Source organism: Pseudomonas sp. SLFW (assembly GCF_009905615.1).
Lineage (GTDB): Bacteria > Pseudomonadota > Gammaproteobacteria > Pseudomonadales > Pseudomonadaceae > Aquipseudomonas > Aquipseudomonas bambusae.
In genome coordinates this window covers 113,121-163,880 of sequence record NZ_JAAAKW010000013.1, presented here as the reverse complement: position 1 = coordinate 163,880, position 50,760 = coordinate 113,121, and the positions used below count along the sequence as shown (strand labels likewise).

The window sequence follows — 50,760 nt, the reverse complement described above, 5'->3', positions numbered from 1 at the left end:
GGGGAAAGTGGGGGCGGAGGTCGCGGCGCAGGTGATCGACCGGTATGGCATTGAGGTTGAAAACGACGCGTCGTGGAGCTGCTGAGTGGCGGCGTTTCGACGATCACTTCGCGAGCAAGCTCACTCCTACAGGGTGAACGTGCTCCGCTGTAGGAGTGAGCTTCCTCGCGATGGCGGTTCCAAGGGCTTAAATCACTTCCCTTTCATCGCCGCTGTCAGCTTGTCGACGTTGTAGCGAAACATCTTCACGTACGTCGTGGCAGGCCCGTTCGCCGGGGATAACGATTCCACGTACAACTCGCCTCCAGGGTGCGCGCCGCTGGCTTTGGCAATTTGCTGTACCAGGCGTGGATCGCCAGAGTTTTCGAAGAAGTAAGCGCTGACATGTTCCTGTTTGATCTGGTTGATCAGCTTGCCCACGTCCGCGGCCGAGGCTTCGGTCTCGGTGGAAAAGCCCAGGGGCGACAGGAAGGTCACGCCATACGCATCACCGAAATAACCGAACGCGTCGTGGGACGTCAGCACTTTGCGCTGTGCGACGGGGATGGCGTTGATCTGCGCGCGGGCATAGGCGTCCATGTCCTGCAACTGAGCGATGTATTTCTCACCGTTGGCTTTGTAATCGGCTGCGTTGTCCGGGTCGGCTTTCTGCAGCGCCTTGATGATGTTTCTGACGTAGACGACACCGTTCACCGCGCTGTTCCAGGCATGGGGATCGGTGATTTTCTCGCCGTCCTCTTCCATGCTGCGGGTCATGATGCCGTTGGACAGCACCACGGGTTCGCCCTTGTAGCCCGATGCTGTGATCAACCGATCCAGCCAGCCTTCCAGGTGCAGGCCGCTGACGAAGACCACGTCGGCCTTTTTCAGCGACTGGGCGTCGTTGGGGGTGGGTTCGTAGACGTGTGGGTCGCCATTGGGGCCGATCAGCGAGGTCACGTGCACGTGATCGCCGCCGACGTTATGCACCATGTCGGCGATAACGGTGAACGATGCAACGGTTTCCAGGGTTTTTGCCTGGGCGAAGTTGGCCAGGCCCGACAACGCCAGAGCGGCGGTCAGAAGCGTCAAACGTTTCATGGTGTTTTCCTTGAGATGAGCGAACGATCAGCCGGACAGGTGAACCCTCGGGAACAGTCGGCGTAGGAAACCGCTGCGTCCAAAGAACAGTGAGAACAGGTAGAAGGCGCTGGCCGTCAGGACGATGGCCGGGCCCGATGCAACGCTGGCGTGGTAGGAAACGATCAGGCCGATGAAACCCGAAAGCGTGGCAACCACGGTGGAAATCACGATCATCCCGGTCAGAGAATTCGACCAGAAGCGTGCGACGGTGGCGGGCAGCATCATCATGCCCACCGCCATTAAGGTGCCCAAGGCCTGGAACCCGGCCACCAGATTGAGCACCACCATCAGCAGAAACAACACGTGATACAGCGAGCCACGCCCGCCGATGGCGCGCAGAAAACCGGGGTCGAAGCACTCCAGAATCAAGGGCCGGTAGATCAGCGCCAAGAGGATCAAGGTGAACGATGCGATGGCGCCGACCATGAAGATCGCCTGATCGTCGATGGCCAGAATCGTCCCGAACAGCACGTGCAACAGGTCGACGTTAGAACCGTGCAGCGAGACGATCAATACACCCGCCGCCAGCGACGTCAGGTAGAAACTCGCGAAGCTGGCGTCCTCTTTCAAGGTGGTGAAGCGGCTCACGAGACCCGACAGCAACGCTACGGCCAGCCCGGCGATCAACCCACCGAATCCCATGGCGGGCAGCGACAGGCCTGCGAACAGAAAGCCCACTGCGGCGCCCGGCAACACGGCGTGGCTCATCGCGTCACCCACCAGGCTCATGCGGCGCAGCATCAGCAGCACGCCTACCGGGCCGGAACCGATGCCCAGCGCGAGGCAGGCGACGAGCGCACGACGCATAAAGCCGAAATCGACAAAGGGCTGAATCAGCAAGCTATAGAGCGTCACAGCGTCTCCTCCTCGTCGACTTCGCAGGGCTGCGCGTCGGGATTCCAGTGCTCGGCCATGTTTTTGGCGCGGCGCAGGTTGTCGGCGTGAAGGATGTCGGCGGTGTTGCCCCAGGCGATGGTTTCCCGCGCCAGCAGCAACGTGCTGGGGAAATGCTGGCGCACCTGCTCGATGTCATGCAGCACGGCGATCACGGTGCGGCCCTGACCGTGCCAGCCGCTGATCAGCTTGAGCAGGTCGCGGGTGGTGCGGGCGTCGATGGCGGTGAAAGGTTCGTCCAACAGAATGACTGAAGCGTCCTGCAACAACAGGCGGGCGAACAGCACGCGCTGGAATTGTCCGGACGACAACGAGCTGATGCTGCGTTGCTCGAAACCTTCCAGGCCCACGGCCAGCAAGGCCTGCCGCGCCTGTTCGGCGTGCTGGCGGGTGGCGCCACGAAACGCCCCGATGCTGCGCCAGGCGCCCATCATTACGGTGTCGGCAACGCTCAGTGGAAAGCTGCGATCGATCTCCGCTGCCTGGGGCAGATAGCCGATGTGCCGGGTTGCCAGGCTGCCGCGATCCACACGTCCGACGGCAGGCTTCAACGTGCCCGCGATGGCCTTGATCAGCGTGGATTTGCCCGCGCCGTTAGGCCCGACAATCGCCGTCAGGCTGCCCGCTGCGAAACGTCCACTGACATGATGCACCGCAGGGCGGCGCTCGTACGTCACGGTCAGGTCATGCAGATCAATCGCTGCGCTCATGGAATCGCCACCGCCCACGCGATGCCAATCCACAGCAGCGCGAGCAGCGTCAATGAAACCAGCACCCGCTTGCCTGCGGACTGAGCGAGGGCGGACGACGCGATATTCGGAGAAAGTCGAGGTGCGGATTTCACGGAAGAAAGTGCCTGAAATGTTTTGTTATAGTATTACATCACTATTTTCAGGCCGCAGGGAAGGGCTTTTTGGGGACGGTTCAGGATTGCGACAGTTTGGCGACAGGAGGGGAATGCCTGCGTTTTGCGGCGAGAACAAAACCCTGTAGCTTCAGGACATCGTTTGTATTTCAGGATCAGATTCATGTCCGCCACCCATCGCCGCTCCGTTCCTCTCGCCAAATGCTATCGCTTGCTCAACCACGGCCCTACCGTGCTCGTCAGCGCTTCCTACAACGGACAACGCAATATCATGGCCGCCGCGTGGGCCATGCCGCTGGATTTCCAGCCACCGAAGGTCACTGTCGTGCTGGATAAATCGGTATGGACGCGGCAACTGCTGGAAGGCTCCGGCACCTTTGTCATCAATGTGCCCACGGTCAGCCAGCTCGATATCGTCGAAACGGTTGGCTCGACCTCGGGACTGGAAATTTCCCGGGAAGATGAGCAGGACAAGTTCAAAGCGTACGGTCTTGAAACCTTCGACGGCGACATCGTTCAGGCGCCGTTGCTGGAAGGCTGCGCCGCATGGCTCGAATGTCGCCTGATGCCCGAACCGCACAACCAGAATCAATACGACCTGTTCATCGGCGAAGTCGTCGCCGCGTGGGCGGACGAGCGCGTGTTCTCCGACGGCCACTGGCACTTTGAGGGTCATGACGCTCTGCGCACTCTGCACCACGTCGCGGGCGGGCATTTTCTGGTGATTGGGAATGAGGTCGTGGGGAAGGTGCTGGAGCGCTGAGGTTCAGAGGCGTCTGTCAATCGCGGCCCATAGTTTTGTAGGAAACCGCTGAAATCACATGAAGCAACGTTGAATGGCATCGGATAAATTCCCTGTCGCCGCGATGCCAACCCCTCCGCAGGAGCCCCCATGAACTCAGACGATCTCGCCCTCTTCGCTCAAGTCGCCAAAAACGGCAGCATCTCACGGGCTGCGATGGAGCTGGGGGCGGACCAGTCAACGGTCAGTCGGCGGGTGGGGTTGCTGGAGGCGGAGCTGGGGGTGCGGCTGTTTCATCGCAGCGGGCGTGGGGTGACGTTGACCGCGCGGGGTCAGCAGTTGCTAGGTTACGCCACCACGTTGAACGACACCCTGGCCGAGGCCGAGCGGGCCATGCGCGACAGTGCCGAGCAAGGCCCGGCCAAGCTGTGCATCGCCGCGCAGCCGACCATCGCGCGGATTCTGTTTGGCAGCCTGGGGCATGCGTTGAAGGCGCGGTATCCGCTGACTCAGGTGCATTTTGTCGAAGGGCTGGCGGCGGACATTCTCAATCGGTTGAGCGATGGCGCGGTGGACATCGCGATCCTGTACCTGCCGGAGCATCCCGGCGCGTTGCAGTTCGATCCGTTGCTCAGCGAAGGCGTGCAACTGATCACCCCTGCCAATTATCCGCTCAAGGGTGACGCGATTTCCGTGCGTGATCTGGGCGATATTCCGCTGATTTTGCCCAGCACCCATCACGGCTTGCGAATGATGGTCGAGTCGCTTGCGAACCGTTACGGCTTTTCGGCGAATATCGCGCTGGAATGCGATGGCTCGATCTCCATCACAAAGCGCCTGGTGCTGGAGAATTGCGGGTGCACCGTGTTGCCGGAGGCGGCGGTGGTTGAAGAAGTGAAGGCGGGGCGGCTGAAAAGCTACCGTCTGGAGGACCCGGAAATCCATCGCACCGTGGCGATTGTCTGGCCGAAGAATCGCGTCACCGCCGACGGTCTGTGGGCGGTGACGCAGATCATCCGGCAACGTGCCGCTGACATGGTCGAGCAGGGCGCGTGGCCGGGAGCGACGCTGATCAATCCGTGATCAGTTGGCCGTTGACCAGACGCCAGGTGTGAAGCGGATTGCCTTGCTGCAAAGCCGGTGGCAGCAGGGCGTCTGGCACGTTTTGATAACAGACGGGGCGCAGGAACCGGTCGATGGCTGTCGCACCGACAGACGTGCTGCGGCTGTCCGATGTCGCGGGAAACGGCCCGCCGTGCACCATCGAGTAGCTCACCTCGACGCCGGTCGGCCAGTCATTGAACAGGATGCGCCCAGCCTTGCGCTCCAGTGTCGGCAGCAGTACCTGCGCGATGGCGTTGTCGCCCTCGTCGTGGTGCAGGGTGACGGTCAGTTGGCCGTCGAATTTCGCGGCGACTTTTTGCAGGTCAGCGGCGTCTTTGCAAACAATCAATAGTGCGCTGGGGCCGAAGTTTTCGTCTTCCAGCCCCGGATTGGCGAGGAAGGTCGCCGAGTCGGTGCGAAAAAATGCCGGCTTCGCCTGGAACGCGCCTTCGGCTTCTCTGCCCTCGGCGACCAAGGTCACGCCAGCAGCCTTGCGCAGAGTGTTCAGGCCGTTGCAGTAGGCGCCGTGAATGTTGGGCGTCAGCATGGTGCTGGGCGTTTTGTCAGACAGCGCCGTGGCAGCCGCAGATACAAAGCGTTCCAGCGCATCACTTTCCAGAGCGAGCAGAATGCCGGGGTTGGTGCAGAACTGGCCTGCGCCTAGCACCAGCGAGTCGACGAATCCCCTGGCAATGTTTTCGGTCCGCGCAGACAACGCCGCTGGCAGCAAAAACACAGGGTTGATGCTGCTCATCTCGGCGTAGACCGGGATCGGCACAGGCCTCGCTTGCGCAGCGGCGACCAGGGCCAGACCGCCGCGACGCGATCCGGTAAAACCCACCGCCTGGATGAGCGGGTGGCTGACGAGCCCCTGACCCACGGCGATGTCCTTGTCGATCAGCATCGAGAACACGCCTTCCGGCATGCCGGTGTCCTTGGCGGCTTTCTGGATGACTCGGGCGACCAGTTCACTGGTGCCGAGATGCGCCGGGTGCGCCTTGACGATCACCGGGCAACCCGCGGCCAAGGCCGATGCGGTGTCGCCCCCGGCCACCGAAAACGCCAGCGGAAAGTTGCTGGCGCCGAACACAGCCACCGGGCCTACGGCAATACGCCGCTGGCGCAAGTCAGCTCGGGGCAGCGGTTGGCGATCTGGCAGGGCTGTATCGATCACGGCACCGTGCCAACGCCCGTCGCGAAGCAGGCTGGCGAAGAGCTTAAGCTGATTGACAGTGCGCATCCGCTCGCCTTCCAGGCGGGGCTTTGGCAGGCCGCTTTCCAGATGAACGCGCTCGATCAGCGTGTCGCCCAACTCCAGCAGACCCTGAGCGATCGCGTCGAGAAAGACGGCGCGTTGTTCATCGCCCAATTGCCGGTAGCGGTCGAACGAGGCCTCGGCCAGCTCGCATGCGGCATCGACATCTTGCGCTGTGCTGGCGCCGAAGGACGGGGTCAGTTGCTCGCCCGTTGTCGCGGCGAGGGCGAACACCTCGCCTGCCTGACCGCGTACGGCCCGTTGACCGATGATCGTTTCACCAAGAATCTGCATGTGCGCAACACCTCTTAATCAAGACGAGCCTGGGGGGTGATCTGCCGAGGGTCGACGCGCAACTCGATCAGCGCCGCAACGCGTGCTTTCTGCGCACGCTGGAAGGCAGCAGGAAAATCTTCGCTGCGTTCGACCCGCTCGGCATGTGCCCCGAAGGATTGGGCCAGGGCGATAAAGTCCGGGTTGGCCAGCTCGGTGGCTGATACGCGCCCCGGGTATTCGCGCTCCTGGTGCATGCGAATGGTCGCAAGCATGCCGTTGTTTACCACAATGACCACTATCGGCGCGTTGTATTGCAGCGCTGTGGCCAGCTCTTGAGGGTACATCATGAAACAGCCGTCGCCAGCGAAGCAGACCACTGTGCGCTGGGGGGCGTGCAGTTTCGCGGCGATGGAGGCGGGTAAACCGTAGCCCATGGCGCCGTTAGTGGGGGCCAGTTCGGTGGCGGGCCGGCGATAGCGGTAGAAGCGATGCACCCAGACCGTGTAGTTCCCGGCGCCGTTGGTCATGACGGCGTCGTCCGGCAGCACCTCGTTCAGGTGAGCGACCACCGAGCCCATGTCCACGCCCGCCAATTGCGGGTGCGGCAGCGGCGGGGTGGAGTGCTCCAGATAATCGGCGCGGGCGGCGTCGGTCCAGCTTTTCCAGGCGCCGCTGGCAACAGGTTCGAGGGCCGCAGCCGCGTGGGCGAAGGTGCCCAGTGAGGACAGAATCGGCAGCTGTGCACGGTAAACCCGGTTCAACTCCTGCGGGTCGGGATGCACATGCACCATCGGCTGTTTCGGCGTCGGGCTTTCGATCAGCGTGTAGCCTTGGGACACCGTTTCGCTCAGCCGCGAGCCGATCACCAGCAACAGATCGCTGGTCTTGACCCGCTCCAGCAGCTTTGGCGAGGTGCCCAGACCCAGTTGGCCGACGTAGTGGGGATCGCGGTTATCGAACAGGTCCTGCCGACGAAACGATGCGGCCACCGGCAAGTGATTGGCGTGAACGAAGCGCTGCAGGGCTTGCGTCGACTCGGCGTCCCATCCGGTGCCGCCGACGATCACCAACGGCTGTTTCGCCGCTGCAAGCAGGTCGCGCAATTCAGCGAGCGCAGCGGCGTCGGGCGCAGCATGGGTGACACGCACTGGCTGCGCGTCAGCGACATCGGCCGAGCCGAACAACACTTCTTCAGGCAGGGCGATGACCACCGGCCCCGGTCGGCCGGACAGGGCGATGCTGAAGGCTTTGCTGACAATCTCCGGGATGCGCTCGATGCTGTCGATTTCGGTGGCCCACTTCGCCAGGCCACCGAACATCTGCACGTAATCGACTTCCTGAAATGCTTCGCGTCCCTTGAAGCGGCTCTCGATCTGGCCGACGAAAAGAATCATCGGCGTCGAGTCCTGTTTGGCGGTGTGCACGCCATTGCTGGCGTGGGTAGCGCCAGGGCCGCGTGTCACGAAGCAGATGCCGGGGCGCCCGGTGAGCTTGCCGTAGGCGTCGGCCATGTTCGAGGCGGCGCCTTCGTGACGGGTGACGATGGTGCGGATGGACGTGGCGTCGTGCAGCGCGTCGAGCACTGGCAGGTAGCTTTCGCCTGGAACGCAATAAAGGGTGTCGACGGCGTTTCGGATCAGCGCTTCGACGAGAATCTGGCCGCCATTACGCGGTGCTTTGGAATCAGACATGGATTTCGAGTTCCTTGTTACGGGTTTCCGGCAGAACGAGAGCGACGAGGAAGACCAGCACATACGCGCACGCAGCCCATACGCCAATCGACGCCGCGAGCCCGAATGAGGCGCTGGTCAGGCCGACACCGGCCGGCACCAACGCGCCGATTCCGCGACCAAAATTGTAGGAAAAGCCACCGGCAGTACCGCGAATCTGCGCCGGGAACAGCTCGGTGAAACAGGCGCCCATTCCCGACACGATGCCGGACTGAAACAAACCCAGCGGGAAGCCCAGCAACAGCAGGCTCCACATCGGCAGGTGCAATTGGGTGTAAACCAGAACGGTGACGGTTGCACCGGCGGCGGACAGGGCGAAGGTCTTGCGCCGCCCCAGGTAATCGCTCAGGTACGCCATGCCGACGTAACCGCAGAACGAGCCAAAGATATTCACGGCCAGGTACAGCGTGGTCATGCTCACGGTCAGGCCCTGGGTCTCTCGCAGGTAAGTGACCAGCCAGGTGAGAATCGTGTAGTTGCCACCCAGTGCGCCCGCGGCCATCAGCGAGGCCATCGCTGTCAGCGGTAAGATCCCGGGCGAAAAGATCAGCGCGAAGTTGGTCCACAGGGACGTCGTCGCCCGGTATTGCGCAGCGGCTTCGAAAGCCTCGGATTCGGCGATGTTGCGGCGCATCCACAGCACCAGAAAGCCCGGCAGCAGCCCGATCAGAAACAGCACGCGCCAGGCGTCGTGCTCAGGCAACAGGTTGAACGTCACCCAGTACGCCAAGGCGGCCAGCGCATAACCCACAGGCCAGCCCGCCTGAACCGAACCCACCGCGCGACCGCGAATGCGTTTGTCGACCACCTCGCCAATCAGCACCGCGCCCGCCGCCCATTCGCCACCAAAGCCGAGGCCTTGCAGGCTGCGGGTCAGCAACAGTTGATGAAAGGAGTCGGTGAAGGCCGAGAGGCCGGTGAACAAGGAAAACCAAAGGATCGCCAGCTTCAGAACTTTGACTCGACCGATGCGATCCGCGAGCAACCCCGCCAGCACCCCGCCGATGGCCGAAGCGATCAACGCCGACGTGCCGATCACACCCGCTTCGGCCTTGGTCATGCCCCAGACCGCGAGCAAGGTGGGGATCACGAAGGCAAACAGCTGGACATCCATCGCATCCAGCGCCCACCCCATGAAACACGCCCAAAACGTTCGTTTCTGGCTGGGCGCCATACTGCCGTACCACGACATAGATACTCCATCGCGCTGCTGCGCTGTTGTTATTGGAATCTGGATAGATGCCCACAGGCGGCGACATCATGGAGCGAGTATGTGAGAGCGGCGGGGTGGGGCGAATAGCGTGGGGTGCATAGCTGGTATGCGGGGGGATGGGGAGAGGCGTGGGAGGCTAGCTGTAGCAGCACGGCTTGCCGACGGTGGCTTCCTTGACACCGCCACCGCCGGCAAGCCGTGCTGCTACAGAGGTCATGTCACTGTATTCAAGCTTACTGCTGAACCGCGCTAAACCCTTCGAACGCCGTCTGCTGCTGAATCGCAGTGACGATGTTCTTGCGCGTGGCAGGCTGCTCGTTGCCGTCTTTGTCGACGAACATTTCGTTCTGCAATTCGGCTTCGTCGCCTTCACCGACGAAGGTGAAGCCCAGGAACTCGAACGCTTCGCGGTCGGCGTTAGCCTTGGAGCGTGGGGTGCGCAGGGGAAGGGTGACGCTGGCGCCGTCCTTGCTGATGATGAACACTTCGGCTTCTTTTTTGACCCGCGCGGCCTTGCTCTTGCCGCCGCTCGGGTTGCTGACGGCCTGATGCGTCTGGTTCAGGACTTTCAGCGCCAGGCTGTAGACCAACTCTTGAAAGCTCGGGTCATCCTTGTAACTGGACAGAATCCGGCTGATCGGGAATTTCGTGCTCAGGTCTTCCAGAGCGGCCATGTCGGCGGCTTCAGCGTCTTTCAACTGTTTCAGCTGACCCATCAATTCGTAGGCCTGATCGTCATCGAAACGGTCGTGGGCCTGACGGATGGCGGCGCGCAATTCACGAATCTGATCGCTCTCCTTGGCGCTATGAAAGGCGTCGAGGACCATTTCGCTGATGGTTTTCGCCTGCGGCACATGCTGTGAAAGATTGATGGCGTCTTCGTAAGCCTGCTTGGAGGAGAGTGGAGGCGCTGCTACGTCGGTGTGGGAATCTGACATTAAACATCCATTGCTTCATTAACGGGTTTGATCGCGAAACGCGCATCCGGCGTTTCGCGAAGGAGGGTAAATTATTTACCGCCCAGAGCACCACCCGCTGCGCCACCCAAACCTGCGCCGATGGTCCCGCCCGTACTGCCGCCCAACTTGTTGCCAATGACTGAGCCGGCCGCGCCGCCCAGGCCGCCGCCGATGGCGGCGCGAGTCTTGTGGCCTTTTTTCGCGCCGACGGCACTGCCCGCCGCGCCTGCCAGACCCGCACCGACGACCGCGCCATTGCTGCCGCCCATCTTTTGACCGACGACGTTCCCCAGCGCACCGCCCAGACCGCCACCGATCGCGGTGTTGGTGCTGCCTGCCACCGCGGCTTGGGAAATCAGAAGACCTAGAACCAGTGCAGGAAGTGTGAAGCGCATGAATTCGACCTCGGAAGAGACAGGGTGATGGGCTGATTGGACCAGAGATGTCTGGACCGACAGGGCCATGAGCAGCACGTGTCGGACACCCAGAAACAACAAAGCCCGCACGAGGCGGGCTTTGTTGAGGTACTTGGTGGCTACACAGGGACTTGAACCCCGGACCCCAGCATTATGAATGCTATGCTCTAACCAACTGAGCTATGTAGCCAAGTGGCGCGCATTATTCGCTCAGATTGAAGATGTGTCAAGCGTCTCTCCAAAAAATTTATGCGTGTGATCAAGCGGTTAGGGTTTTCAGTCCGAATCCTCTGCGCATAACGCTGAGCGGCCGTCACCGGGTGACATCTTTACAGCGCGGCTTGTGTGTTTTTGCCCCACTTTTGTGCATGTGAAGTGCACTGTCTTTGTTCGTGCGCCCATTTAGATGGCGTCTTGCTATCGGTCCGTTTCTTGCTTATCCCTGCCCTATGGCTAGCCCCGGTGCGGGGCGTTGGCGCATTGATTTGACACCGCCGATCGATCCCCGGCATAGGGGACGGGTGGTTGTCGTTTTTGAAACAAAGACATGGCATTTTGCCGGTAAGAATGTGAGGCAGCAGCTGTAGCGGTCACAAGCCGCGACAGCGGGTTGTCCGTGAGGAGTGATCGGACATGCAAAGTCTTTTGTCGCCAGGCATCCGCCTGCTCGGACGTTTCGGGTTTGCACGCAAGTTTCAGGTGCTTTTCTTCCTGTTCATGCTGCCGCTGGCCGGCAGCTTATGGATGATTGGACAGGATTACCGCAGCAAACTGGCGGTCATTTCCGGCGAGCAATCCGGGGTGCGCCAGTTGCTGGCGCTGGATGCACTGGATGCGCAACTGACGTCTCAGCGCAATCTCGCCGCCCGCTGGAAGGCGGCCGATATCCTCCACGATCCAACCCCGGCAGCCAAAGCCGCCATGGCGGCGCTGGATGCGGGCAACCCGGTCCTGATGCAAACGCTGGCCAAAGTGGGCGATGAGCTCAATGCACGTAAGGCTGGCCCGGACACGCTGGCGCGCTTTCAGGCGTTGCAGGCGCTGGTGAAGGGGATGGATTCCGAATCTCTGCGGACGATCGGCTGGTGGCCGGACGGTTACGACCGCTTCACTTCCGCGTTGACAGGGTTGCAGAGCCTGCGTGAGCAGATCGCCATGGACAACGGCCTGATTCTTGATCCATGGCTCGAAACCTACCTGCTGATGCAAGTCTCCACGCAACAGGCGCCTGATTTGATCGAGCGTATCGGTCGCATGGCCAGTATCGGTCAGTCCTCCATCGCGTCGGGCCAGTTCACCCTGCAAAGCCGTTTGCAGATGCGCGATCTACGCGGGCGCATCACCGATGCTCGCGACCAACTGGTCAAGGCCGCTGCGTCGCTCCAGGCGAAAGCTTACCCCGGCATGGAGCCGTGGACCCGGGCCTACAACGACAGCCTCCAGCGCCTCGACACCGAGCTGAAAGTGCTGGATGACGGCGTCTTCGGCGGGAGCATCAAGCTCGACACCGCCGGGTTCGAGCGCAGTGTTGATAGTGTCCTCGAAGCCCTGTCGACGTTGCGCAATCAATCGTTGAACGCCCTCGACAGTCGACTGGATTACTACCACGACCGGGCGATCAAGCAGTTTATCCCGGTCGCGGCAATCTTCAGTGTCCTGGCGCTGGCCGCGTTGTATCTGTTCATGTGTTTGCAGGCGTCGATTCGTCGCAGCGCCAAAGGCATCACCACCCTGGCGGAGTCTCTGCGTGACGGCAACCTGTGTGTCGAAGTCGCTGTTGAGGGCCGTGACGAGCTGGCGGCCATTAGCACGGCGTTGAACGTGGCGGTGGTGCAGCTGCGCTCCAGCCTGCTGGGCGTCAACCACGAAACGCAGCAGTTGGGGTCGGCGGTGGTCACGCTCAACTCGCAGGCGGGCAGCACGTTGAACGAAGTCGAAGATCAACAACAGCAGATCAGCCAGATCGCTGCTGCCGCCACTCAACTCGCGGCGACTTCTCTCGGTGTCGCCAAGAGCTGTGAGGAAGCGTCTGGCAGTGCTCAGCAGACCCGCCGCATTGCCGAAGACAGCAGCCGTGACAGCGTGCGCACCACCGCCAGCATCCAGCAACTCAATCAACGCCTGACCGATACCGCCAACGCGCTGGGCAAAGTCAGTGAGCAAGGGCAGCAGATTCAGTCAGTGGTCGACACCATTCGCGGCATCGCCGAACAGACCAACCTGCTGGCGCTCAACGCAGCGATCGAGGCCGCCCGGGCGGGAGAGCAGGGCCGAGGGTTTGCGGTCGTGGCAGATGAAGTGCGCAGCCTGTCGCAACGCACGCAGGCCTCCACCGCGCAGATCGCCGGGACGGTCGACAGTCTGCGCGCCACGGTGAGCCAGGCGGTGAGTCTGATGGAAGCCGCCTGTGGCCAGGCGATTACCGACGCGCAATCGGTCACCGGTCTTGGCGAGCGTCTGGGCGAGATTGCCAGTGCGGTGCAGATCGTCACCGACACGCTGGCGCAGATCGCCACCGCCGTGGAGGAGCAAGCTGCCACGGCCGATGAAGTCAGCGGCAATATCCAGCAGGTGGACCAGGCCGCCGGGCGTCTGCTCGATGGCGCGCGGGCGGTGAATCACGCCGCTGACACCCTGAGCAAAGGCAGTCGGGCGTTGAGCGATAACACGTCCAGGTTTCAGTTGGGATGACCCGTCCAGTGTCCGGCCGACGCGACACGGTGAGGTTGAAATACAAAAAGTCTTGACGATGGGGGTGGGTCATCGGTTTTATCGCCGCTGACTCATTCATTCAAGGCTCCCCTCATGACTGACAGTAGTGCCGCCGGCGCCGCGGTGTATTCGCCGCTGACGTTGGCTCTGTATGACGCATGGGTGCTCGGAATCTCCAATCGCTATGCATGGCGTTGTCCGACCCAAACTGTGTTGCTGCCGTTCTTTCGCGCCAACGTGCGCCCGCGTCATTTGGACATCGGTGTGGGCACGGGCTACTACCTGGCAAAGACGCAACTCTCCTCGCAAACCCAGATCACCCTGCTCGACCTTAACCCCAGCAGCCTTGAAGCCGCCAAACGGCGCATCGCTCGACCGGGGACTCGCACGATCCAGCACGACGTCTTCAAGCCCATCCCGGGCGACCAGCGTTTCGATTCGATTTCCCTTTTCTACTTGCTGCATTGTCTGCCGGGGCCGCTGGATGCCAAGGCGGCGATCTTCGGCCACCTCAAGCACAATTTGCAGCCGGACGGCGTGCTGTTCGGCGCGACGATTCTGGGGGATGAGGCCGGGCACAATGCCTTTGGCCGCAAGCTCATGGCCGTGTACAACAAAAAGGGCATTTTTGGTAACCGGCGCGACACCGAAGCTGGGTTCGAGGGCCGTCTGCGCGAACACTTCCGTGACGTGACCCTCAAGCGTGAAGGATGTGTATTGCTGTTTCGCGCAGCGCAACCGATTGTCTGAGCCATTCAATGGTGATGCCTCAAGAGCACAATAAAAAAATGAATGCTGTGACGATTCTTTCGATCCGGACAACCCTATTTCAGGGCTTTTCACTGGAGACGACCGCCAAAGACGCTGTGCAGATGGGCCGCGCCATGGCGGCTCTACCCCCTGGAACACCCGTCAATATCGCTTTCTTGGGGAGCGAGAGTTTCGAGCAACGGCTGGCCGCTGTTCAGGCGTTGATCGCAGGCCGTGTCAGCCCAAGACCGATCATTTCTTCTCGACGAATTACCTCGCACTCCGTGCTTCAGTCATTTCTGGAGCAGGCGATGGCCAGTGCGCCGTTAACGGGGATATTTCTGGTGGGGGGTGATCCGCAGGTGCCGCAAGGGCCGTTCAGCGACTCGCTGGAGCTGATTGGCAGCGGGCTCCTGGACGGGCTCGACGTGCCGATGGTCGGCGTGCCTGGCTATCCGGAAGGCCACCCGCATATCCGGGATGAGGTCTTGTGGGATTACCTGACGCGGAAAATCGCTGCGCTGCGCGAGAGAGGCTTCGACGTCGAAATCACCACCCAGCTGTCATTCGACAGCCAAGCAGTCGTCACGTGGATCGAAAAAGTCCGACAGGCTGGTCTGAATGTTCCGATTCGCGTCGGCATTCCCAGCCCATCGTCGCTGACTGGCATTTTGCGGTTCGCCAAACAATGCCGGGTCGGAACGTCAGCCCAGTTGCTCCAGCGCTATGGCTGGCACGTCACATCGCTGTTGGGCACCGAAGGGCCTGAACGCTTTCTGACTGAACTGATGCAAGTGCTGGAGCAGCGAAATCTCGGAGAGGTTCGCTTGCATTTGTATCCACTGGGCGATGTGCCCAAGGCCGTCGAATGGCTGCAAACCTTTGAGCGTCAGGCTTTGGGCTGAGCGACGCTGTCAGTCAGGTTTCGGCGCGTTCGTGGCGGTCTGGCCGAACAGAATCTTCTTGCCCTCTTCGGTGACGGAGGCGCGGTTTTTCGACAGGGCCTCCCCCTGTGCGTAAGCGCGAGCCGTGGCGGGGCGTGCCTGAATCGTCTGGAACCAGCGTTTCAGGTTCGGGAAATCATCCAGATTCTGTTGCTGGCGCTGCCATGGCACCACCCACGGGTATGCCGCCATGTCCGCGATGGAATACGCTTCCCCGCCGATGAACGCCCGGCCTTCGAGACGGCGGTTCAAAACGCCATACAAGCGGTTGGTCTCATTGACGTAACGGGTGATCGCATAGGGCAGCTTTTCCGGGGCATACACCCCAAAGTGATGATTCTGACCCGCCATGGGTCCCAGCCCGCCCATCTGCCACATCAGCCATTCGGTGACGGTTTTCTTGCCGCGCACATCGGTTGGCAGGAATCGTCCGGTCTTTTCTGCCAGGTACAGCAGAATCGCACCCGATTCGAAAACCGTAATCGGCTCGCCACCGTCGGCAGGGGCCGTGTCGATGATCGCGGGCATCCGGTTGTTCGGCGAGAACGCCAGAAAGTCGGGTTTGAACTGATCCCCGGCGCTGATATCGACGGGATGAATGCGGTATTCCAGCCCGACCTCTTCGAGAAATAGAGTGATTTTGTGACCGTTGGGGGTTGGCCAGTAGTAAAGCTCGATCATCGCTGAGATTCCGTGGCAAACGAGTGAAGGGGAGTTGCGTGTGTGTGGGATGTGTCTGCGTCGAGCAAAGCAAGCACGGGCCTTACGACGCTTTCCAGCAAGGGGCGCTGTGGCCGGGCGCGGGCCAGGACGCGGATGCCGAGCAATACGCCGAGCAACAGACCGCTGACATCCATAGCCGAAAGCGACCGGGAAATACTGCCGTCAGCCTGGCCCGCTGCCACGCAACGGTAGAAAAACGCTTCGGCCCGCGTCAGGAAGTCATCGATGATTTCCTGTGCATCAGGCGCGTCTGGTACGGCTTCAAGGGCCGAGTTCACCATCATGCAGCCGCGGTGATGAACATCACTCATCGAGCGGTCGATGATTTCGACGAAGAAGGTTTCAATCGCCAGGCGCGGAGCGAGCGTGTTTTCCAGCCGCACCACCCGTTCACCAAAACTGCTTTCCAGGTAGTGCGCCAATGCCCTGCGGTAAAGGCCGCGTTTGTCACCGAATGCGTTGTAGACGCTGGCTCCGGTGATCCCCATGCATTCGATCAGGTCACGCATGGACGTCGCTTCGAAACCCTTTGCCCAAAAGCACTGGATCGCGGCGTCGAGCACAGCCTGTTCATCGAATTCTCTTGGTCTTGCCATCGCTGATGTCCTCTAAGGGGCAAACGCAGGCGTTGCGTCTTGCTCCGTAGTTCGCCTAATCTAAAACAGTCGTTCTAAAACTAAAACCTGTTTTTTCCCGACCTCGACCTTTCAGAGATGACCGCCATGATTCGTTTCTATTTTCACCCAACCCCCAATCCGGCCAAAGTTGCGTTGTTCCTGGAGGAGTCAGGTCTGGCCTATGAGGTGGTGCCGGTGGACACCAGCAAGGGCGAGCAGCATCTGCCCGAATTTCGCGCCGTAAACCCCAATGGCAAAGTCCCGGCGATCATCGACACCGACGGCCTTGGCGGCAAAGCAGTGCGCGTGTTCGATTCCAGCGCGATTCTGCTGTACCTGGGCGAAAAGACGGGTCAGTTCATGGGCGCTCCTGAAGACAAGCCCGAACTGCTGTCCTGGCTGTTCTTCATCGCGTCGGGCTTGGGGCCGTTTTCCGGGCAGGCGGTGCACTTTCAATACGCAGCCCCCGAGGGCAACGACTACGCCATCAACCGCTACCGTCGCGAAATCGAGCGTCACTACGAAGTGCTTGATACGCACCTGGCCAACCGTGAATACATCGTCGGCAACGATTACACCCTTGCCGACATTTCCACGTGGGGTTGGCTGATCAGGGCGCCTCGTGTGATGAAAGGCTCGGAAGATGCGCTCGCTGATTTCCCGCATCTCAAACGCTGGTTCCAGCGCATCGAAGCCCGCCCGGCCGCTCAACGCGCTCGAAATGTGGGGAAAGAGTTGGCGTTCAAGAAAGACATGGACGAACAAGCGAAGCGCGCGCTGTTTCCGTCGAATTATCCGAAGGTGTGATGGGCGGGTAGAGGCGCAAGGAAACGAGCAACAAAAAGCCCCCAGGCGGGGGCTTTCAAAGGCGTGCTAATCGGGCAGGAAGCCTCGGATCAAACGTTGAACCGGAAGTGCAGCACGTCGCCGTCCTTGACGATGTAGTCCTTGCCTTCCAGGCGCCATTTGCCTGCTTCTTTGGCACCGGCTTCGCCCTTGTACTGGATGAAGTCGTTGTAGGCGACGCACTCGGCGCGAATGAAGCCTTTTTCGAAGTCGGTGTGGATCACGCCTGCAGCCTGTGGCGCGGTGGCGCCGACGCGGACGGTCCAGGCGCGGACTTCTTCGACACCGGCGGTGAAGTAAGTCTGCAAGTGCAGCATCTCGTAGCCCGCGCGGATCACGCGGTTCAGGCCAGGCTCTTCGAGGCCCAGAGCTTCAAGGAACATGTCCTTCTCTTCGCCGTCGTCCAGCTCGGCGATTTCAGCTTCGATCTTGTTGCAGACCGGCACCAGCATCGCACCTTCTTCTTCGGCGATGGCGCGAACCACGTCCAGGTGCGGGTTGTTTTCGAAACCGTCTTCCGCGACGTTGGCGATGTACATGACCGGTTTGGTGGTCAGCAGATGGAAGCCCTTGATCACGGCTTTCTCATCGGCACCCATGTTCTTCATCAGGCTGCGCGCAGGCTTGCCCTCGGTGAAGTGGGCGATGAGTTGTTCCAGCAGGCCTTTTTGGACGACTGCGTCTTTGTCGCCGCCCTTGGCATTGCGGGTGACTTTCTGCAGCTGTTTTTCGCAACTGTCGAGGTCGGCGAAGATCAGTTCAAGGTCGATGATTTCGATGTCGCGTTTCGGGTCGACGCTGTTGGAGACGTGAATCACGTTCTCGTCTTCAAAGCAGCGGACCACGTGGGCGATGGCGTCGGTTTCGCGAATGTTGGCGAGGAACTTGTTGCCCAGGCCTTCACCTTTTGACGCGCCTGCGACGAGGCCCGCGATGTCAACGAACTCCATCGTGGTCGGCAGGATGCGCTTCGGGTTGACGATGTCGGCCAGCGCCTGAAGACGTGGATCGGGCATGGGCACGATGCCGCTGTTCGGCTCGATGGTGCAGAAGGGAAAGTTCTCCGCCGCAATACCGGATTTGGTCAGGGCGTTGAACAGGGTGGACTTGCCGACGTTGGGCAGGCCGACGATGCCGCAGTTGAATCCCATGGTGTTTCCCCTCAGTGATGTCAGGCCTTCTGGCTGTGCAGGACACGCATCGCTTTGGCGAAGTCGCCTGCGAGGACATCCGGCAACGCGCCGAGGGCAAAGTCGATACTGGCGTCCAGTTTTTCCTGTTCGGCGCGTGGCGCACGACCCAGTACGAAGTTGGAGACCAGGCTGGCATCGCCGGGGTGGCCGATGCCAAGCCGCAGGCGATAAAAGCCGTTTTGATTGCCGAGCTGCGCGATGATGTCGCGCAGGCCGTTATGCCCGCCGTGTCCGCCGCCCAGTTTGAGTTTGGCGACGCCCGGAGGCAGGTCGAGTTCGTCGTGGGCCACCAGTATGGCCTGCGGAGGAATCCGGAAGAAACCCGCCAGCGCTGCGACAGACTGGCCGCTGCGGTTCATGTACGTGGTGGGAATCAGCAGACGAACGTCTTGGCCTTGATGGCTGAATTTAGCCGTCAGACCGAAATACTTGCGGTCAGCCGTCAGATTGACGCGCTGTGCGCTGGCGATACGTTCAACGAAAAGAGCCCCTGCGTTATGCCGGGTCTGTTCGTATTCGGGGCCGGGGTTTCCCAGGCCGACGATCAGTTGGATGGCGGTCACGTCAGGGGCTCTTCCTTGGGTCGAGTGTGATGGTGCCGGGCACCATCACGGGTTCAACCGGCTAGCGAGTAATGATTACTCTGCTTCGCCTTCTGCGGTGCCTTCTTCTTCCTGGACGACGCGTGGAGCGTGGACGTTTGCGATGTCCAGGTCCTTGCCGTGTGCCAGAGCGACGAATTCAACACCTTTAGGTGCTTTAACGTCGGACAGGTGAACGTTGTCGCCGATTTCCAGCGCGCCCAGGTCAACTTCGATGAACTCAGGCAGATCTTTAGGCAGGCAGGACACTTCCAGTTCAGTGGTAGTGTGCGAGATTTCGCCGCCTTTCTTGATCGGAGCTTCTTCGTTGATGAAGTGCACTGGTACGGTTGCGGTCAGTTTCTGGCCAGCAACAACACGGATGAAGTCAGCGTGCATGATGAATTGCTTGGCAGGGTGACGTTGCATCGCTTTAACGATCACGTTCTGCTTGGCGCCATCAACGTTCAGTTCGATAACGTGGCTGAAAGCCGCTTCGTTTTCGAACAGTTTGGCGATTTCCTTGGCCACGATGGTCACGGATTCGGCAGCTTTGTTACCACCGTAAACAACGGCAGGGATGCTGGCGGCGTGACGCAGGCGGCGGCTCGCACCTTTCCCCAGGTCAGTACGCGCTTGGGCGTTCAGAGTAAAGTCAGTCATTTTGTATCTCCAAAATAGCCATCATCGAGCGGCGTTTGCGACCAGCGCCAACTCGATATGGGCAAAAAAGCCCCGCCCCAACAGTCACTGTTGGGGCGGGGCGCTTTTCGTCAACGGAGGTTTCGAGAGGGCAGGGCCCTTAACGGAACATCGCGCTGATCGATTCTTCGTTGCTGATGCGACGCATCGCTTCAGCGACTACCGGTGCGATATCCAGTTGGCGGATACGGTCACAGGCTTGTGCTGCAGCGGACAACGGGATGGTGTTCGTGACCACCAGTTCGTCCAGCACGGAATTTTCGATGTTTTCGATTGCGCGACCCGACAGCACAGGGTGTGTGCAGTAGGCAAAGACCTTGGCAGCGCCATGTTCTTTGAGGGCCTTGGCCGCGTGGCACAAGGTGCCGGCGGTATCGACCATGTCGTCGACCAGAATACAGGTACGACCTTCGACGTCACCGATGATGTGCATCACTTCAGAGTGATTGGCTTTCTCGCGGCGTTTGTCGATGATCCCGAGATCAACGCCCAGGGACTTGGCTACGGCACGTGCACGCACGACGCCACCGATGTCCGGGGAAACGATCATCAGGTTTTCGAAACGCTGGTCTTCGATGTCATCCACCAGAACAGGGGAGCCGTAGATGTTATCTACAGGAATATCGAAGAAGCCCTGAATCTGGTCAGCGTGCAGGTCAACGGTCAGCACACGGTCGATACCGACGACGGTGAGCATGTCCGCGACCACTTTGGCGCTGATGGCCACGCGAGCGGAACGCGGACGGCGATCCTGACGGGCATAACCAAAGTAAGGGATAACAGCGGTGATACGAGTAGCCGAGGAACGGCGGAAGGCATCAGCCATCACGACGAGTTCCATCAGGTTATCGTTGGTCGGCGCGCAGGTCGGCTGAATAATGAAGACGTCTTTACCGCGAACGTTTTCATTGATCTCAGCGGTAATCTCGCCGTCGGAGAACTTACCGACAGAGATGTCACCGAGAGGGATATGCAGCTGACGTACGACACGCCGAGCCAGATCGGGGTTGGCGTTCCCCGTAAAGACCATCATCTTGGACACGCGCAGTACCTGGAGGCTTAGGGTATGCCTGGATGACTATAGGAAAATGGCAGGGGCGGCTGGATTCGAACCAACGCATGGCAGGATCAAAACCTGCTGCCTTACCGCTTGGCGACGCCCCTGTATCTGTTGCACGAGTGCCTGGCACTCGGTTCTCTTAGAGCAGTGTCTGTAACTTTCGGTGCAACATCGAGATGTTGCTGCCTTTTGCCACAAACCCTGTAAGGGTCTCTGTAAGAAGGGCCGAGACTTTATCAGCTTCAGCTTTGCTTGGGAAGGCCCCAAACACACAACTTCCAGTTCCGGTTAACTTTGCTTCGGTAAATTTACCTAGCAAATTCAATGCGTTACGTACTTCTGGATAACGCCTTGCTACAACCGGTAAGCAGTCATTTCGACTGTTTCCCTTGGGAACGGGGCGCACTTTAATGGGCGGCGTGTCACGTGTCAACAGTGGATCTGAAAAAATTTCTGCTGTACTTACAGAGACTTGCGGCACAAGCACCACATACCAAGGTTCTTCGGGGTCTTCAGGGGTCAGGATTTCGCCCACGCCTTCGGCAAACGCGGCGTGTCCGCGCACGAAAACCGGAACGTCAGCCCCGAGCTTGAGCCCCAGCGTCGCCAGGCGATCTTCATCCCAACCCAGATGCCAAAGGTGATTGAGCCCGAGCAATGTCGTCGCCGCATCCGAACTCCCACCGCCGATACCGCCGCCCATGGGCAACAGTTTCTTGATCCAGATATCAGCGCCAAGTGGCGAGCCCGATTGCTCTTTCAGTGCGCGGGCGGCTTTGACAATCAGATTACTGTCGTGGGGGACGTCAGGGAATTCCGTTTGCAGGCGAACTTCGCCGTCTTCGCGCAGTGCGAAACTCAACTCATCGCCGTAATCCAGAAACTGAAACAGCGTTTGCAGTTCGTGATAGCCGTCCGGGCGACGGCCAAGAATGTGCAGCATCAGGTTCAGCTTGGCAGGCGCGGGAAGTGTCAATGGTTGCCGGGACATGATCATTGCCCCAGCTTGCGCGGTTGCCAGTCCTTGATGACCAGCGTGACGTCGAGATCCTGGCCGTGCAGTTTCATCCGCTCAGGCAGCCAGTAGCCGTTCTGTTCGGTGTAGCTCAGGTATTCGATTTTCCAGCCGTCCTGATCCAGATTGGACAGGCGACTGTCGCCGTCCAGGGTCAGGCTGCTTTTACTGTCGGGTGCAGGAAGGCCGCGGACCCACCAGACCAGATGCGAGACGGGCAGCTTCCAGCCCAGTTGGTCTTTGAGCAGCGTTTCGGGGTCCGGCGCGTCGTAACGGCCCTGATTGGCGACTTCCAGCGACACGGCGCCAGGGCGACCGGTCAATCGAGCGGCACCACGACCAAGAGGGCCGGAGAGGCGAATGTCGTAGTAATCCTGACGCTGCAGCCAGTAGAGGGTCCCGCTGCCAGAGTCTTTCGGAGCGCGAATCCCCACTTTGCCATTGATTTCCCAGCCGTCGAGGCTCGCGAGCTGTTGCTTGTTGGCTTGCCATTTGTTGGCGTCGCCGGTGCCCTGCACGGCTTCACGAGAGGTGATGCCGGCGCAACCGGCGAGCAGGACGATGAGGCTGAATGCAAGTACGTGGCGCAGTGACATAAATCAGAGGTTCTCGGAGCCGGTCAGGCGTTTGAGGGTGCTGCGCAGGACCGGGCTGTCAGGTTGTTGTTCGAGGGCCTTGCCCCAGACTTTACGGGCTTCGCGCTGTTGGCCTTTGGCCCAGAGCACTTCGCCCAGGTGCGCGGCGACTTCGTGATCGGGGTAGCGCTCCAGCGCCTCACGCAGCAGGCGCTCGGCTTCGTCGAGGTTGCCGAGGCGGTAATTGACCCAGCCCAGACTGTCGAGGACCGCCGGATCATCCGGGTTCAACTGGTGCGCACGCTCGATCAATTCTTTCGCTTCGGCGTAGCGGGTGGTGCGGTCGGACAGCGTGTAGCCCAAGGCGTTGAGGGCCATGGCGTTGTCCGGTTCACGCTTGAGGATCGCCCGCAGATCGGTTTCCATCTGCTTCAGATCGTTACGTTTCTCGGCCAGCATGGCGCGGGTGTAAAGCAGATTCAGGTCGTCCGGATACTGTTTGAGTGCCTGAGTCAGCACCTGCCAGCCACGATCGCTCTGATTGTTATTGGTCAGGGTTTCGGCTTCGATCAGGTACAGCTGAATGATGTAGTCGGGCTGGTCGGCGCGGGCCTGGGCCAGTCGTTTCGAGGCTTCGGCGGTACTGCCGTTGCTCATCAGAATGTCCGCCTGGCGCAGTTGGGCGGGCAGGTAATCGTTGCCCGGACCCACTTGTGCGTATTCGGCAAGGGCGTTTTGGGGATCGTTGCGCTCTTCATAAATACGACCAAGGTTCACATGCGCGGCATCGACGTGACTGCCACGGGCGACCAGGTCTTCCAGATAGCCCTGCGCTTCGTCCCATGCCTTGTTTTCCAGACACACCAGCGCCAGTGAATAACGCAGCTCGTCGTCGTCCGGGTATTGCTGGACGAGGCTGGAGAACTGCACCTTGGCGTCTTCCATGCGGTTCTGTTCAACCAGCATGCGGGCGTAGGTCAGGCGCAGGCGCTTGTCGTCCGGGTATTTCTTGATGCTTTTTTCCAGCAGCGGCATCGCTTCCTTGCCACGGTTCATGCTTTGCAGCAGACGGGCACGGAGGAGGATCGGCGCGACTTCGCCTTCGCCAGGCGGGTTGTCTTCGAGCAGTTTGAGCGAGGCGGCGCTGTCACCTTCCTGTTGCAGCAACAGGGCTTTGCCGAAAATCAGCTGACCATTTTTCGGGTATTTGGCCAGCAGGCGATCAAAGCTGTTGAGCAAGCCCTTGCGCGTATTGGAGTCGGTTTCCGCTGCCGACAGCGCGAGGAAGTCGAAGTGGGTATCGCCCTGACCTTGAAGCACCTTCTCCATATACCGCATGGAGTCGTCGTAGCGTCCGGCGCGGGCCAGTTGAATGGCGGCGGCGCGTTGTGCTTCAAGGTTGTCCGGGTCATTTCTGGCCCAGATCATCGAGGTGTCCAGTGCCGCCTGATCAGCGCCCAGGTATTCGGCAATGCGGAATGCCCGCTCCGAAATGCCGGGGTCTTGGGTCTGGATCGCCTGGGTCACGTAGTTATCCAGCGCAATGTCGAAGCGATTGCGTTGTCCGGCCAGTTCGGCGGTCAGCAGGCTGACGACCGTGTCCTGGGTAAACGATCCGTAGACCTGAGGCTTGGCCTCAGGAGCGGGCGTCGCTTCTTTCGTCGCAGCAGCAGGCTGTGGCGAAACGGAGGCCGTAGACTGGCAGCCACCAAGAACGACAAGGGCAAGGAACAACGCGGAGGATTTATTCATATAGGAGAGAGGGCGGCTTACCTGCGGTTTGAAAGCATCATGACACAAGGCAGGGAGCAAACCCACAGCCCACTTGAAAACCAGAACCCGCTATTTACAGCCCGCGCTTGGACAATTTGTCGCAGGGGCATCGCCGTAAAGCGAATCTCTATAGGGACAATAGACTGTCCCGGACGTTCTGAATGTATTGCGGTGGTTGTTCTGAATCTATTGAAGTAGGACAATTGCCGGCTTCACGTCACCATCAGCGACCTTGAATGGCCTTTCTTGCTCTGGGTATCAACCATAAGACTGCATCAGTGGATGTCCGCGAGCGCGTGGCATTTACGCCTGAGCAGTTGGTTGAAGCATTGCAGCAACTGTGTCGTCTGACCCAGAGCCGCGAAGCCGCCATCCTGTCGACCTGTAATCGCAGCGAGCTTTATATAGAGCAGGACCAGCTCACCGCTGACGTCGTGCTGCGCTGGCTGGCCGATTATCACCACCTCAATGTCGACGAACTCCGCGCCAGCGCTTACGTGCACGAGGAAGACGCCGCCGTGCGCCACATGATGCGCGTGGCTTCGGGGCTGGATTCGCTGGTGCTGGGCGAGCCGCAGATTCTCGGGCAGATGAAATCCGCCTACGCCGTGGCTCGCGAGGCCGGAACCATCGGTCCATTACTGGGGCGACTGTTTCAAGCGACCTTCAGCGCGGCCAAACAGGTGCGCACGGACACGGCCATCGGCGAAAACCCGGTGTCTGTCGCGTTTGCCGCCGTCAGCCTGGCCAAACAGATTTTCAGCGACCTGCAACGCAGCCAGGCCTTGCTGATCGGTGCGGGGGAGACCATCACGCTGGTCGCCCGACACCTGCACGATCTGGGGGTCAAGCGTATCGTGGTCGCCAACCGGACGCTGGAGCGCGCGAGCATTCTGGCGGAAGAGTTCGGCGCTCACGCGGTCCTGTTGGCTGATATCCCTGCCGAGCTGGTCAACAGCGACATCGTCATCAGTTCCACTGCCAGCCAGTTGCCGATTCTGGGCAAGGGCGCGGTGGAAAGCGCGCTGAAACTGCGCAAGCACAAGCCGATTTTCATGGTCGACATCGCCGTTCCCCGCGACATCGAGCCGGAAGTAGGCGAGCTGGACGACGTTTACCTGTATACCGTGGATGACTTGCACGAAGTCGTCGCGGAAAACCTCAAGAGTCGCCAGGGTGCAGCCCAGGCGGCAGAGGAACTGGTCAGCGTCGGCGTCGAAGACTTCATGTCGCGTCTGCGCGAACTGGCGGCGGTCGATGTGCTGAGGGCCTATCGTCAGCAAAGCGAACGCCTGCGAGACGAAGAACTGCAGAAGGCGCAACGCATGCTCGCCAACGGCAGTAACGCTGAAGAGGTACTGATGGCGCTGGCACGTGGCCTGACCAACAAACTGATGCATGCGCCAAGCGTGCAACTAAAGAAGCTGTCCGCCGAAGGCCGCGTCGATGCGCTGGCCATGGCCCAGGAACTCTTTGCCCTCAATGAGGGCTCCACGGATAAACCCCCGCAATGAAAGCTTCACTGCTCAATAAGCTGGATGTGCTCAGCGACCGATTCGAAGAATTGACCGCGCTGCTGGGCGACGCCGAAGTCATTTCCGATCAGACTAAATTCCGTGCCTATTCCCGTGAATACGCGGAAGTCGAGCCGGTGATTCAGGTCTATACGCAGCTGCGAAAAGTACAGCGCGACCTCGAAGGCGCCCAGGCGCTGCTCAAGGACAGCGACCCGGACATGCGTGAAATGGCAGTCGAAGAAGTGCGCGAAGCCAAAGATCAGTTGCTGGTGCTGGAAGGCGATTTGCAGAAAATGCTGCTGCCCAAGGACCCCAACGATGGCCGTAACGTGTTTCTGGAGATCCGCGCGGGCACCGGGGGTGACGAGGCAGCGATTTTCTCGGGTGACTTGTTCCGCATGTATTCGCGTTACGCCGAGCGCCGGGGCTGGCGGGTGGAAATCCTTTCCGAAAACGAAGGCGAGCATGGTGGCTTCAAAGAAGTCATCGCCCGGGTCGAAGGCGAGAATGTCTACGGCAAACTGAAGTTCGAATCGGGTGCGCACCGCGTGCAACGAGTGCCCGAGACTGAATCTCAGGGGCGCATTCACACGTCGGCCTGCACGGTCGCGGTGTTGCCTGAGCCGGACGAGAAGCAGGCGATCGAGATCAATCCGGCGGATTTGCGCGTGGATACGTTCCGCTCATCGGGCGCCGGCGGTCAGCACGTCAACACCACCGACTCGGCGATTCGTATCACGCATTTGCCAACCGGCACCGTCGTCGAGTGCCAAGAAGAGCGTTCCCAGCACAAGAACCGCGCCCGGGCCATGTCCTGGTTAGCGGCCAAACTCAACGATCAGCAAACCGCAGCGGCCGCCAACGCCATCGCCAGCGAGCGTAAATTGCTGGTGGGTTCGGGAGACCGTTCGGAGCGGATTCGTACGTATAACTTTCCACAGGGGCGGGTGACGGATCATCGTGTGAACCTGACCTTGTATTCGCTGGATGAAGTTTTGGCCGGCGGGGTCGATGCAGTGATAGAACCGTTGCTTGCCGAGTATCAGGCAGATCAACTTGCGGCACTGGGTGAGTAAATGACCATCATCGCCAGCTTGTTAAGAAACGCTGAACTGCCGGATTCTCCGACAGCCCGTCTGGATGCTGAACTGCTGTTGGCGGCTGCCTTGGGCAAGCCGCGCAGCTTTTTGCACACCTGGCCGGAGCGTATTGTCAGCACCGAAGCCGCTCAGGCGTTCGACGGCTATCTGCAGCGTCGTCGCACGGGGGAGCCGGTGGCGTACATTTTGGGGCAACAGGGTTTCTGGAACATCGACCTTGAAGTCGCGACGCACACGCTGATTCCCCGGCCGGAAACCGAAATGCTGGTGGAAACCGCATTGGAGTTGCTGCCGGGGGCGATTCCCCATCGCTTGCTCGACCTTGGAACTGGCACGGGGGCCATCGCGCTGTCGCTGGCCAAGGACCGTCCGCAGTGGAACGTCACGGCGGTGGATCGGGTGGATGAAGCGGTGGAGCTTGCCGAGCGCAACCGACAGCGTCTGCACCTGGATAACGCCAATGTCCTGCGCAGCCACTGGTTCAGCGCCGTCGAGGGCCAGCGGTTCGACCTGATCCTCAGCAACCCTCCTTATATAGCGTCCAACGATCCTCACTTGGTAGAAGGTGACGTGCGCTTCGAGCCGAGTAGCGCGCTGGTCTCGGGCACCGATGGCCTCGACGATCTGCGTCTGATCGTGTCACAGGCGCCAGCCCATCTGGCAGCAGGTGGCTGGCTGTTGCTGGAACATGGCTACGATCAGGGCGCCGCAGTGCGCGATCTGCTCAACACCCATGGCTTCGAACAGATCCAGACCCGCCGCGATCTGGGGGATCACGAACGCATCACTTTCGGGCGCGTGCCGTGCTGAACGACGAAGAACTGCTGCGCTACAGTCGGCAGATTCTGCTGCAACAGGTTGATATCGACGGCCAGATGCGCCTCAAGCAGAGCCGTGCGCTGATCGTCGGCGTCGGCGGACTGGGTTCGCCGGTCGCGCTGTATCTGGCCGCTGCCGGGGTCGGGGAATTGCACCTCGCGGACTTCGACACGGTCGATCTGACCAACCTGCAACGTCAGATCATTCACGACACCCAGAGCGTTGGGCAGGGCAAGGTCGATTCCGCGATGGCCCGGCTGACCGCGATCAACCCGGACGTGAAGCTGGTGCCCCATCGTGTGGCGCTGGATGAAGATTCGCTGGCTGCGGTGGTCGACGCCGTGGATCTGGTGCTCGACTGTTCCGACAATTTCACCACCCGCGAGGCCGTCAACGCGGCCTGCGTCGCTGCGGCTAAACCGCTGGTGAGTGGTGCTGCGATTCGGCTGGAAGGGCAGCTCTCGGTGTTCGACCCGCGTCGCGCCGACAGTCCGTGCTACCACTGTTTGTATGGGCACGGGAGTGAGAGCGAACTGACGTGCAGCGAAGCCGGTGTCATCGGTCCGCTGGTCGGGCTGGTGGGGAGCCTGCAAGCCCTTGAAGCGCTTAAACTGCTGGCCGGTTTTGGCGATCCGATGGTGGGGCGGTTGCTGTTGATCGACGCCTTGGGCACGCGATTCCGCGAACTGAAAGTCAAACGTGATCCGGGTTGCCGTGTGTGCGGTGCAACCCATGGCTAGAACGGTCGAACATGGCTAGAGACAACGACGCGCCGGTAGGTGTGTTCGATTCCGGTGTCGGCGGGCTGTCGGTGCTGGGTGAAATTCATCAACTGCTGCCCAATGAATCCCTGCTGTACGTTGCCGACTGCGGGCATATCCCCTACGGCGAAAAAACCCCAGAGTTCATTCGCCAGCGTTGCGTCGATATCGCAGAATTTTTTCGCGAACAGGGCGCCAAGGCGTTGGTGATCGCCTGTAATACGGCCACTGTGGCAGGGGTCGCCGATCTGCGTCAGCGTTACCCGGATTGGCCCCTGGTCGGCATGGAGCCTGCGGTCAAACCCGCTGCGGCAGCGACTAAAAGCGGCGTAGTGGGCGTGCTGGCAACCACCGGGACCCTGCAAAGCGCGAAGTTCGCGGCTTTGCTGGACCGTTTCGCAACGGACGTTCACGTGATTACCCAACCGTGTCCGGGGCTTGTCGAGCTGATCGAAACCGGCGACCTGGTCAGCCCGGTCATTCGGCAGTTATTGCAGGGTTACGTGGACCCACTGCTGGCAGCGGGTTGCGACACCATCATCCTTGGTTGCACCCACTATCCATTCCTCAAACCGCTGCTGCGCGAGATGATTCCGGAGTCGATCACCCTGATCGATACGGGCGCTGCAGTTGCCCGTCAACTCCAGCGGCTACTCAGTCAGCGGGACCTTCTCGCCAGCGGAAGGCCTCTGCCAACGCAGTTCTGGACGAGCGGCAGTCCAGAAAATTTCAGAAACATCCTACCGTTACTATGGAAAAAATCTGACAGTGTGCGAAGCTTCGTCTCGTGAAAAAAACGTGAATAGCACTGTTCCGCGCTGAACTTATGTTCACCGGCAGATTTCTACACCCGGTCTGTTGATATAAAAATTTCTAACTGCACTCGGAAATGGGAAGTTTCAGATGAAGCGACTGTTTTGTTTGGCTGCGATTGCGGCTGCGTTGTCGGGGCAAAGTGCGATTGCACAGGCTGATGGGGTTGAGTTCTCAGTGGGGCACACTGGCGAGTCGACCATGACCTATCGTCTGGGCGCGCAGTTTGATTGGGATAAAAGCTGGTGGCAGACCAGCGTCGGTCGTTTGACCGGTTACTGGAGCGGGGCCTACACCTATTGGGAAGGCGACAAGAGTGCGAGCAACAACAGCCTGTCGTTCTCTCCGGTGTTCGTTTATGAGTTCGCTGGCGACAGCGTCAAACCCTATATCGAAGCCGGTATCGGTGGTGCTGTGTTCCAGCGCACCGAAGTCGAAGGCAACAAAATGGGCAGCGCCTTTCAGTTCGAAGACCGTATCGGTTTCGGCCTGCGTTTCGCCGGTGGACATGAAGTGGGCCTGCGTGCCACTCACTACTCCAATGGCGGCATGACCAGCGACAACGACGGGATCGAAAGCTACGCCATCCATTACACGATGCCGTTCTGAATACCGTTCGATAGTCACTGACTGTAGGAGCATGGCTTGTCCCGCGATCTGCTGCGAAGCGGCAGCAAACCGGCTAACGCAGTGTGTATGACACACCGTATCGTCTGGTTTCACGACGGGTTCCCCGCCGATCGCGGGACAAGCCACGCTCCTACAGTTGACAAGCGCAGTTGACGAGCGGCGATCACAGATACGCCGTCGCAATCCCTTCCCGCTCGGTGATGCACTCCGGCGAACCCATCTCGAATTCCCTGCAGATCAGCGGCCTTCGCTCGTAGATCGTGCACCGCATCGTGTCGCGATCCAGTGCCGCACACCAGCCGTCATCCAGGCGCAGCATCACCTCACCGCCCCAATCGTCAGTGTCGATGAAGCGTTCGGGCACGCCCGTGTCAGTGATCAGCATCACTTCCAGCTGACAGCAGCAGGCGGCGCAGGTTGAGCACGTTACGGCAGGCTCGGCAGGCGTGACGGGGAGTTGAAGCAGGGGGATGGCAGTCATGGGCCGCAGTGTAAAGCAGCGGCTGGTGCATCGGGGGCTGGTCTGACGGACGCGGCTTTCAAGCGGACGCTTCGTGGCGGTGCGCTTGACGGAACCACGCCGCGAGCCAATGCAGCAACGGAAAAACCACCGCCCAGATTGCGCCGATGATGAATGCACTCGGCCACACGCCTAATGGCAAATGAACATAGGTCAGGTGAGAGCCCGCGATGTAGGACGCCGGGCCTCCAATAGCGCCAAGCGCGCTGCCGAGCCACCAGGGCCGGGCGGTCCACGCCAGGCAATGCCCCAGCGTTGTCGCCAGCAACGGCCACAACAAGGCGAGCCACAACGGAATGACGCGACCGGCTTCGCTAAAATCGAACACCCCGACTTTGATCAACGCACTGTCGATCACGCAGCCTAGCGCGAACACTGTCATCAGCAATTTGCCCTCGGCCTGCCAAGAGCCGATCAGCCACAAATGGACCAGCAAAATCGCAAGCACGAGCAACAGCCACCCGCTGTTTCCACCCAACACACAGGTGAACCAGCCGATCTGAAACAGCGCCGCGTTGGCCAGCTTTTTAAGCATCGAACCGCCCCAACAGCGGCGCCGTGATCGCGCGGGGTTTGGCCAGCAGCAACTGCGCGGTGCCAATGGTGCGCTCCAGAAAACCGCCCTCGCAGTAGCACAGGTAAAACTCCCACAAACGCAGGAAATAATCGTCGTAGCCAAGCTCGGTCAGGTAGCCGGCCGCGTTGCGGAAGTTGTCGTGCCACATGCGCAAGGTCCGTGCGTAATGCAGCCCGAAATCCTCCATGTGCAGCAGGTTCATGTCGGTGTCCTTGCTGACGATGTCCAACATCCGGGTGACTGAAGGCAGCGCGCCGCCGGGGAAAATGTAGCGCTGGATGAAATCCACACTGCGCATGGCCTGCACATAACGCTGTTCGCGGATGGTGATCGCCTGCAGCAGCATCAGGCCGTCGTCCTTGAGCAACCGCGTGCATTGCTTGAAATACGTCGGCAGAAAGCGATGGCCCACTGCTTCGATCATCTCGATGGACACCAGTTTGTCGAACTGGCCCGTCAGGTCGCGGTAGTCGCTGAGCATCAACGTGATCTGCTCGCCCAGGCCCAGTTCGGCGATGCGCTTTTCGGTGTACGCGAACTGCTCTTTCGAAAGGGTCGTGGTGGTGACCTTGCAGCCGTACTGCTGCGCAGCGTAGATCGCCATGCTGCCCCAGCCGGTGCCGATTTCCAGCAGATGATCGGAAGGCTTGAGCGCCAGTTTCTGACAGATGCGCTCCAGCTTGTTCAGCTGCGCCTGTTCCAGCGTGTCGTCGGGGCTGAGGAATTGCGCCGCCGAGTACATCATCGTCGGGTCGAGAAACTGCTCGAACAGGTCGTTGCCCAGGTCGTAATGGGCGGCGATGTTTTTCTGCGACCCCTTGCGGGTGTTGCGGTTGAGCCAGTGCAGGCCTTGCACGAATGGCCGACTCAGTCGCGCCAGCCCGCCTTCCATTGCATCGAGGACGTCCAGATTGCTGACGAACACGCGAACCACAGCGGTCAGGTCCGGTGTGGTCCAGTAGCCGTGAATGAACGCCTCGCCCGCGCCAATCGAGCCATTGCTGGCGACCAGCCCCCACGCGGCCGCGTCCTGCACGTGAATTTCGCCTTGCAGCGCCGCGCCTGCCGCACCGAACACGTGGCGGTTGTCGTTTTCGTAGACCACCAACTGGCCGTAGCGCAGGTGCTCAAGCTGCCGCAGTACGCCGCGTCGCAGCAGGTTGGAGGTCAGGCTGTTGGCGCCGAACCCGGCAGATACGCTACTGCTTTTCATGACGTCGTTCCTTCTGTTGAGCGGCGGCAATGCGGTACGAGCCTTCGGCGGCCTGATGGGAAAAAATCGGTATGCGTTTGACGAACAGTCGCAGCGCCTGCCAATAAATGGCGAGGCAAGTCTTGGCGGTCATCCACGGGAAGCTCAGCAGATGACGGTGCAACGTCGCGCGGCTCATGGGCTGGCGTTGCAGATTGAGCGTGGCGTCGAACATCTTTTCGTCGCCCTGCCAGTCGGCCATGTGCACGCCGAGGCGCTCATCGGGCTGGCTGAAGCTCATGCGGTATTCCAGATCCCGCGGCAGAAACGGCGAGACGTGAAACGCCTTGGCCACGGCGAAATGCTGATGGCCCTCGGCGGTACTGGCGGGCAGGACGTAGTGATAGCGCTCGCGCCACGGCGTGTTGGTGACTTCGCAGACAATCGCGGCCAACGTGCCGTCCAGTTCGAAGCAATAGAAGAAGCTCACCGGGTTGAACGACAGGCCCCAACTGCGCGCCTGGGTCAGCAGGCAGATGCGGCCCAGCGGCGCGCGGCCCAAGGATTGGCGAATGATCTCGCGCACGGCGCCGGTCAGCGAAATGCCCCGGCGGGTGTATTCGCGCAGGTAATCATTGGGCCGAAACGAAAACGGCGCCAGACGCCCCACCCCGGCGAACGGAGACAGGCGCATCACGGCGTCCTGTTCATCGAGGTCGAGGTACAGCATGCCGATGCGGTAGGTGAACGCGTGGGCCCTCGGCGCGAAACGTCGATGGGTGATCAGGCCGCTGTAAAGGGCGCTGTTCATCGGCAGGCTGCTCACAGTGATTCTCCGAAGGCGGACGCCACGCGCAGCGCGCTGACGACGCCGTCTTCATGAAAGCCGCTGGCCCAGTACGCGCCGCAGTAATAGGTGTGTTGCGCGCCAAACAGTTCTTGCCAGCGGGCTTGGGCGGCAATGCCGTTGAGGCTGTATTGCGGATGGGCGTAGCGGTAGCGCGCCAGAATCTTGCTCGGGTCGATGGCCGGGGTCTGGTTGAGGCTGACGCAAAACGTGGTGTCGCTGTCGATGCCTTGCAGGATGTTCATCGCGTAGGTGACGGCGGCTGATTGATCGCCCGCGCCGCCTAGCCGGTAATTCCAGCTGGCCCAGGCGAGCGGGCGTTTGGGCAGCAGGCGGGTGTCGGTGTGCAGCACCACGTCGTTGTCGGCGTAGGGCAGGGCGCCGAGAATGTCTCGCTCGTTGGCGCTTGGTTCGGCCAGCATCGCCAGGGCCTGATCGCTATGACAGGCGAAAATCACCTTGTCAAAACGCTCGCTGCCGCTGGCGCTGTGCACCGTCACCCCGTCGCTGTCGCGCTCGACGCGGCTGACCGGGCATCGCAGGCGAATGCGTTCCCGGAACGAGGCCGTCAATGGCTCGATGTAGCGGCTTGAGCCCCCTTCGATCACGCACCATTGCGGCCGGTTGCTGACGGACAGCAAACCGTGATTCTTGAAGAAACGCACGAAGAATTGCAGTGGAAACCCCAGCATGTCTTTCAACGACATCGACCAGATCGCCGCGCCCATGGGCACGATGTAATGGTCGGTGAAGCGCTGGCCATAGCCTTCGGATTTCAAGTAGGCGCCGAGGGTGGTGTCGGCGGCGATGCGCTGGCTTTGCAGGTCGGCGAACGCCTGTTTATTGAAGCGCAAAATGTCCCGCAGCATGCCCCAGAAGGTCGGCGACAGCAGGTTGCTGCGCTGGGCGAAGAGGCTGTTGAGGTTGTTGCCGTTGTACTCGGTCTGGCTGTGCGGATCGCACACCGAAAAGCTCATCTCGGTGGGTTTGAACGCCACGCCCAGCTTGCCGAGCAGCTTGATGAAGTTGGGGTAGGTCCAGTCGTTGAAGACGATGAACCCTGTGTCGATCGCGTGGGTCTTGCCGTTCACCGTCACGTTAACCGTGTGCGTGTGCCCGCCGATCCAGCTGTCAGCCTCAAACACGGTAATGTCATGCACGCGGTTGAGCAGCCAGGCGCTGGTGAGGCCGGAAATGCCGCTGCCGATGATCGCGATCTTCATTGCGCGCCCTCGCGTTGGCCGGGAGCCGAACCAGAAGCGCGCACCATGCGTTTGCTCAGCGCCAGTTGCAGACGACCGGGCAGAATCGCCATGGCCTTGAGCGTGAGGATCAGCAGGAACGGGAAGGAAATTTCCAGAGGGCGCCGGGTTTTCTCCAGACGCTGCGCAATGAAGTGGGCGGCTTTTGGAGCAGACCAGCGCAACGGCATCGCGAAATCGTTCTTCGCAGTGAGCGGCGTATCGACGAAACCGGGGTTGATCAACGTGACGTCGACGTTTTCGTGGGCCAAGTCGATGCGCAGCGACTGAAACAGGTAGCGCAAACCGGCTTTCGACGCGCCATAGGCTTCCGAGCGGGTCAGCGGCAGAAACGCCACCGAACTGGCGACACCGACGAGGTGAGGGCGTTTGCCCAGGCGCAGTAGAATCAGCGCTTCCTGAACGCAATACGAGGTGGCGATGAGGTTGGTTTTCACCACCCGCTCGACCAGCCGCGCGTCGAATTGGTGGGTGTCGACGTATTCACAGGTGCCCGCGTTGAGGATCGCGGTGTCCAGCGCACCCCAGACCTGAGCGATGCGTTCGCCAATCGCCGTCACCTGTTGCAGGTCGGTGACGTCGCCGGGTGCGAGCAGTACCTGATCGGGGAATCGCTGCTCCAGTGCCTCCAGCGGCGCGACGCTGCGGGCCGTCAGCGCGACCTCGTGGCCGGCGTTCAGCAGCTCTTCCGCGAGCGCCAGGCCAATCCCGCTGCTGGCGCCGGTCAACCAGATGCGGCGCGTCATGCGAGCCTCCTTTTGAGCCAGCCGATCATGCGGCCCATCACCGGCAGATGCTCATAGAGCAGCGCGCCTGCGTCGAAATAGTCGCGGTGTTGAAACACCTTGTTCTCGGCCCACAACAGGTGCGAGCAACCTTGCACGGCAATCGGCTCGCCCTGGTTGAGGCGCGGATGGCGGTAGGTCATGGTCCAGCGCAAATAGCCCTTGCCCTCGCGCACTTGGTCGAAGGCGTGAAACTCGAACGACAAATCCCGAACGTTGGCGTACAGCTCGGCGAAATACCGGTGCAGCTCGGGCAGGCCGTGGACCTCGTGCAACGGGTCGGCGAAGTCAATGTCCGCGCTGTACAACTCGTCCAGCAGATGCAGGTTGTCTTTGTCGAGTTCGGCGAAGCGCCGGGCGTAGTCGCGCAGGAATTCACTCATGGTGTTGAGTCTCTGCTTGTCGATGGGGCAGGGATTTGAACGCCGTGAGCGCGCGCTCGCGGCTGGCCTTCAGGTTGACGATGGGCGAGGGGTAGCCTTCGACGCCAAACAGCCCGCCGAGGGACGACGGATCGTGAATGTCGCGCTTGTTCAGGTCTTTCAGCTCCGGCACCCAATACTTGATGAACAGGCCTTCCGGGTCGAATCGCTCGGACTGGTTCAGCGGGTTGAAGATGCGGAAATACGGCGAGGAATCCGTGCCGGTGGACGAACTCCATTGCCAGCCGCCGTTGTTCGCTGCCAGGTCGCCGTCGATCAGATGCTGCATGAAGAACCGCTCGCCTTCACGCCAGTCGAGCAGCAGGTTCTTGGTCAGAAACATCGCCACGATCATGCGCAGGCGGTTGTGCATCCAGCCGGTGTGCACCAATTGCCGCATTGCTGCATCGACGATGGGAATCCCGGTGCGGCCTTGTTGCCAGGCTTCCAGCTCCTTGGGCGCGTGACGCCATTTCAAGGCTTCGGTTTCAGGCCGGAACGCGCGATGGCGGGAGACACGCGGGAAGCCGACCAGGACGTGCTTGTAGAACTCGCGCCACAGCAGCTCGTTGATCCAGGTCACCGAGCCGACGTTGCCGGTCTCGAACTCGCCGTTGTTGCTGCGCAAGGCCGCATGCAGGCACTGACGGGGCGACACTACGCCCGCCGCCAGGTACGCAGAGAGCTGGCTGGTGCCAGGCTTGGCGGGGAAATCGCGCTCGTCGTTGTAGTAATGCACCTGGTCGTCGGTGAAGTGTTCAAGACGTTTGCGCGCTTCATCTTCACCGGCAGGCCAGAGCTTGCGCACCGCGTCAGAGGGTGCCGCGAAGCCTTTGACGTGATCAGGCACGGCGTCGCTTTTCACATGCACGGGCGACTGTTTGCTCGGCAAGCGAATCACCGACGGCATCGAATGGTGCAAGCGCTGGTAACAGACTTTGCGGAACTGGGTGTAGACCTTGAAGTAACCGCCGGTCTTGGTCAGCACGCTCCCGGGCGGGAAGAACAGCTGATCGAGGTGACGGGTGAAGCCGATGCCGTGTTCATCAAGCGCCGCTTGGACGGCCTTGTCCCGGTTATCTTCGTTGACACCGTATTCTTCGTTGACGTGCACATGCTCGACGTTGTGGGCCGTGCACAGGTCCAGCAGGGCTTTCGGCGCCTTGTCCCACGTGTTGGCGTGCACGATCAGCAGCGGGACGTTGAGGGCGTTCAGTTCGTGCTTCAAGGCTTCAAGGTTGCGCAGCCAAAAGTCGACTTTGTTCGGCGAATCGTCATGGCTCTGCCACTGCGCGGGACTGATCATGTACACAGCCAGCGTCGGTCCCTGCTTCATCGCAGCGCTCAAGGCGGTGTTGTCGTGTACGCGCAGGTCGGTGCGCAGCCAGATCAATTGCATGCTCTTGAATCCTTAAATGATGTCCAGACGTTGAAGTGCGGTCTGGGCGGTCAAGGGGTCTTCGGCCAGAGTGAGTCCGGCGACCTCACTGACAGATACGGATAACTCGGCCGAATGGATGCGCACGGTCGGACCAATAATCAATTTCGGGCAGTCAATGGCGTTCAACAGGCGGGGGAGCTGGCTCAGGTTCAGCGGCTTGCTGGAATAGAACAGCACCGCGCGCGGCTTGAGGTGCTCGCACGCCAGGCCCAATTCCCCCGCTGGCACCGGCCAATCGAAGACCTCCACCGGGCAGTCGGCGCTGCTCACCAGCCAGGCCGTCAGCCACAGGTGCGGTTCGAGTGGCACATCGGACTGATTGATCAGCAACACAGGGGCGCCGCTGACTTGACGATTGTTGTGGTAAAGCCGTGCCCCGAATTTGCTCCGTAGCCAGGAATAGAAAAACACCCGTTCCAACTGGGCGCCGAACTGGCCTTGCCAGCGTTGTTCCAGCGTCGCCAGCAACGGCAGCAACAATTGCTCGCAGAGGGTGCGCGGCGGGTAGAGCGACATGGCCTGATTAAGCGTGTCGTCCAGTCGCCGTTCCGACAGGGTCGTGATCGCTTGCAAGAGCGTCTGCCGGAGCTGATCCCAATCACTTTCGATGCTCGGCGGCGGTGCCTGCTGATCGTCGATCAACTGCTTGACCTGACTGACCGACACCCCACGATTGAGCCAGGTGAGGATCGTCAGCACCCGCTCCACATGGGCCGTGCTGTAGAGGCGATGGCCCTTGGGTGTGCGATGGGGAACGATCAGCCCATAGCGACGCTCCCAGGCGCGCAGGGTCACGGCGTTCACCCCGGTCAGGCGGGCCACTTCGCGGATGGGGAGCCAACCCTCTTCGAGGGCGTGGGCGTAATCCTGCGTGTCGTTTAGCGGTTCGATGTCTTTCATGGTTTAAATCGCGTTACGCAGGCTGAGGTTTTCCGGATGCGGTTGCAGGTACACCTGCAGCGCGATGTACGGGTCCGGGTGTTGGCGAAAGTGGTGTTTGAGCAGCGTCAGCGGCACCACCAGCGGCACGATGCCCTGGTGGTACTGGTTGATGACGGTCTGGATTTCCTGCTTGTCGGCGGCACTGATGGTTTCGCGCAGGTACCCGCAAATGTGCTGCAACACGTTGGTGTGGGTACGGCGCGTGGCTGGTTTTTTCAGGGCCGCCATCAGTTCGCTGAAGTAGCGCGGCGCGATGTCGTTGGGATCGCAGCGGCCCATGTTGCCCAGCAGGTTGCCCAACGCCTTGTACTGAATCGGGTCATTGGCCATCAGTTGGTATTTGTAGCGGGAATGAAATTCGGTGAGGGCGCGACGGGTAACGCCTTCTTTCAGCAACTGTTGCCAGGCGGCGTAGGCGTAGACGCGGGTGATGAAGTTCTCGCGCAGCACCGGGTCGTTCAGGCGGCCGTCTTCTTCCACGGGCAGATTGGGGTGTCGGGCGCAGAATGCCTGGGCGTAGATACCGCGACCGCCCGCATCGAACGGCGCACCGTTGTCGCGATACACCTTGACCCGCTCCAGCCCGCAGGACGGCGATTTCTGCATGAAGATGTAGCCGCAGATGTCGCTCATCTCTTCGGCCATGTGCGCGCCGTAATCGGCCAGCGGCTGGGTCACGTTCATGTCTTCGTGGACACTGCCCACGGCTTGCGGATGCTCCGGGTCGCCCACCAGCCGAATCGCCTCGCGCGGAATCCCCATGCCGATGGCGACTTCAGGGCACGCGGGGACGAAATCGAAATATTCGTGCAACGCCCGGGTCAGCAGGTGTGATTCTTTATGGCCGCCGTTGTACCGAACCTCAACGCCCATCAGGCAGGCGCTCACCCCCAATTTAGGCTTGGATTTCTGTTCCGGCGATTGATCGGCGGGTACGGACATAGACAAACCTCGATAAACTTTCTTGTACAGACTGACAGCGCTGTACAACTTCTGTTCATCATAGGTTTGAGGTTGTACAAGTCAAATGATTTGTACAGCTATTGGCGACTTGTAGGAGTGAGCTTGCTCGCGATGCGTTATTTCAGGCGCTGCGATGCTGACTATGTCGACGCCTCGCGAGCAAGCTCACTCCTACAGAGAGGGAATGCTGCAAGGCTATTTCCACCCCATCAACCAGCGTTCATCGTCCTGCAACGCTTGCCAGGGGAAACGCTCGCTGCGTTGGGTCAGCACCGCCTGCAGTTCGATTTCCAGCACCGTGCCTTCTTCGTCGCGGAAGAGTTCGGTCACCAGAAAGTGTTTTTCGCGATGGCGAGGATGGGCTGCTGTCCATTTCGACAGCAGCAGTTTGCGTGGATTGAGGCGATTCACTTGAGGTGTTCGAGCAAACGGCGCGCAGCTTCTTGACCGCTGAGCCAGGCCCCTTCGACTCGCCCGGACAGGCACCAGTCGCCACACACATAAAGGCCCAGATCCGGATCGGACAGTGCGCCGACTTCACGTCCGCCTGCCGGTCTGGCGTACAGCCAGCGGTGGGCGAGGGTAAACGCCGGGGCGGGCATCGCGCAGTTGATCAGCTCGGCGAACGCGCCGTGCAGATGATCGATGACCTGCTCGCGGGGCATGTCCAGATGCTGACGACTCCAGGCGCTGGTCGCATGCAAGACCCACGTGTCCATCGTGCTGTCGCGTCCAGGTTTGCTGCGGTTGCGGGCGAGCCAGTCGATGGGGCTGTCCTGTACGAAGCAGCCCTCCAATGGGGTGTCCAGCGGTGTGTCGAACGCCAGTGCCACGGCCCAGGTCGGCTCCATTTTCACTCCGGCCACGACGCTTGCCAGCTTCGGTGCCGCAGCCAGCAGCGTTGTCGCTTGAGGGGCGGGAATGGCGATGACCACCTGACTGAACGGCCCATGATTGCGGCCGTCAGCGTCGATCAGGTGCCAGTTCTCTTCGCCCCGGAAGACCTCGGTGATGCGGCAGGAGAACGTGACGGGCATATCACTGAGCATCGCCCGGGTGATCGCGCTCATGCGCGGCGTGCCAACCCAACGCACTTGCTCGTCCGGGGACAGGCTCAGCGCGCCATTCTGAAAGTTGTAGAGCTTGGGTTTCCATTCAGCGACGTGACCTTCGGCCTGCCACTGTTGAACCGCAGCGGCGAAGCGACGATCACGGGCCGTGAAATATTGCGCGCCCATGTCCAGGGCACCCGCATCGCTGCGCTTGCTGGACATGCGTCCGCCGCTGCCACGACTCTTGTCGAAAAGGTGGATGCCATGCCCGGCAGCTTGCAGTGCGCGGGCGGATGAGAGTCCGGCGATACCGGTACCGATGATTGCGATGGGTACAGTCATAGGGGCCTCGTTACCTTGTCTGCACAGACTACGCCGACGTCAAAACCTGTACAATGCTGTTTTTCGGTATAACTTATCGTCCCTCGACGTTCAGGACGTTGATCGCCTCGCGATCCATCTTGAGTGTGATGTTCTTAAGTGTGACGCCTGCTCGGAATCGTTCAACTGCGCGAACGGATTAATCGAACGTACGGTTCAGAAGCCGTTCTCTATAGCGTGGCCTACTCTCCCTTCACAAGCGCGTTGTTTGTGAAGAAATAGACTACCGATTTGCGACGAACGCCACGCGAGGAAGACACTCATGCACATCTTGCTGACCGGCGGTACAGGCTTGATAGGCCGTCGCCTGTGCCGACACTGGCTCGATCAGGGCCATCGACTGACAGTCTGGAGCCGCAAGCCCGACGATGTGCCGCGACTGTGCGGTGCCAGCGTGCGCGGCATCGCTCATCCCGATGACCTTGGCAGCGAACCGGTCGATGCCGTCATCAACCTGGCCGGCGCCCCGATTGCCGACCGTCCCTGGACCCGCAAGCGCAAAATGCTGCTGTGGGACAGCCGCATCACCCTCACCGAACAACTCATCACCTGGCTTGAACGTCGCGAGCAAAAGCCCGGCGTATTGATCTCGGGATCAGCCGTGGGCTGGTACGGCGACGGCGGTGAGCGGGAGTTGGACGAAACTTCGCAACCCGTCAGCGAAGATTTCGCCAGCCGCCTGTGCATCGCCTGGGAAGAAACGGCCCAGCGCGCCGAGGTCTTTGGCATTCGCGTGGTGTTACTGCGAACCGGTCTGGTGCTGGCCCGCGACGGCGGGATGATGCAGCGTCTGTTGCCGCCGTTCAAAATGGGCATGGGCGGACCGATCGGCAACGGACGCCAATGGATGCCGTGGGTCCATATCGATGACCAAATCGCCGCGATTGATTTTCTGTTGAACCGAGAGGACGCACAGGGCCCCTATAATGCCTGCGCGCCATCACCGGTTCGTAACCGTGATTTCGCCAAGACACTCGCCGGGATTCTGCACCGTCCTGCGTTCATGCCCATGCCGGCCATCGCGCTGCGGGTCCTGATGGGCGAACTGTCGATTCTGTTGTTGGGCGGCCAGCGCGCTCGCCCGAACCGGTTGCTGGAAGCCGGATTCACGTTCCGATTCACCGATCTGCACGCGGCCCTGGAAGACCTGTTGGGCCGCCACTGACATCAAGGTGTTGCATGACCGATCACGCGTTACTGCTGGTAAACCTGGGTTCGCCAGCCTCCACCGACGTTGCGGATGTTCGCCGCTACCTCAATCAGTTCCTGATGGACCCTTACGTTATCGATTTGCCGTGGCCGGTGCGCCGCTTGCTGGTGTCGCTGATCCTGATCAAACGCCCGGAGCAATCGGCCCACGCCTATGCGTCGATCTGGTGGGACGAAGGCTCGCCCCTCGTTGTGTTGAGCAAGCGTCTGCAACAGGCGATGACGAAGGAATGGAAACACGGCCCGGTCGAGCTGGCGATGCGATACGGCGAGCCGTCGATTGGAACGGTATTGACCCGTCTGGCGGCGCAGGGCACCAAGAAGGTAACGCTGGCGCCGCTGTACCCGCAGTTTGCCGACAGCACGGTGACCACCGTCGTCGAAGAGGCCCGCCGTGTGATTCACGAGAAAAAGCTGAGTTTCGAGCTGGCGCTGCTGCCGCCGTTCTTCAACCAGCCCGAGTACCTCGACGCGCTGGTGCAGAGCGTCAGGCCACATCTGGAACAAGATTACGATCACCTGCTGCTCAGTTTTCACGGTTTACCCGAGCGCCACATCAACAAGCTCGATCCCACTGGGAATCACTGCTTCAAGAACGGCAACTGCTGCGAAACGGCGTCTCCCGAAGTGCTGGCGGTCTGTTACCGGGCGCAGTGCATGCGCTCATCGGCCGAGTTCGCCAAGCTGATGGGCATCCCCGATGGCAAATGGTCGGTGTCGTTTCAGTCACGGCTCGGACGCGCCAAATGGATCGAACCCTACACCGAAGCGCACTTGGCCGAACTGGCGGGGCAGGGCGTGAAGAAGTTGCTGGTCATGTGCCCGGCGTTTGTGGCGGACTGCATCGAGACGCTGGAAGAGATCGGCGATCGCGGGGCGGAGCAGTTCAAGGAAGCGGGGGGAGAGGAGTTGGTGCTGATCCCGTGCCTGAATGACGACCCGAACTGGGCGAAGGCGTTGAATACGCTGTGCGAGCGTGCGCCTGCGATGGTGTGAGCTCGGCAGTTCTGTAGGAGCGTGGCTTGTCCCGCGACCGGCGGGGAACCCGCCGTAAAACCTGCCAACGCGTTATGCCTGTCATACCGCAGACGCCGGGTTTACGACGACTACGTCGCCGGTCGCGGGACAAGCCACGCTCCTACAGTCATCACATGGGAAAAAACTACGGCAACTGATCATCCAGATGCTTGTTCTTCCAGCTGTCATTGCCCGGCAGGATCAGGTTCAGCAGGATCGCGGTCACTGCGCACAGCGCAATGCCTTTCATGCCGAAATCGTCAGGCCCGTTGCCAGTGCCGATCAGCACGCCGCCGATGCCGAACACCAACGTCACCGAGACGATCACCAGGTTGCGCGCTTCGGCCAGATCGACCTTGTGGCGAATCAGCGTGTTCATGCCCACCGCTGCGATGGAGCCGAACAGCAAGCACAAAATCCCGCCCATGACCGGCACTGGAATGCTCTGCAACAGCGCGCCGAACTTGCCGATGAACGCCAGGGCAATGGCGAAGATCGCCGCCCACGTCATGATTTTCGGGTTGTAGTTCTTGGTCAGCATCACCGCGCCGGTCACTTCGGCGTAGGTGGTGTTGGGCGGGCCACCAAACGCGCCTGCGACCGTGGTCGCGATGCCGTCGCCGAGCAGCGTGCGATGCAGGCCCGGCTTCTTCAGGTAGTCGCGACCGGTCACGCTGCCGACCGCGATCACGCCGCCGATGTGTTCGATGGCCGGGGCCAGCGCCACAGGGACGATGAACAGGATCGCCTGCCAGTTGAATTCCGGCGCTGTGAAGTGCGGGATGTCCAGCCAAGGCGCTGCGGCGATTTTTGCCACATCGACCACGCCGAAGTAGAACGACAGCGCGAAGCCCACCAGCACGCCAGAGATGATTGGCACCAGGCGGAAGATGCCTTTGCCGAACACGGCAACGATCAACGTGGTCAGCAGCGCTGCCATCGAAATCGTGATGGCCGTGTGATACGGAATCAGCTCGGCCGCGCCGTCACCCGTACGGCCCATGGCCATGTTGGCGGCAATGGGCGCCATCGCCAGGCCGATGGAAATGATCACCGGGCCAATCACCACCGGAGGCAGTAAACGGTCGATGAACCCCGTGCCTTTGATCTTCACGGCCAAGCCGAGGAAGGTGTAGACGAAGCCCGCCGCCATCACGCCGCCCATGGTCGCAGCGAGGCCGAATTGGCCTTTGGCGAGAATGATCGGGGTGATGAACGCGAAGCTGGAGGCCAGGAAAACCGGCACCTGACGCCCGGTCACCACTTGGAAGCACAATGTGCCCAAGCCTGCGGTGAACAGCGCGACGTTGGGATCGAGGCCGGTAATCAGCGGCATCAGCACCAGCGCACCGAACGCCACGAACAGCATCTGGGCGCCCGAGAGGATGGTGCGCCACAGTGGATCGTTGAACTCATCCTGTTTCATCAGGCGTCCTTTTGCTTGGTGCCGAAAATCTTGTCACCGGCGTCGCCCAGCCCCGGAATGATGTAGCCGTGTTCGTTCAGGCGCTGGTCGATGGACGCGGTGTAGATCTGCACGTCCGGGTGCGCTTTCTCGACGATGGCGATGCCTTCCGGCGCGGCCACGAGGACCATGGCGCGGATGTCGCGGCAACCGGCTTTTTTCAACAGGTCGATGGTGGCGACCATCGAGCCGCCGGTGGCCAGCATCGGGTCGATGATCAGCGCCAGACGCTGGTCGATTTCCGGTGCGAGTTTTTCCAGGTAGGTGTGGGCTTCAAGGGTTTCCTCGTTGCGCGCTACGCCCACGGCACTGACCTTGGCGCCCGGAATCAGGCTGAGCACGCCTTCGAGCATGCCAATGCCCGCACGCAGGATCGGCACTACGGTAATCTTCTTGCCCGCGATCTTCTCGACCTGAACGGTGCCTGCCCAACCTTCAATGTCGTAGCTTTCCAGTGGCAGGTCCTTGGTCGCTTCATAGGTCAGCAGCGAGCCGACTTCCTGCGCCAGTTCACGAAAGTTCTTGGTGCTGATATCGGCACGGCGCATGAGGCCGAGCTTGTGACGGATCAGCGGATGGCGGATCTCACGAATGGACATAAGGGGAAGGCTCCAGCGGGCGGGCAAAAAAAACGGCTTAGATTAATCTATTACGCTGTAACTTGTCTTACCGGTTAGGTTCGCGTTTCTTACATTAATGGGACGTAAGTGCAACGTTAGTCCAGAAACACTTGCCCTGACCTGATCCGATGCGTACCTTTGCCCGCTTTTCCTTAAGCACCCCCCTTGGAGAGCGTCATGTCCGCTGATCTCGATCATATCCGTCAAGTCATGCGCGAGGCTGACTGCCTGTACACGAACGACGAAGTCGAGGCGTCCATTGCCCGCGTCGGCGAGCAAATCAACAGCGTGTTGGCCGACCGCAACCCGGTCGTGTTCTGCGTGATGAACGGCGGTCTGATCTTCGCGGGCAAGCTGCTGACCCACCTGAACTTCCCGCTGGAAGCGTCTTACCTGCACGCCACCCGCTACCGCAATGAAACCAGCGGCGGCGAGTTGTTCTGGAAGGCCAAGCCTGAAGTCTCGTTCATCGACCGTGACGTGCTGATCATCGACGACATCCTTGACGAAGGTCACACCCTGGGCGCGATCATCGATTTCTGCAAACACGCGGGCGCCAGCGCTGTTCACACCGCTGTGCTGATCGACAAGGACCACAACCGCAAGGCGCGTCCTGACTTGAAAGCCGATTTTGTCGGCCTGCCGTGCATCGACCGCTACATCTTCGGTTATGGCATGGATTACAAAGGCTACTGGCGCAACGCTGCCGGGATCTATGCGGTAAAAGGGATGTAACAGACGCCCCGCTTGACCCCTGTGGGAGCGAATGAATTCGCTCCCACAGGTTATGCAGTGTTCGGCAGAAGAACGATGCTCACATGCTAGAGTGCATCCCACTTTTTCCGGGAGGCACCCATGACGTTATCGTTTCGTAGTCAAGCTGCGTTGATGTTGCTGTTGACCCTGCCGCTCCCCGCACTCGCCGAACCCATGCACGCCCAATACCTCCCGCCTGACGAACTGTCCGTGCGCGAAGGCGAGCCCGAGCAGCAGCAATTGCTGCAGATCACCGACTACACGATCGTTGTCGGCAGCCAGCGTCAATCGAATCAGCAGCCCATTCCTGTCACTTCGCCCCTGAGTTTGCGCCTCAAAGGCAAACCCATGAACAAGGGCGCAACGATTTCGGAGGTGGTGATTCATTTCGACGGCGAAAGCAAAAGCCTGAAAAAACCGGCCTATGACGAACCGAGCCGCACCCTGACCCTTTTCTACCCCGCCAGCCAATACCGGGTGCTGGTGGACCTGCTTCGCAACGAAAAGGTCTATTGCCAGTTCCTCAGCTACGCCAACGGCCACGTCTGGGCTGACTTGCACACCGGCAGCGTACGCGCGCGTTGAGCCAGTGGCCGGGCGAGGGGTAAACTGCCCGCCCGTGAAAATGTCCCGCAAGTCAGTTGGAGTCAGCAATGCGTAAAGATAAGAAGCAGGTGATTGGCGATGAAATCGGCGACGCCCAGATCAAGCTGTTCCTGGATTTTGAGCCGGTCGATGCCACGTCGCCATCGCTGCACAAGCTGATCAAAGGCTACCGCGGTCTGCGGGTCGATGATTTTGAGCGTTTTCTGGTGTTCTTCAAAGAAGCAGGCTACGACCTGGATGGCAAAGATGAGCACGGCAACGACTTCATTGCCTTGATCAAGGACCAACGCAACGCTCAGGACTACATTGACCTGATCGAAAAAGCCCGCGCCTGATTTCCTGCTCTATCGTGCCTGGCAACAGACACTTGCTCTAAAGACGTGTTGGCCTGACGCAGAAACCAAAAGCCCCGCTGCGTGGGCGGGGCTTTAGGTTGTTCACAGATTCAGAAAGGGTTCTGAATCACGCGAAGCTTGTTGCTGCCGGACTGTTTGGAACCAGATCCAGACTCGCGTCGCTTTCGGCGCTGACACGCTGATACAGCTGCGCGTCAGTTTCCAGCGCTTTCTCGCGAGCCGGGAAGATTTCATTCAGTTTGGCAGCCCACTCGGTTTTGGTTTTTTCCGGGAAGCAGCGTTCGATCAGGTCGAGCATGATCGAAACGGTGACCGACGCACCTGGCGAGGCACCCAGCAACGCCGCGAGGGTACCGTCTTTGGCCGAGACCAGTTCGGTGCCGAATTGCAGAACGCCGCCTTTCTTCGGGTCCTTCTTGATGATCTGCACCCGCTGACCGGCCACTTCCAGGCGCCAGTCTTCGGCTTTCGCTTCCGGGTAGAAGCGACGCAAGGCATCCAGACGCTGTTCCATCGACTGCCGCACTTCGCTGATCAGGTACTTGGTCAGGTCCATGTTGTCGCGGGCCACGGCCAGCATCGGCGCGATGTTGGCAGCGCGAATCGACAAGGGCAGGTCCATCAGCGAGCCGTGCTTGAGGAACTTGGTGGTGAAGCCGGCGTAAGGGCCGAACAGCAGGGAGGTCTTGCCGTCGACAACGCGGGTGTCCAGGTGCGGCACGGACATCGGTGGCGAACCCACTGCAGCCTGGCTGTACACCTTGGCCTGGTGGCGCTTGACCACTTCCGGGTTGTCACAACGCAGCCATTGGCCGCTCACCGGGAAACCGCCGAAGCCTTTGCCTTCTTCGATGCCGGACATTTGCAGCAGCGGCAATGCCGCGCCACCAGCGCCCAGGAACACGAACTTGGCGTCGATTTCGCGGGTGCCGCCGCTGTTGACGTCCTTGATGGTCACGCTCCAGCCGTTGCCTTTACGGCTCAGGCCGGTCACGCGCTTGCAGTATTTGACCTGCGCATCGGGCGCGCTCGACAAGTGCTTGAGCAGCTGGTTGGTCAGGTTGCCGAAGTTGACGTCGGTGCCGTGCATGACACGGGTCGCGGCGATTTTCTGGTCGGCAGGACGGCCGGGCATCATCAGCGGCATCCACTCGGCCAGTTTGGCCTTGTCTTCGGTGTATTCCATCGAAGAAAACGCGTGGTGCTTGCTCAGCGCCTCGAAGCGTTTTTTCAGGTAGGTCACACCTTTTTCGCCCTCGACGTAGCTCAGGTGCGGAACCGGCGTGATGAACGAGCGCGAAGAACCGAACGTGCCCTTGCGAGCCAGGTAGGCCCAGAACTGCTTCGAGACTTCAAACTGTGTGTTGATATGAATCGCTTTCTTGGTGTCGATGGAGCCGTCCGCCGCTTCCGGCGTGTAGTTCAGCTCGCACAGGCCTGCGTGGCCGGTACCGGCGTTGTTCCAGGGGTTGGAACTCTCGGCGGCACCGGAATCCATCAGCTCGACGACCTCGACTTTCAGGCTCGGGTCGAGCTCCTTTAGCAGTACGGCGAGGGTGGCACTCATGATGCCTGCCCCGACCAATACCACATCGACTGCTTCGTTCTGCGCCATTAACGCGTCTCCAAAAATCTGCTGCACCAAATTGACGGCATGAGATCCCGAGGTCAGTTGCCGGGGGCGGGCAGCGCGTTATCGCGCAATGCCTCGTACCACCCGACCGGGAGCGTCATGTCCGATTCTTCGCAATTTTTTGCATGTCAGCGCACGCCTTGAGAGGGCCTGGTTGATGCTTTTATGGAAAGCATGAACTCATTTTTCGGCCTGGACAGCCATTCGACCATCGTCAAGACATCCGGGGCATGCAACCAAATCCGTAGCGGACAGGCTTCAAGCTCCGGTTGTGGAGGCTGCGCGGCAGTCGGTCCTGTGCAAGGGGGCTGGGTCAGACGCTAATGGTGCATGTACAAACGCGTAACTATTCATTTGCTCGCCACACTCTTGTGAAGTTGTGAAAACCCGTTTTTTTCACGCTCTTTTGGAGACGCGAACCTCAAAAAGGGGCTGCGCGATGGCAGCTCCGACAGATCAGGTTCGGACCCAGTGTGGGCAATGGTGTGCAAGAAAGGTTCGAGTGCATCGACCATCTCACGCTCGCAAGGCGACATACCGGGCAGCACATGTCTGTGTGGAAGGCTCTCTGTGGGCGTTACGAAGGTGCTGATTTTGTGGATCAGCGGTGCTGCGAGGCCCGATCAGGAGACGTCCTTATAATCGGGGGGAGATTATGAGTGGTGGGGCAAGATGCCGCAACACATAACCATGCACGGATCGACGTCCAGCACTTTGTCACACCTTTGATTCAACTGTGTGGCAGGCCGAAGCGGCGCCATGCGCGGACGCCCGCAGGCGCACGGTTGCGACAGTGCTTACTGAAGCGGGCCGACCCCGCCCGGTATCTGGAGGGCATCGGTTTTGGCTTTATGTTTTGTTGCCGCTGACTCGGCCGTCCAGAGCCCTCGGGCTTCTCGCTCTTTTTTAACCAGAGGGGTGTACAGGTGATTGAGGTTTGAGCGGATACCCTCAAGGTTGTGTTTGTCTTCCTCGATGCTTTCAAATCGATTGATGATGTCATCGCATGGGCCTATCTCGCATCCCATCCAGCGACGCCCCTTCAGCTCCGCGACTACGAACGTGGTGCCTGATCCTCCAAATGGATCGAGGACGGTATCGCCCGGGTTTGTCGACATCTCAATAATTCTGTCCAGCAGTTTAACCGGCAGTTCGTTCGCGCCTGCCCGCTTTTTATACTTCGCGTGCCTGACGGGAGGGATATCGGTCCACACGTCGGTCAAGCTTATCCCTTGGGGGTTCATCTTATGTTTATAACCTCCATAGTCTTTGAGGTTATCGAAACAGCTTGGGCATGTTTGTGTGGGTAACCTGTCGGCGATCAGCTTGTTAGGTTTTTCACCTTTGACGAAATAGAGCAATGAATAATGAGAAGGGTACAGGCGTCCTTTGATCGGTAGGCTGTATTTAATATCTACCGAAATCCAGTGCTTGAACGTGAGGCGGCCATGCAGGAAGGTGCTGATCGTGCTGTTCCACAGGGGAAGGTTCCAGATGAACAACGCACCGCCGTGTCCAAGCACACGGATGCACTCCTTTAGCCAGTGTTCTGTCCAGCTCAAGTATTCCTCTTCCCTGATATTGTCGTCCATGTTCGATGGGTAGAGTTTGTCAAGATTGAAGGGCGGGTCGGCGAACACGAGATCGACAGAGTCGCTCTCCACGCTGTGTAAGAACGTCAGGCAGTCTTGTTGATACAGTTTGCCAAGGGCTGAGGTCATCACCGGTTCAACCGGAGTATTGGGATGTTGCGCAAGTTCTTTGGCCGGGGCGATGATGTTGAATATATCTTCCGAGTGCGCCTGAATGAGGGCAAGCGCTTCTCTATCAATACGGCCCGTCTTCAGTTTTAGCTGGAGCTCTGATACGCCGTAATGCTCTTCGATTTTTCTAAGGTCTTCACCGGAAGGCAGGGTATTGGATTCGTTGTAATGGTTGAGTCGTGCGACAGGAATGCCTGTTTTTTCAGCAGCTGACTTGATCTCTTGCGCGAACTCTCCGCTGAGGCCAAGCGCTTCGAAAAATTGATTTGAATAGCCCATCGTCATTGTCTTTGGGGGTAGCGAGTTAATGTCGGCAGCCTATCATAGGCCGTGTTCAGCCTTGCATTCTGGCGACAGCGGAACGAGGGGCGGTAGGTGGGGATTCGCGCGGGAGAAGGGCAGTCAGGCCTGACTTTCAAAAAGGGATAACACTTTTTTCAAGCTGGCGCCCCGGGGGCGAAGGACGTTCATTCGGATAATGGATGTCGTGTTGAAACTCGTGTTCAGATGCTGAGCAAATGCCGGGCTGTCATCGCGCGTACTCGCGGGCTGACGCGGGCGCTGGCGGGCAATGGATGGTGCAGCCAGCACAGCTTCGGTTCATGGACTTCCACCCAGCCGTGCCCTTCCGGCGCAACGGCGCAGTGCTTGAACGACAGGCAGATGCCAAGGTGGTCCAGGCGAGCGTAGTGGCGATAACGGCGGCGTAGCGAGAACAGAGACCAGAGAAAGTCCATCGCGAGGACTCCTTGTTTGGGTGGTTGTGAAAAGTATGTCGTGCGCCGATGACACGGCTGTGACGCTGGTGGTGCTCGATGATGTCTGTCATCGATGAGGCAGACCGGCGAACAGAAGGGTGGGAACCGGGACGATGGCACTTTGTCGTATCTTTACGCTAGTGAGCGACCTCCGGAGGTCGTTATACTGCGGCACAATTTGTGCCTTGGCCCATGGAGAGATGAGCATGTTGCGTCGTGTTTTGTTCGGTTTGCTTGCAGTCGGCAGTCTGACGCTGGTGGGGTGCGCCCACAGCCCGCAATCACTTAACCCGCAACCGAAACTGAATGCCCAACTGGCGCCAGTCGGTCACGGTCAGCAAGTGACGGTTCGCGTGGTCGATGGTCGTCCTTCGCAGACCCTTGGAACCCGTGGCGGCCTGTACCCTGAAACCAGTTCGATCACCGTCAACGGCCAGCAATTGGTCCCGCAGCTGCAGGCCCAGGCCGAAGCAGCAGTGCGTTTGC

The 50,760-nt window shown here is 60.2% G+C and carries 53 protein-coding genes and 2 tRNA genes (1 of these 55 cut by a window edge); 18 read left to right on the top strand and 37 right to left on the bottom strand.

All coding sequences use genetic code 11. The features are described from left to right. Nucleotides 1-192: 192 nt before the first annotated feature. Genes GVN17_RS21605 through GVN17_RS21590 form a run of 4 tightly spaced genes read right to left on the bottom strand, consistent with a single transcriptional unit; the run spans nt 193 to nt 2,860 of the window. A complete protein-coding gene (locus tag GVN17_RS21605; RefSeq protein ID WP_166597283.1) occupies nt 193-1,080 on the bottom strand; it encodes a metal ABC transporter substrate-binding protein in 888 nt (295 codons plus the stop codon). A gap of 27 nt (nt 1,081-1,107) precedes the next feature. After that, nucleotides 1,108-1,977: a metal ABC transporter permease gene (locus tag GVN17_RS21600; protein ID WP_166597282.1), complete on the bottom strand. Its 870-nt coding sequence runs from the start codon at nt 1,975-1,977 to the stop codon at nt 1,108-1,110. Continuing rightward, the gene (gene aztA, locus GVN17_RS21595) at nt 1,974-2,726 is read right to left on the bottom strand and encodes a zinc ABC transporter ATP-binding protein AztA (protein ID WP_166597281.1); all 753 of its coding nucleotides are present in this window, start codon (nt 2,724-2,726) and stop codon (nt 1,974-1,976) included. The genes GVN17_RS21600 and aztA overlap by 4 nt, the downstream gene beginning before the upstream one ends. Continuing rightward, on the bottom strand, nt 2,723-2,860 hold the full coding sequence (locus GVN17_RS21590) for a hypothetical protein (RefSeq protein WP_166597280.1): 138 nt from the start codon (nt 2,858-2,860) through the stop codon (nt 2,723-2,725). The genes aztA and GVN17_RS21590 overlap by 4 nt, the downstream gene beginning before the upstream one ends. A 184-nt stretch (nt 2,861-3,044) precedes the next feature. On the opposite strand from GVN17_RS21590, the gene GVN17_RS21585 reads away from it, so the two are divergent. Beyond that, complete coding sequence (locus GVN17_RS21585; RefSeq protein ID WP_166597279.1) at nt 3,045-3,644, top strand: flavin reductase family protein; 600 nt, start codon at nt 3,045-3,047, stop codon at nt 3,642-3,644. A gap of 129 nt (nt 3,645-3,773) precedes the next feature. Next, on the top strand, nt 3,774-4,706 hold the full coding sequence (locus tag GVN17_RS21580; RefSeq protein WP_166597278.1) for a LysR family transcriptional regulator: 933 nt from the start codon (nt 3,774-3,776) through the stop codon (nt 4,704-4,706). Here the strand turns inward: GVN17_RS21580 and GVN17_RS21575 are convergent. From GVN17_RS21575 to GVN17_RS21550, 6 genes are all read right to left on the bottom strand, one after another. Further along, on the bottom strand, nt 4,696-6,276 hold the full coding sequence (locus tag GVN17_RS21575; RefSeq protein WP_166597277.1) for an aldehyde dehydrogenase (NADP(+)): 1,581 nt from the start codon (nt 6,274-6,276) through the stop codon (nt 4,696-4,698). The two genes, GVN17_RS21580 and GVN17_RS21575, sit on opposite strands and share 11 nt — an antisense overlap. 14 nt (nt 6,277-6,290) lie before the next feature. After that, nucleotides 6,291-7,949 carry a thiamine pyrophosphate-binding protein gene (locus tag GVN17_RS21570; RefSeq protein WP_166597276.1) on the bottom strand — a complete coding sequence of 553 codons (1,659 nt, stop codon included), beginning with the start codon at nt 7,947-7,949 and terminating at the stop codon, nt 6,291-6,293. Next, on the bottom strand, nt 7,942-9,180 hold the full coding sequence (locus GVN17_RS21565; RefSeq protein WP_166597275.1) for an MFS transporter: 1,239 nt from the start codon (nt 9,178-9,180) through the stop codon (nt 7,942-7,944). Before GVN17_RS21565 ends, GVN17_RS21570 begins: the two co-directional genes overlap by 8 nt. Before the next feature lie 254 nt (nt 9,181-9,434). After that, the gene (locus GVN17_RS21560) at nt 9,435-10,139 is read right to left on the bottom strand and encodes a hypothetical protein (protein ID WP_166597274.1); all 705 of its coding nucleotides are present in this window, start codon (nt 10,137-10,139) and stop codon (nt 9,435-9,437) included. Nucleotides 10,140-10,210: 71 nt separating this feature from the next. Further along, nucleotides 10,211-10,555 (bottom strand): bacteriocin, encoded by a 345-nt coding sequence (locus tag GVN17_RS21555; protein WP_166597273.1) that lies wholly within the window; start codon nt 10,553-10,555, stop codon nt 10,211-10,213. Nucleotides 10,556-10,689: 134 nt separating this feature from the next. After that, nucleotides 10,690-10,766, bottom strand: a tRNA-Met gene (locus GVN17_RS21550). A gap of 443 nt (nt 10,767-11,209) precedes the next feature. Here GVN17_RS21550 and GVN17_RS21545 point away from each other — a divergent pair. From GVN17_RS21545 to GVN17_RS21535, 3 genes are all read left to right on the top strand, one after another. Beyond that, nucleotides 11,210-13,267: a methyl-accepting chemotaxis protein gene (locus GVN17_RS21545; protein WP_166597272.1), complete on the top strand. Its 2,058-nt coding sequence runs from the start codon at nt 11,210-11,212 to the stop codon at nt 13,265-13,267. Nucleotides 13,268-13,381: 114 nt separating this feature from the next. Continuing rightward, nucleotides 13,382-14,038 carry a bifunctional 2-polyprenyl-6-hydroxyphenol methylase/3-demethylubiquinol 3-O-methyltransferase UbiG gene (locus GVN17_RS21540; RefSeq protein ID WP_166597271.1) on the top strand — a complete coding sequence of 219 codons (657 nt, stop codon included), beginning with the start codon at nt 13,382-13,384 and terminating at the stop codon, nt 14,036-14,038. 38 nt (nt 14,039-14,076) lie between these two features. After that, the gene (locus GVN17_RS21535) at nt 14,077-14,943 is read left to right on the top strand and encodes a methylenetetrahydrofolate reductase (protein WP_166597270.1); all 867 of its coding nucleotides are present in this window, start codon (nt 14,077-14,079) and stop codon (nt 14,941-14,943) included. A gap of 9 nt (nt 14,944-14,952) precedes the next feature. On the opposite strand, the gene GVN17_RS21530 is transcribed toward GVN17_RS21535, so the two are convergent. Together GVN17_RS21530 and GVN17_RS21525 are read right to left on the bottom strand one after the other, a co-directional pair. Next, nucleotides 14,953-15,663 (bottom strand): glutathione binding-like protein, encoded by a 711-nt coding sequence (locus GVN17_RS21530; RefSeq protein WP_166597269.1) that lies wholly within the window; start codon nt 15,661-15,663, stop codon nt 14,953-14,955. After that, nucleotides 15,660-16,301 (bottom strand): TetR/AcrR family transcriptional regulator, encoded by a 642-nt coding sequence (locus GVN17_RS21525; protein WP_166597268.1) that lies wholly within the window; start codon nt 16,299-16,301, stop codon nt 15,660-15,662. The genes GVN17_RS21530 and GVN17_RS21525 overlap by 4 nt, the downstream gene beginning before the upstream one ends. Nucleotides 16,302-16,427: 126 nt before the next feature. Here GVN17_RS21525 and GVN17_RS21520 point away from each other — a divergent pair, with 126 nt between their 5' ends. Beyond that, complete coding sequence (locus GVN17_RS21520; RefSeq protein WP_166597267.1) at nt 16,428-17,129, top strand: glutathione S-transferase family protein; 702 nt, start codon at nt 16,428-16,430, stop codon at nt 17,127-17,129. Nucleotides 17,130-17,218: 89 nt separating this feature from the next. On the opposite strand, the gene ychF is transcribed toward GVN17_RS21520, so the two are convergent. The 8 genes from ychF to GVN17_RS21480 all read right to left on the bottom strand — a co-directional run bounded on the left by ychF (nt 17,219) and on the right by GVN17_RS21480 (nt 24,046). Beyond that, the gene (ychF, locus tag GVN17_RS21515; RefSeq protein WP_166597266.1) at nt 17,219-18,319 is read right to left on the bottom strand and encodes a redox-regulated ATPase YchF; all 1,101 of its coding nucleotides are present in this window, start codon (nt 18,317-18,319) and stop codon (nt 17,219-17,221) included. 20 nt (nt 18,320-18,339) lie between these two features. Next, nucleotides 18,340-18,924, bottom strand: coding sequence for an aminoacyl-tRNA hydrolase (pth, locus tag GVN17_RS21510; RefSeq protein WP_166597265.1), 585 nt, complete (start codon nt 18,922-18,924; stop codon nt 18,340-18,342). 75 nt (nt 18,925-18,999) lie between these two features. Continuing rightward, nucleotides 19,000-19,605, bottom strand: coding sequence for a 50S ribosomal protein L25/general stress protein Ctc (locus GVN17_RS21505; RefSeq protein WP_166597264.1), 606 nt, complete (start codon nt 19,603-19,605; stop codon nt 19,000-19,002). 139 nt (nt 19,606-19,744) lie between these two features. Further along, complete coding sequence (locus GVN17_RS21500) at nt 19,745-20,686, bottom strand: ribose-phosphate pyrophosphokinase (RefSeq protein WP_037018241.1); 942 nt, start codon at nt 20,684-20,686, stop codon at nt 19,745-19,747. Nucleotides 20,687-20,733: 47 nt separating this feature from the next. Beyond that, nucleotides 20,734-20,808 (bottom strand) — tRNA-Gln (locus GVN17_RS21495). Between the two features lie 35 nt (nt 20,809-20,843). Further along, the gene (gene ispE / locus GVN17_RS21490; RefSeq protein WP_166597263.1) at nt 20,844-21,695 is read right to left on the bottom strand and encodes a 4-(cytidine 5'-diphospho)-2-C-methyl-D-erythritol kinase; all 852 of its coding nucleotides are present in this window, start codon (nt 21,693-21,695) and stop codon (nt 20,844-20,846) included. A 2-nt stretch (nt 21,696-21,697) separates the two neighbouring features. Continuing rightward, nucleotides 21,698-22,315: a lipoprotein insertase outer membrane protein LolB gene (gene lolB / locus GVN17_RS21485; protein ID WP_166597262.1), complete on the bottom strand. Its 618-nt coding sequence runs from the start codon at nt 22,313-22,315 to the stop codon at nt 21,698-21,700. Nucleotides 22,316-22,318: 3 nt separating this feature from the next. Then, nucleotides 22,319-24,046, bottom strand: a complete 1,728-nt coding sequence (locus GVN17_RS21480; protein WP_166597261.1) for a tetratricopeptide repeat protein — start codon at nt 24,044-24,046, stop codon at nt 22,319-22,321. Nucleotides 24,047-24,303: 257 nt separating this feature from the next. Between GVN17_RS21480 and hemA the strand changes: the two genes are divergently transcribed. The 6 genes from hemA (at nt 24,304) to GVN17_RS21450 (ending at nt 29,686) form a co-directional block, all read left to right on the top strand. Next, complete coding sequence (gene hemA, locus GVN17_RS21475; protein WP_166597260.1) at nt 24,304-25,581, top strand: glutamyl-tRNA reductase; 1,278 nt, start codon at nt 24,304-24,306, stop codon at nt 25,579-25,581. Further along, entirely contained in the window at nt 25,578-26,660 is a 1,083-nt protein-coding gene (prfA, locus tag GVN17_RS21470) for a peptide chain release factor 1 (RefSeq protein ID WP_166597259.1), read from the top strand. The genes hemA and prfA overlap by 4 nt, the downstream gene beginning before the upstream one ends. Continuing rightward, nucleotides 26,661-27,494 (top strand): peptide chain release factor N(5)-glutamine methyltransferase, encoded by an 834-nt coding sequence (prmC, locus tag GVN17_RS21465; protein WP_166597258.1) that lies wholly within the window; start codon nt 26,661-26,663, stop codon nt 27,492-27,494. It begins immediately after the preceding gene. Next, complete coding sequence (locus GVN17_RS21460) at nt 27,488-28,243, top strand: molybdopterin-synthase adenylyltransferase MoeB (RefSeq protein WP_166597257.1); 756 nt, start codon at nt 27,488-27,490, stop codon at nt 28,241-28,243. Before prmC ends, GVN17_RS21460 begins: the two co-directional genes overlap by 7 nt. 11 nt (nt 28,244-28,254) lie before the next feature. Further along, the gene (murI, locus tag GVN17_RS21455; RefSeq protein ID WP_166597256.1) at nt 28,255-29,055 is read left to right on the top strand and encodes a glutamate racemase; all 801 of its coding nucleotides are present in this window, start codon (nt 28,255-28,257) and stop codon (nt 29,053-29,055) included. A 112-nt stretch (nt 29,056-29,167) separates the two neighbouring features. Further along, complete coding sequence (locus GVN17_RS21450) at nt 29,168-29,686, top strand: acyloxyacyl hydrolase (protein ID WP_166597255.1); 519 nt, start codon at nt 29,168-29,170, stop codon at nt 29,684-29,686. Nucleotides 29,687-29,870: 184 nt separating this feature from the next. Here GVN17_RS21450 and GVN17_RS21445 read toward each other — a convergent pair whose 3' ends face one another. The 12 genes from GVN17_RS21445 to GVN17_RS21390 form a co-directional block, all read right to left on the bottom strand. Further along, nucleotides 29,871-30,188 carry a YkgJ family cysteine cluster protein gene (locus GVN17_RS21445; RefSeq protein ID WP_166597254.1) on the bottom strand — a complete coding sequence of 106 codons (318 nt, stop codon included), beginning with the start codon at nt 30,186-30,188 and terminating at the stop codon, nt 29,871-29,873. 58 nt (nt 30,189-30,246) lie between these two features. Continuing rightward, the gene (locus tag GVN17_RS21440) at nt 30,247-30,762 is read right to left on the bottom strand and encodes a DUF2878 domain-containing protein (protein ID WP_166597253.1); all 516 of its coding nucleotides are present in this window, start codon (nt 30,760-30,762) and stop codon (nt 30,247-30,249) included. Further along, nucleotides 30,755-32,017, bottom strand: a complete 1,263-nt coding sequence (locus tag GVN17_RS21435; protein WP_166597252.1) for a cyclopropane-fatty-acyl-phospholipid synthase family protein — start codon at nt 32,015-32,017, stop codon at nt 30,755-30,757. Before GVN17_RS21435 ends, GVN17_RS21440 begins: the two co-directional genes overlap by 8 nt. Continuing rightward, on the bottom strand, nt 32,004-32,807 hold the full coding sequence (locus GVN17_RS21430; protein WP_166597290.1) for a DUF1365 domain-containing protein: 804 nt from the start codon (nt 32,805-32,807) through the stop codon (nt 32,004-32,006). The genes GVN17_RS21435 and GVN17_RS21430 overlap by 14 nt, the downstream gene beginning before the upstream one ends. 11 nt (nt 32,808-32,818) lie before the next feature. Further along, nucleotides 32,819-34,066, bottom strand: a complete 1,248-nt coding sequence (locus GVN17_RS21425) for an NAD(P)/FAD-dependent oxidoreductase (RefSeq protein ID WP_166597251.1) — start codon at nt 34,064-34,066, stop codon at nt 32,819-32,821. After that, nucleotides 34,063-34,851, bottom strand: coding sequence for an SDR family oxidoreductase (locus GVN17_RS21420; RefSeq protein ID WP_166597250.1), 789 nt, complete (start codon nt 34,849-34,851; stop codon nt 34,063-34,065). Before GVN17_RS21420 ends, GVN17_RS21425 begins: the two co-directional genes overlap by 4 nt. Next, complete coding sequence (locus GVN17_RS21415; protein WP_166597249.1) at nt 34,848-35,273, bottom strand: nuclear transport factor 2 family protein; 426 nt, start codon at nt 35,271-35,273, stop codon at nt 34,848-34,850. Before GVN17_RS21415 ends, GVN17_RS21420 begins: the two co-directional genes overlap by 4 nt. Continuing rightward, nucleotides 35,266-36,711 (bottom strand): deoxyribodipyrimidine photo-lyase, encoded by a 1,446-nt coding sequence (phrB, locus tag GVN17_RS21410; protein ID WP_166597248.1) that lies wholly within the window; start codon nt 36,709-36,711, stop codon nt 35,266-35,268. The genes GVN17_RS21415 and phrB overlap by 8 nt, the downstream gene beginning before the upstream one ends. A 12-nt stretch (nt 36,712-36,723) precedes the next feature. Beyond that, entirely contained in the window at nt 36,724-37,653 is a 930-nt protein-coding gene (locus tag GVN17_RS21405; RefSeq protein WP_166597247.1) for a MerR family transcriptional regulator, read from the bottom strand. A gap of 3 nt (nt 37,654-37,656) precedes the next feature. Beyond that, complete coding sequence (locus GVN17_RS21400; protein WP_166597246.1) at nt 37,657-38,637, bottom strand: DUF523 and DUF1722 domain-containing protein; 981 nt, start codon at nt 38,635-38,637, stop codon at nt 37,657-37,659. Nucleotides 38,638-38,853: 216 nt separating this feature from the next. After that, nucleotides 38,854-39,069 carry a TIGR02450 family Trp-rich protein gene (locus GVN17_RS21395; protein ID WP_166597245.1) on the bottom strand — a complete coding sequence of 72 codons (216 nt, stop codon included), beginning with the start codon at nt 39,067-39,069 and terminating at the stop codon, nt 38,854-38,856. After that, nucleotides 39,066-40,052 (bottom strand): NAD(P)/FAD-dependent oxidoreductase, encoded by a 987-nt coding sequence (locus tag GVN17_RS21390; protein WP_166597244.1) that lies wholly within the window; start codon nt 40,050-40,052, stop codon nt 39,066-39,068. Before GVN17_RS21390 ends, GVN17_RS21395 begins: the two co-directional genes overlap by 4 nt. Nucleotides 40,053-40,353: 301 nt before the next feature. Between GVN17_RS21390 and GVN17_RS21385 the strand changes: the two genes are divergently transcribed. Beyond that, nucleotides 40,354-41,256, top strand: a complete 903-nt coding sequence (locus GVN17_RS21385) for a TIGR01777 family oxidoreductase (protein ID WP_166597243.1) — start codon at nt 40,354-40,356, stop codon at nt 41,254-41,256. A 14-nt stretch (nt 41,257-41,270) separates the two neighbouring features. Then, entirely contained in the window at nt 41,271-42,296 is a 1,026-nt protein-coding gene (hemH, locus tag GVN17_RS21380; RefSeq protein ID WP_166597242.1) for a ferrochelatase, read from the top strand. A 166-nt stretch (nt 42,297-42,462) separates the two neighbouring features. Here the strand turns inward: hemH and GVN17_RS21375 are convergent, their stop codons facing one another. Next, nucleotides 42,463-43,743, bottom strand: coding sequence for a uracil-xanthine permease family protein (locus GVN17_RS21375; protein ID WP_166597241.1), 1,281 nt, complete (start codon nt 43,741-43,743; stop codon nt 42,463-42,465). Beyond that, nucleotides 43,743-44,381: a uracil phosphoribosyltransferase gene (gene upp / locus GVN17_RS21370; protein ID WP_166597240.1), complete on the bottom strand. Its 639-nt coding sequence runs from the start codon at nt 44,379-44,381 to the stop codon at nt 43,743-43,745. The genes GVN17_RS21375 and upp overlap by 1 nt, the downstream gene beginning before the upstream one ends. Nucleotides 44,382-44,579: 198 nt before the next feature. Here upp and GVN17_RS21365 point away from each other — a divergent pair, with 198 nt between their 5' ends. The 3 genes from GVN17_RS21365 (at nt 44,580) to GVN17_RS21355 (ending at nt 46,099) form a co-directional block, all read left to right on the top strand. Beyond that, complete coding sequence (locus GVN17_RS21365) at nt 44,580-45,137, top strand: hypoxanthine-guanine phosphoribosyltransferase (protein ID WP_166597239.1); 558 nt, start codon at nt 44,580-44,582, stop codon at nt 45,135-45,137. Between the two features lie 120 nt (nt 45,138-45,257). Further along, nucleotides 45,258-45,743 (top strand): hypothetical protein, encoded by a 486-nt coding sequence (locus GVN17_RS21360; protein ID WP_166597238.1) that lies wholly within the window; start codon nt 45,258-45,260, stop codon nt 45,741-45,743. Between the two features lie 68 nt (nt 45,744-45,811). Beyond that, nucleotides 45,812-46,099, top strand: coding sequence for a PA4642 family protein (locus tag GVN17_RS21355; protein ID WP_166597237.1), 288 nt, complete (start codon nt 45,812-45,814; stop codon nt 46,097-46,099). Between the two features lie 127 nt (nt 46,100-46,226). On the opposite strand, the gene mqo is transcribed toward GVN17_RS21355, so the two are convergent. From mqo to GVN17_RS21340, 3 genes are all read right to left on the bottom strand, one after another. Beyond that, nucleotides 46,227-47,735, bottom strand: a complete 1,509-nt coding sequence (gene mqo, locus GVN17_RS21350) for a malate dehydrogenase (quinone) (RefSeq protein WP_166597236.1) — start codon at nt 47,733-47,735, stop codon at nt 46,227-46,229. A gap of 815 nt (nt 47,736-48,550) precedes the next feature. Beyond that, on the bottom strand, nt 48,551-49,795 hold the full coding sequence (locus GVN17_RS21345; protein WP_166597235.1) for a DNA methyltransferase: 1,245 nt from the start codon (nt 49,793-49,795) through the stop codon (nt 48,551-48,553). A 224-nt stretch (nt 49,796-50,019) separates the two neighbouring features. Next, entirely contained in the window at nt 50,020-50,253 is a 234-nt protein-coding gene (locus GVN17_RS21340) for a hypothetical protein (protein ID WP_166597234.1), read from the bottom strand. A gap of 227 nt (nt 50,254-50,480) precedes the next feature. Between GVN17_RS21340 and GVN17_RS21335 the strand changes: the two genes are divergently transcribed. Next, a protein-coding gene (locus GVN17_RS21335; protein WP_166597233.1) for a YajG family lipoprotein crosses the window boundary here: on the top strand, nt 50,481-50,760 show its 5' portion. 302 nt of this gene lie beyond the right edge of the window; only the first 280 of its 582 coding nucleotides appear in the window; it begins with the start codon at nt 50,481-50,483; the stop codon falls past the right edge of the window.

Bases quoted from the DNA above. Each gene is read 5' to 3' on its own strand.
- GVN17_RS21480 (WP_166597261.1), bottom strand. From the start codon at position 24,046: ATGAATAAATCCTCCGCGTTGTTCCTTGCCCTTGTCGTTCTTGGTGGC.
- GVN17_RS21605 (WP_166597283.1), bottom strand. From the start codon at position 1,080: ATGAAACGTTTGACGCTTCTGACCGCCGCTCTGGCGTTGTCGGGCCTG.
- prmC (WP_166597258.1), top strand. From the start codon at position 26,661: ATGACCATCATCGCCAGCTTGTTAAGAAACGCTGAACTGCCGGATTCT.
- GVN17_RS21345 (WP_166597235.1), bottom strand. From the start codon at position 49,795: ATGGGCTATTCAAATCAATTTTTCGAAGCGCTTGGCCTCAGCGGAGAG.
- ispE (WP_166597263.1), bottom strand. From the start codon at position 21,695: ATGTCCCGGCAACCATTGACACTTCCCGCGCCTGCCAAGCTGAACCTG.
- phrB (WP_166597248.1), bottom strand. From the start codon at position 36,711: ATGCAATTGATCTGGCTGCGCACCGACCTGCGCGTACACGACAACACC.
- hemA (WP_166597260.1), top strand. From the start codon at position 24,304: ATGGCCTTTCTTGCTCTGGGTATCAACCATAAGACTGCATCAGTGGAT.
- GVN17_RS21560 (WP_166597274.1), bottom strand. From the start codon at position 10,139: ATGTCAGATTCCCACACCGACGTAGCAGCGCCTCCACTCTCCTCCAAG.
- GVN17_RS21340 (WP_166597234.1), bottom strand. From the start codon at position 50,253: ATGGACTTTCTCTGGTCTCTGTTCTCGCTACGCCGCCGTTATCGCCAC.
- GVN17_RS21415 (WP_166597249.1), bottom strand. From the start codon at position 35,273: ATGAGTGAATTCCTGCGCGACTACGCCCGGCGCTTCGCCGAACTCGAC.
- GVN17_RS21405 (WP_166597247.1), bottom strand. From the start codon at position 37,653: ATGAAAGACATCGAACCGCTAAACGACACGCAGGATTACGCCCACGCC.
- GVN17_RS21525 (WP_166597268.1), bottom strand. From the start codon at position 16,301: ATGGCAAGACCAAGAGAATTCGATGAACAGGCTGTGCTCGACGCCGCG.
- murI (WP_166597256.1), top strand. From the start codon at position 28,255: ATGGCTAGAGACAACGACGCGCCGGTAGGTGTGTTCGATTCCGGTGTC.
- GVN17_RS21365 (WP_166597239.1), top strand. From the start codon at position 44,580: ATGTCCGCTGATCTCGATCATATCCGTCAAGTCATGCGCGAGGCTGAC.
- hemH (WP_166597242.1), top strand. From the start codon at position 41,271: ATGACCGATCACGCGTTACTGCTGGTAAACCTGGGTTCGCCAGCCTCC.
- GVN17_RS21375 (WP_166597241.1), bottom strand. From the start codon at position 43,743: ATGAAACAGGATGAGTTCAACGATCCACTGTGGCGCACCATCCTCTCG.
- GVN17_RS21545 (WP_166597272.1), top strand. From the start codon at position 11,210: ATGCAAAGTCTTTTGTCGCCAGGCATCCGCCTGCTCGGACGTTTCGGG.
- GVN17_RS21385 (WP_166597243.1), top strand. From the start codon at position 40,354: ATGCACATCTTGCTGACCGGCGGTACAGGCTTGATAGGCCGTCGCCTG.
- GVN17_RS21570 (WP_166597276.1), bottom strand. From the start codon at position 7,949: ATGTCTGATTCCAAAGCACCGCGTAATGGCGGCCAGATTCTCGTCGAA.
- GVN17_RS21565 (WP_166597275.1), bottom strand. From the start codon at position 9,180: ATGTCGTGGTACGGCAGTATGGCGCCCAGCCAGAAACGAACGTTTTGG.
- mqo (WP_166597236.1), bottom strand. From the start codon at position 47,735: ATGGCGCAGAACGAAGCAGTCGATGTGGTATTGGTCGGGGCAGGCATC.
- GVN17_RS21505 (WP_166597264.1), bottom strand. From the start codon at position 19,605: ATGACTGACTTTACTCTGAACGCCCAAGCGCGTACTGACCTGGGGAAA.
- GVN17_RS21355 (WP_166597237.1), top strand. From the start codon at position 45,812: ATGCGTAAAGATAAGAAGCAGGTGATTGGCGATGAAATCGGCGACGCC.
- GVN17_RS21530 (WP_166597269.1), bottom strand. From the start codon at position 15,663: ATGATCGAGCTTTACTACTGGCCAACCCCCAACGGTCACAAAATCACT.
- GVN17_RS21420 (WP_166597250.1), bottom strand. From the start codon at position 34,851: ATGACGCGCCGCATCTGGTTGACCGGCGCCAGCAGCGGGATTGGCCTG.
- upp (WP_166597240.1), bottom strand. From the start codon at position 44,381: ATGTCCATTCGTGAGATCCGCCATCCGCTGATCCGTCACAAGCTCGGC.
- GVN17_RS21450 (WP_166597255.1), top strand. From the start codon at position 29,168: ATGAAGCGACTGTTTTGTTTGGCTGCGATTGCGGCTGCGTTGTCGGGG.
- GVN17_RS21520 (WP_166597267.1), top strand. From the start codon at position 16,428: ATGATTCGTTTCTATTTTCACCCAACCCCCAATCCGGCCAAAGTTGCG.
- GVN17_RS21580 (WP_166597278.1), top strand. From the start codon at position 3,774: ATGAACTCAGACGATCTCGCCCTCTTCGCTCAAGTCGCCAAAAACGGC.
- GVN17_RS21400 (WP_166597246.1), bottom strand. From the start codon at position 38,637: ATGTCCGTACCCGCCGATCAATCGCCGGAACAGAAATCCAAGCCTAAA.
- GVN17_RS21445 (WP_166597254.1), bottom strand. From the start codon at position 30,188: ATGACTGCCATCCCCCTGCTTCAACTCCCCGTCACGCCTGCCGAGCCT.
- GVN17_RS21430 (WP_166597290.1), bottom strand. From the start codon at position 32,807: ATGAACAGCGCCCTTTACAGCGGCCTGATCACCCATCGACGTTTCGCG.
- prfA (WP_166597259.1), top strand. From the start codon at position 25,578: ATGAAAGCTTCACTGCTCAATAAGCTGGATGTGCTCAGCGACCGATTC.
- aztA (WP_166597281.1), bottom strand. From the start codon at position 2,726: ATGAGCGCAGCGATTGATCTGCATGACCTGACCGTGACGTACGAGCGC.
- GVN17_RS21585 (WP_166597279.1), top strand. From the start codon at position 3,045: ATGTCCGCCACCCATCGCCGCTCCGTTCCTCTCGCCAAATGCTATCGC.
- GVN17_RS21440 (WP_166597253.1), bottom strand. From the start codon at position 30,762: ATGCTTAAAAAGCTGGCCAACGCGGCGCTGTTTCAGATCGGCTGGTTC.
- GVN17_RS21540 (WP_166597271.1), top strand. From the start codon at position 13,382: ATGACTGACAGTAGTGCCGCCGGCGCCGCGGTGTATTCGCCGCTGACG.
- GVN17_RS21435 (WP_166597252.1), bottom strand. From the start codon at position 32,017: ATGAAAAGCAGTAGCGTATCTGCCGGGTTCGGCGCCAACAGCCTGACC.
- GVN17_RS21360 (WP_166597238.1), top strand. From the start codon at position 45,258: ATGACGTTATCGTTTCGTAGTCAAGCTGCGTTGATGTTGCTGTTGACC.
- GVN17_RS21535 (WP_166597270.1), top strand. From the start codon at position 14,077: ATGAATGCTGTGACGATTCTTTCGATCCGGACAACCCTATTTCAGGGC.
- lolB (WP_166597262.1), bottom strand. From the start codon at position 22,315: ATGTCACTGCGCCACGTACTTGCATTCAGCCTCATCGTCCTGCTCGCC.
- ychF (WP_166597266.1), bottom strand. From the start codon at position 18,319: ATGGGATTCAACTGCGGCATCGTCGGCCTGCCCAACGTCGGCAAGTCC.
- GVN17_RS21390 (WP_166597244.1), bottom strand. From the start codon at position 40,052: ATGACTGTACCCATCGCAATCATCGGTACCGGTATCGCCGGACTCTCA.
- GVN17_RS21555 (WP_166597273.1), bottom strand. From the start codon at position 10,555: ATGCGCTTCACACTTCCTGCACTGGTTCTAGGTCTTCTGATTTCCCAA.
- GVN17_RS21575 (WP_166597277.1), bottom strand. From the start codon at position 6,276: ATGCAGATTCTTGGTGAAACGATCATCGGTCAACGGGCCGTACGCGGT.
- GVN17_RS21425 (WP_166597251.1), bottom strand. From the start codon at position 34,066: ATGAAGATCGCGATCATCGGCAGCGGCATTTCCGGCCTCACCAGCGCC.